The sequence below is a fragment of the Mesorhizobium sp. ESP-6-2 genome (assembly GCF_020164675.1).
Taxonomy (GTDB): domain Bacteria; phylum Pseudomonadota; class Alphaproteobacteria; order Rhizobiales; family Rhizobiaceae; genus Mesorhizobium.
In genome coordinates this window covers 1-55,285 of the sequence record NZ_JAIUGT010000007.1, presented here as the reverse complement: position 1 = coordinate 55,285, position 55,285 = coordinate 1, and the positions used below count along the sequence as shown (strand labels likewise).

Sequence of the window (55,285 nt, the reverse complement as noted above, 5' to 3'; positions counted from 1 at the left end):
TCGTGCCGAGCGTCGCCGCGATGGTCTGCAGTCCAAGCCTGGCCACGAGAATGCCGTTGATTGCGCCGACGGCACCGCCGATCGCACAGCACATCAGGAGGCTGGCCAGCGCACCGCCAGGACCATCGAACGGATAGACCGCCATCAGCACATTGGTCAGCGAGACGACGCCTGCGACGGACAAGTCGAAGCCGCGGCTGATGACGACCAGCGTCTCGCCCGCTGCCGCGAGCGCCAATGGCGTCGAGTTGTTGACGAGGTCGGTGAAGGTGTAGACCGAAAGCGCATCCGGTTGCCAGAACGCGTAGAGCGCATAAAGCAGGACATAGATCATCGCCACGATGCCGGTGCCGCTGATGACAGCCCTCCATAACGCGGAGCGGCGGGGCGCGGGATTTGCCTGGACCGCGGTCATGCGGCCACTCCATTCACCGCGCCCGCAGCGTGGCCGATCAGCGCGCCGACGATAGTCGGCTCATCGATGGCATCGCCTTGATATTCGGCGAAGACGCGGCCGCCATAGAGCACCATGCAGCGATGCGCGAGATGGACGAGTTCCGGCAGTTCGGACGAGTAAAAGAGCACCGAGCCGCCATCGGCGGCGAACTTCCGGATAGCCTCGTAGATCGACTGCTTGGTTCCGACATCGACTCCACGCGTCGGATCGAAAAGCAGTAGAGTGCGCGCACCCGTCATCATGACGCGCGCCAGGAGCGCCTTCTGCTGGTTGCCACCGGAAAGCTCGTCGATCTTGAACTGCAGATAGCGCTCCTGCAGTTCGACCGCCTCAGCGGTTTTTTTCGCAATGCGACGCTCGCTGGCCGGCCAGACGACGCCACCCTGCGCGACACGCGAAATGATAGGCAACACCATGTTGCTGGCGGTGCTGAGGCCGGCGAAAATCCCTTCCGACTTGCGGTCCTCCGGCAGGTAGGCAAGGCCGTTGCCGAAATGGAGCGCGGCGCCCGGGCTGGGAATCTGGGCGGGCACGCCGTCGATCTCGATACCGCCGCTTTTCGCCTTGGAGAGGCCGATCATCGTCCTGAACAGGTCGCGTTGACCCTGCCCCTCGAGCGCGGCGATGCCGACGATCTCACCTCGCCTGACATCAAACGACACGTCGCGCAAAATGCCGCCGGAGAGGCCCCGAACGCTGAGCGCGACGGGCGCGGTGTCGGCGACCAAAGGCTGCGAGGCGGTCGTCTCACGCGCGCTGCGGCCGACCATCATCTCGAAAATGTTCTCGTCCGAAGCGCCGGACAACTCGACGGTGCCGATGCTGCGGCCATTGCGCAGGATGGTGGCCCGCGAACACAGGGTGCGCACCTCGCCGAGGCGGTGGGAAATGTAGAGGATGGCCGTCTGCAGGTTCTTCTGCCGGCGCACGAGCTCAAACAGCCATTCGACGTCCGCCAGCGCGGCTGTCGGCTCATCGAGGATCAGCAGCTTCGAGGCATGGGTGAAGGCGCGCACGATCTCAAGCCGCTGACGATCCGAAAGCGAAAGCACGCCGACGGGCGTGTCGGGATCGAAGTGGGAGAGAGCGTAGTCGTTAAGAACCTTGCCAGCTGATGCCGTTGCGGTGCGGCGCGACACGAGACCTAGCTTGCCCTTCGGCATTTTCGGCAGCACGAGATTCTCGGCGATGCTGAGATTCGGCAGCAGGCTGAGTTCCTGAAAGGCCGTCGCCACGCCCTGCGCCCGCGCATCGACGATGCCATGCGGCGCATAAGGCTTGCCGAAGATCGACATGGATCCCCCGTCAGGCGTCACGACGCCGCTGAGGATTTTCACGAGCGTCGATTTGCCGGCGCCGTTCTCGCCCAACAGCGCATGGACTTCGCCTGGCCGCAGATCAATGGAGACGGAATCGAGTGCGACTGTCGGTCCGTAGGATTTTGCAATGTTCGCGATGCGAACAGCCAGCCGGATCTCGTCGGTACCCATACCTCCTCCCAAAAGGTAGTCCGCCGCAGCGGTGAGAACGTTCTCTGAGAACGTTCTCACTAATCCACAAGCACCGCCGGCTTGTCAATTGTGAATCGTTCATTCCTTGTCGAACGCACCGGGCTCCCGGCCTCCGGGCGGCACTTGGCCGTCTTTGGAGTGCTCAGAAGTGGCTGAGCCGGCGCCTTTTCTGGGCGGCAGGTCTGGGGTCGCCCGCCGGGATGGATTCTGCCCCTCGGACTGATGCGTTTTCTCGTTCACCTCGCCTGAAGGGCGCGTCAGACCTTGCCCGGACGCCGGCGGCTTGTTGCCTGCGGCGTCCTGGGAGAATGAATCGGCGGGATCGCCGTCGCCCCTGGCCGGATATTTGGTGGCACCAGTCTCGCGGCGATTTTCGCTTCCAGTCATGGCCCGGTCCTCCTTTGGCATAGTCATAACCTGGTTCCGACCGGCAGGTTCCAGCGGCTAAGCCGGAAGCAGATTTGAATCCGCCGCCGCTCCTCATGGCCGGAAACCAATTTGGCGGCGCTGCGTTGACCCCGCAGGATCAGATCCCCCCAACAGCTTCGGAGAAAACCCATGCTCGACCGCAGCGGAAGCGCCGTCCTGACGACCGACAGTCTCTGACAACGGGCAGCAACATGGCTCGCATCGAGCGCGGACATTGTTTCTGCGGTGCCGTCACGGCGGTGATGGAAGGAGAGCCCTTCTGGACCTGCTTCGACCATGACGACGATTGCCGGCGGGCGATCGGCGGACCTATGACCATCTGGATCGGCTATCGTCCGCACCAGGTCGAGCTGACCACCGGGAAGCCGAAGACCTTTTCGAAGACGAAGGGGGTCGTCCGCTCCTTCTGCGCCGATTGCGGTACCTCGATCTTCTATGCCGACGAAGGCCTGCGTGACGAACTCTATGTCTCGATCGGCTTCATGGACGCGCCGGAGCGGTTTCCGCCACAGGCACAGGCCTATTGGGATATGCGCCTGCCATTCATCGAAATGGCCGACGGCTTGCCCCGCGTCGATGGCTACACGAGGCGCCGCGATCCAGCCCTGGGCAATCCGCGCGAACGTTGATGGCTCCTCGAGCACTCCAGGAAACTGTGTAACGGCTTTCCCGGGAAAGGCGCGCAACGCCTTCCCGGGGGAAGGCGCAAAAACAACGAGATAGGGCGGTTCGGCGTTTCTACCAAACACAGAACCGCTCAACTACAAGGCCCAGGCTATTGCCCGATCAGCGTCAGGCCGAAGAGAATGGCCAGCCACAGGCCCACCGCCGCGACCGCAAGCCTGGGGAGGATGCCCTCGCCCGCCAGATGCATGAACAGCAGCGCGATCACCACTGTCTTGGCGGCCGCCGCGGCAAGGTTGATCGCGGAATTGAACCCGCCGAGGTCAACAAACGAAGAGCCGACGGTAAGCGCCAGCAAGGCGAGCAGCGCGAGATAGGCGAATGTGAGCTTGGCGAGGTCGCTCATCGTCGTCAGGCCCGGTTGATCAGATAGAGGACCGGGAACAGGAACACCCAGACGATGTCGACGAAATGCCAGTAGAGTCCGATCGCCTGCACGCGGCGCGCCCGGCGGGCCTGCCCGGTCCCCGGCCAGAGCAACAGCATGCCGGCAATCACTGTGATGCCGCCTATCAGATGCAGCGCGTGCAGCGATGTCATGGCGAAATAGAGCGCGAAGAAGAATTCGGCATGGGCGGGATCTGGGCCTTCGAACCGGAACGGCGCGCCGAGCACCGGCGCCAGGCCCTCGCTGAATTCCTTGCCGTATTCGACGGCCTTGATCACCAGGAAGATGCAGCCTAGCAGGCTCGTGGACATCAAGGCCCAGAAGGCCGGCCGCCAACGCCGGGCAGCCGTGAACATATGGGCAAGCGCCATCGCGAAGCTGCTGGTGATTAGAACCGCCGTATTCAGCGTGCCGAGCGGCAATGACAGATGTTGCGACGCCGCTGCAAATGCCGCGCCATAGCTCAATCGGGCGTAGAGGAACACCAGCACGATCGCGCCGAACAGCATCGCCTCGGAGCCGATGAAAATCCACATGCCGAACGCATCGGCCGCCTTCTCGCGGGCCCGTGTGTCGAAGGCAATGCTTTCGGTCGGCCCGCTCATGACGCTTCGTCCCTGTGCGGGCTGAACGTCTCGTGCCTCAGTCCTTTCATGGCATAGTCATAGGCCGGCCGCCTGACCACGGGCATGGCGTCGAAATTATGCGCGGGCGGCGGCGAAGCCGTCTGCCATTCAAGGCCGGTAGCGCCCCACGGGTTGGCCGGCGCCCGCGCGCCGCGAAACAGCGACCAGCCGAGATAGAGCAGCGGCATAAGATAGCCGACGGCCAGAACGACCGCGCCGGCCGAGGACAATACGTGCCAGAACTGAAACTCCGGCGGATAGGTGTGATAGCGCCGCGGCATGCCGAGAAAACCGAGCACGAATTGCGGAAAGAAAGTCAGGTTGAAGCCGAGGAAGGTCACGGTCGCGGCGATACGGCCCCAGGTTTCGGAATAGACGCGGCCGGTGATCTTCGGCCACCAGAAATGCAACCCCGCCATGTAGGCCGTCACCATGCCGCCGACCATGATGTAATGGAAATGCGCCACGACGAAATAGGTGTCATGAACGTGGACGTCGACGGCGAGGGCGGCCAGGAACAGGCCGGCCAGCCCCCCGAATGTGAACAGCGCCAGGAAAAACAGCGCATAAAGCATGGGCGTCTCGAAAGTGATCTCGCCCTTGCGCAGCGTCAGGGTCCAGTTGAACACTTTTATCGCCGAGGGGATCGCGACGCAGAACGACAGGAACGAGAACACGATGCCGGCGTAGGCCGACTGGCCTGATACGAACATATGGTGACCCCAGACCAGGAAGCCGAACACGGCAATCGCCATCGAAGACATCGCCACCGCCTTGTAGCCGAACAGCGGGCGCTTGCTGAAGCAGGGCAGCACTTCGGAAACAACGCCCATGCCGGGCAGGATCATGATGTAGACCGCGGGGTGCGAGTAGAACCAGAACAGATGCTGGAACAGCAGCGGGTCGCCGCCCAGAGCGGGATTGAAGATGCCGATACCGAAGGCACGCTCCAGCACGATCAGGATCAGCGAGGCGGCCAGCACCGGCGTCGCCAGCACCATGACCAGCGCGGTGGCATACATCGTCCAGACGAAGATCGGCAGCCTGAACCAGGTCAGCTCCGGGGCCCGCAGCGTGTGGACGGTGACGATGAAATTGATGCCGGTCATGATCGTCGAGAAACCGACGATGAAGACGCCCAGCGCGGCCATCGAAACGAAGCCGTTGGCATAGAGCGTCGAGAGCGGCGTGTAGAAGGTCCAACCCGTGTCGACGCCGCCGGCGAGCACCGCGGCCAGGGCAAAGGCGCTGCCGAAGATGAACACGTACCAGCTGGCGAGATTAAGCCGCGGAAAAGCGAGATCGCGCGCGCCGATCATCAGCGGCAGCAGGAAATTGCCGAGCGTCGCGGGGATCGACGGCACCAGGAAGAACCACACCATGATGATGCCATGCAGGGAAAACAGCCTGTTATAGACATCGTCCGACACCAGATCGCCCGCAGGCGACGCGAGTTCGATCCGCATCATCACGGCGAAGGCGCCGCCAAGAAAGAAGAATGCCGTCAGCGACATCAGGTAGAGCCAGGCGACGCGCTTGTGGTCGGTGGTCAAGAGCCAGGCGGCAGGTCCGGCCTCCCCATGCAGATAGCTCGAAGGCGCCAAGGCTTGCCTGCTCATTGGGTCGCCCCGCTTTCCCTGGTTGCCCGCGGCGACAGGGATTTGAGATACGCCAGCAGCATCTGCAGCTCCTGCTCGTCGACAAAGCCGTCGAAACTCGGCATCACGGGCTCATAGCCGGCGGCGATCTCCTTCTTCGGATTGAGGATGGAATCGCGCAGATAGCGTTCGTCGGCAATGACGGTCTGTTGATTGTCCAGGGCTACCGGCCGTCCGAAGACCCCAGCCAGATCCGGCGCCCTCACCTTGCTGGAATTGCCATGGCAGCCGGAGCAGCCGAGCGCGCGGAAGAGTTTTTCGCCGTCGGCCGCAAGCGTTTCACCCTGGCCCTGGTTGCCCAGCCACGCCGCATATTCTTGCGGCGGCATCACGGTCACCCAGCCGCCCATCTCCGAATGCTGGGTGCCGCAATATTGCGCACAGAACAAATGATACCGTCCGGGCTCGCTGGCGATGAACCAGACATGCGTGGTGCGCCCCGGGACCGCGTCCTGCTTGACCCGGAAGGCAGGTACGAAGAATGAATGGATCACGTCCTGCGATGCCAGCGACACGATCACCGCCGTGCCGACCGGCACATGCAGTTCGTTGATCTCACGCTGGCCGCCAGGATGACGGAACTCCCACATCCATTGCTTGCCAAGGCCGGCGATCTCGAGCGCGTCAAGCGGCGGATGCTCGCGGCGCAGGAACAGCACGGCTCCCCATCCGAAGATGGTGAAAGCGATCAGCAGGCTGGCGACTGCCCAGGTCACCTCGAGCGGCGTGCTGCGCGCACGCTCTCCCGTTCGCTCCACCTTGGAGCCGGCGCGATATTTGATGGCGTAGAAAACGACCAGGCTGGTCAGGAAGACACCCAGCGCGACGGTGAAGGCAAGCAGCACGTAGAACAGGGCGTCGACACTGCTGGCGATCGAGGAGGCCTGCGGCGGCGTAAAGGGGATGCCGAACGTCAAATCGGCCTCCTTCGCGAAAGGACGAGGATGGTGACGCCAAGGCCAAGCAGCGTCGCCATGCCCGTCACCTTCACAACGGCCCAGATCGCTGGCGTGTACTGGCCCTTTGACGCATCGAAGCCGGCACACAGCAGAAAGACGTGATCGGCGATGGAGCCAAGCCGCCCGGCCGACGCATCGACCAAGGCAAGCCTGAGATCGCGCGGCTCGAAACTCAGCGCCGGAAGTACTTGCGCGATACGCCCTTGCGGCGTCAGCGCGATGACCGCGATCGGGTGGACATATTGCGAGATCCGGCCGCGCCGGTCGAATGTGATGCCGGCCTCCGCAGCAAGGGCCGCGCCGGCGCCATCCTCGCTGGTCAGGAAGCGCCACGCGGACAACCCTGCCGGACCGGCGGACCGCCCGACCTCGGTTTGGATGGAGGCCGCATCCGCGACAGTCTCGGAAGCATCTATCGAGACGAAGAGAGCATGGTAGGTCGCAGGATCGAGGCCGGTCTTGTTCAGATCCGAGGCAACCGCCTGCTGGGTCACGCCGCAGAGGTTGGGGCATTTGTCGTAACCGAAAATGAGCAGCGCCGGCCGCCCGCCGAGAATGCCGGAAAGCGTCTGCCGTGCGCCCGAAGCCTCGCGGAAGACTGTGTCGAGGCTGAGCTGCGCGCCGATCTGCGGTTCGAAAACCGGCCGCGCGCACGCGCTGGCGGTCATTGCAGCCAGGAGCACGAGCGGCAGGACCAAACGCCTCATGGCCTCGTCTCCATGGCCGGTGCAGCCTGGCGCTGCTGCGGCGCCGTGGCGTTTGGCTGCGCGGCGCCCGCACTGGCGCGACAAATGCCGGCCTGCGGCGCGCGCGGGACCTGGCCTTCGAGCAAGGCGCAGTCCTCATCGGCCGCAGCGGGCGTTCCCGCCCAATCCGGCAGCCCCTGCGCGGCGACCAGCTTCATGGCGTCGTCGATCGGAATGCGCGCGATGCCGCCATTGCGGTCGACCCAGGCAAGGATGCCGAGTTCACGGTCTTCCCGCTGACGGAACGCGGCAAGATCGGCCCCGGGAAAATCCTGCAAGGCGGAACCTGCGGCGCTGCCGTTCATCTGCGCGCCCGCAAGTGGCCAGAACGGGGCCGTATCGAAAATCAGTCTCAGCCCAAGCGCGGCGAGCGCCAGGAAGACAAGCAGGCCGAGGCCAATGAGCACAAGCGCCCTCGGCCAGACATCGCGTGTCTCGGGATGACGCACGACCTTAGCCACGGGCCAGCCTCCCGCGCCAGAAGACGATGCGATCCGGCCTGGTCCATATATAGACGAAGCACCCGCACCAGATGCCGCCCGCGCCGACCATTGCCGCGAGATCCGGCCACGACACTCCTGCACCGAGGGCGGACAAAGCCGGCCGGACGCGCCAGGCGACATCGGCGAAATGTCCGGCCAGCAGGAGCGCGCCGAGCCCTATCAGGCCAACGCGGCTGCGTTTGACGGAGCGGTTCAGGAAACCTGCGAAGGGCAAGGCAAATTGCAGCGCGATCAGCAGCCAAAGCAGATACTGCCAGCCATTTCGCCCACGGATGACATACCAATGGATTTCGTGGGGCAGGTCGCCGCCCCAGACGACTAGCCACTGCATGAATGCCAGATAGGCCCAGATGAGCATGAAGCCGAACATCATGTTGGCGAGGTCTTCGCCGAGCGCCACGTCCTCCTCGCCACCCGGCGCCGACTCGATCGCGCGGCCCGCCGAAAGCACCGCCAGCGCCAGCCCGCACACGCCGACGACCTCGGCCGCCGCTTCGAGCATCGCATAGATGGTGGAGTAAAAATCCGGCTCTATCGACATCATCCAGTCGATAGCAAACACCGTCACGGCAAAGCCGTGCGCGACGAGCCCGATGGCGTAGCCGCCGCCGGTCCTGCTTGCAGCCGAACCGGGCGCCGTCCAGCCAAGTACAAGCCAGGCCAGCACCAGCCAGACGAGAGCACAGGCGGTGAAACGAACGACGAAGAATGGTACGTTGAGATAGGTCAGCTTCTGGCGCACCGCTTCCGTCAGCGCCGGGTCGGCTCCTGCCCAGGGAAAGACCAGATCGGGCCGCGCAAGCACCGGCAGCATCAACAGCAGCGCGACAGGCAAGGTCGCGACGGCGGCCCGCAGCGGCGGCCGCAACGCGTCGCCCCAGCGCCCGCCGGTCAGCCCGTGCACCATGAGCAGGGTCATTGCGCCGAGCGGCAATCCCAGCAGGAACACCGCCATCATCAGCCAGCCGGCCAGTGTCGCGCGCGGGGCGACGAACAGCCCGACCGCGCACAGACAGAGCCCTGCGGCGGCGGCTGCGAGCAGCACGACGAGGTGGCCGTCGGGCCGGGCGGCGCGCTTCATCGTGCCGCATCCGCATCGAGTTTCGCGCGAAGAGATTCGGGCAGCGTGCCGGCCGCAGCATGACGCGAATATTGCAGCGCCCGAATATAGGCCACGATCGCCCAGCGGTCCCGCGGCTCGACACGCGCGGCATAGGAATACATCGCACCGTAGCCCTCGGTGATGACGTCGTAGAAATGCCGGTCCGGCGCCTTGCGCAGCGCATCTTGATGATAGGTCGGCGGCGGCGGGAAACCACGCGTGACCACCATCCCGTGCCCGTCGCCGGTGCGGCCATGGCAGGGAGAGCAGAATATATCGAAGCGTTGCTGCCCACGCTGAAGCAGCGCCATGGTGATCGGGTATGGGAATCTGTCCGGCGTCGCCGCCAGGTCGGCGTCGCGCGTCACCGTGCCTTCGACCGGTGTCCTTGCCGACATACCGTCGGCGAACTCTCTGCTGTTTTCGAGCGGATCGTAGCGAGGCTGGTCGGCCATGTCCTGCTTGCAGGCGCCGAGGAGCAGGCAAATCGGCAAAAGCAGCCGCGGGTTCATGTCGCCACCTCCTCGACCGTCTCGGCGCCAAGCCGTGTCAGCTGCCCCTTGGTGACGCCCTTGCGATATTTCGGGTCGGTGGCTTCGATCAGCAGGTAGAACTTGCCGCCGCGCGCGTAGGTAAAGCTCTCCGCGTTGAAGACGGGATGATAGTATTGCGGCAGCCGGTTTGCGGCCAGCATGCCGAGGAAGCCGGCAAACACGCTGGCCAGGATCGCGGCTTCGAAGGCGATGACCGTGAACGGCGGCCAGGAATGCAGCGGCCGGCCGCCGACATTGACCGGATAGTCGATCTCGACGGAATAAAGGATCAAGGCATAGACCAGCACGCCGCCGGCGACGCCACCCGCCAGCATGACCCATGGCAGCCGTGTCTGTCGCATGCCCAATATGTCTGTCAGGCCGTGCACCTCGAACGGCGAGAACGCATCCATATGCCGGTAGCCCTTATCGCGCATCGTTTGCGCCGCGCTGGTCAGCGCATCCGGATCGGCGAAAGCCGCGATGACGCCATGGACGCTCATGCCGCGCCGCCTTTCTGCTCGGCCAGTTCCTCGGCCAGTTCCTCGACCTCGAAGATGGTTATCGCCGGCAGGATGCGGATGAACAGGAAGACCAGCGCGAAGAAGGTGCCGATCGATCCGAACAGGATGCCGAAATCGAGCCAGGTCAGCGACTGCTCGCCCCAGGACGACGGCAGGTAGTCGCGGCTCGGGCCGGTCACCACGATGATGTAGCGTTCGAGCCACATGCCGATGTTGATGACCAGAGCGATCGAAAACAGCAGCGGCATATTGGACCGCACACGGCGAAACCAAAGCAGTTGCAGCACCGCGCAATTGCAGAAGAGCATGGTCCAGAACAGCAGCGCATAAGGGCCGACGGCGCGCTGGACCATCATCGCGCGCTCGTAAGGCTCACCCGAATACCAGGAAAAGAACGCTTCCGACGCATAGCCGTAGATGACGACCATGCCGGCCGCGATCATCAGTTTGGCGGCGTTGTCCATGTGGCGCGGCGTGATCAGGTCCTCCACAGCGAATGCCCAGCGCAAGGGAATGGCTATGGTCAGCACCATGGCGAAGCCGGAGAGAAGCGCGCCGGCGACGAAATAGGGCGGGAAGATCGTCGAATGGAAACCCGGCGTGATGGCGAAGGTGAAATCGAGGGCGACGATCGAATGCACCGAGACGACCAGCGGTGTCGCCAGCGCCGCCATCAGGAAATAGACCGTCCGATAGCGCGCCCAATGATAGGCCGAGCCGCGCCAGCCAAGCGAAAGGACGCCGTAGAAGAGTTGCGCCGGCCGCGACGTCGCCCGGTCGCGCAGCACGCCCAGATCGGGCAACAGGCCCATGTACCAGAACAGCAGCGAGACGGTGGCGTAAGTGGAGATCGCGGCGAAGTCCCAGACCAGCGGACTGCGCCATTGCGGCCAATGCATGTGGGTGTTGGGCAGGGGCAGAAGCCAGTAGAAGAACCACGGCCGGCCGAGATGCAGGATCGGATAGAGGCCCGCCATCGCCACGGCAAACAGCGTCATCGCTTCGGCGAAGCGGTTGATCGAGGCGCGCCAGGGCTGGCGCAGCAGCAGCAGCACCGCCGAGATCAGCGTGCCGGCATGGCCAATGCCGATCCACCACACGAAGCTTGAGATCATCGTGCCCCAGACGACGGGGATGTTGACCCCGTAGGCACCGACGCCGACCGAGATCAGGTAGGTGATCGAGTAGAGAAACAGCAGCATGAAAGCAAAGCAGACGAAGAATGCCGCCCAGAAGAAGCGCGGCAGCTTTCCTTGCAGCACGATCGCGCTGATGCGGCCGCTGATCTCTGGAAAATCGTGACGCCCGCGCAGCACAGGTGTCACGCCTTTGCTCGTCCTGCGGGCGGCCACGTCAGCCATCGCCGCCCTCCGAGCCGGATGTCACGGCGAGCCGGTCGTTAGGGTTGCTGACCTTGCCCAGATAGGTGGTTCGCGGCCTTGTGTTCAGTTCTTCCAGCAGCGCGTAATTGTGTGGCGAGGCCTTTTCCTGGACGACCTGCGAATCCTTCCTGTTGAGATCGCCGAAGGTGATGGCTTGTGTCGGGCACGCCTGCTGGCAGGCGGTGACGATTTCACCGTCCTCGATCTCCCGGTTCTCGATCTGGGCGCGGATCCGTTTTTGCGAAATGCGCTGTACGCAGTAGCTGCATTTTTCCATGACGCCGCGCGAACGGACGGTGACATCCGGATTGTGGACGGCCTGCTCCGGTCCTGCCTCGTCCTTGTCGAATTCCTGGTATTCCAGGAAATTGAAGCGCCGCACCTTATAGGGACAGTTCTGCGAACAGTAGCGCGTGCCGATGCAGCGATTGTAGACCTGCGCGTTCAGCCCGTCATGAGTATGGATGGTCGCATTGACCGGACAGACGACCTCGCACGGCGCCTTCTCGCAATGCATGCATGGCACCGGCTGGAAGAAGGTGTCCGGATCGTCGATCCCGCCTGCATAGTAGCGGTCGATGCGCAGCCAGTGCATTTCGTGGCCGAGTGCCGCCTCGTCCGGCCCCACCGTCGCGATGTTGTTCTCGGCCTGGCAGGCCGAAACGCAGGCCATGCAGCCGATGCAGGCCGACAGGTCTATCGACATGCCCCAGGCTTCCTGGTCGTAGCTCCAGTCGGGGTAGAGCGATTCCACCGGCGCTGGGGGCGCGTGGTCGCGCACGAAATGGGGATTTGCCCTGAACGCATCGAGGGAAGCATGGCGGATGATCGCCCTGCCCTCCATCGCTTGATGATGCTGGGTCGTGACCACACGCGCCGAACCGCCGCGCGGGCTCAGGACGACATCGTCGGCAAACCATGCCGCATCGCTGGTCCGGATCGCGAAGGCATCGTAGCCGCTCGCGAGTGCCGCCACCGAGCCGGCCTTGCGTCCAAAACCGAGCGACAGCGTCACCGTGTCGTCAGGCTGCCCCGGCGTGATCCAGACCGGTGCGTCGAGATCTTTGCCACCTCGTGCCAAATTCACCACCTGCCCGCTTTCGAGCCCCAGACGCTGCGCGGTGGCTGGGGAGATCAGCGCCGCATTGCCCCAGACAAGCTTGGTGAGCGGGCGCGGCAGTTCCTGAAGCCACGATGAATTGGCGTGGCGGCCATCGCGAAGCCAGGGATCGGCGACGAAGCGAAGCTCCAGCCCGTTCGCGACGGGGGCATACGGTGCGAAGCCGCCACTATCGGCCGGCACTGATACGGCGACGCGAGCAGCAGCACTGTTTTCCACGACACCGTCACGCAGCGCCTTGCGCCAGGCCGCCTCGTCCATGGCCGTCCACGTCCGGCGCACCAGTGCCTCCGCATTGACGCCGAATTCACCGCCCAGCGCGGCAAGCAACTGATGCAGGCTCTTGCCACCGAACAGAGGCTCTATGAGCGGCTGCACGATCGAGACCGTACCGTCATAGGCCCGGATATCGCTCCAGCTCTCCAACTCATGCGCGGCCGGCATATGCCATTGAGCCAGAAACGCGGTCTCATCGCGATAGAGCCCCCAATGAACAAGAAGCTTCAGGCTCGAAAAAGTTTTCCGCGCATCGATATCCGATGGCGCCGTGTGCAAGGGATTGGCGCCGAGCACGACGGCCTTGTCGACCGAACCGTCCATGATGGCCCGGCAGAGCGCGGCAAGATCGCCATCCACCGGCATGGCATCAGGCGGCTCGATCAATTGCAGCGTGTTGCCAAGGGCGCCAAGCCTGGCATTCATCGCGAGGGCCAAGGCATGCACGGACGGTGCCTGGTGCGCTCCGGCCACCACAAGCGCATTGCGGCCGATAGCGCGCAGATCGTCGACAAGCGCGTTTATCCATTCCGGATCGAGCGGCGACAAGCCGGCCGCGGCATTGTCGCCATCGAGGGCGGCCTTGATCGCCGCCGCAACGCTTGCGACGGCGCTTGGCCTGACGGCACGGCGATGGTCGGCGGCAGCACCCGTGATGGTGGGAGTCGTCTCGACGACATAGAGGCGGCTCATCGTGTCCGTCGATTTGCGCACCCGCCGCCGCTGCGCGAAATCACGAGCATAGGCCAGGCGCCCGGGGCCATCGCCCAGGAAATCGGCATCCAGGCTGACGATCACATCGGCGCGGTCGAAACGGTAGATCGCCGTCAACGACCTGCCGAACAATGTGCCCGTTGCCTGTTCACCGGAATTGGCCGCAAGCGGATCGTGGCGGAAGACACGAAGTCTGGGATAGCGCGCCCTCAGCGCCGCGATCTGCGCCTTCGTCGTCGGCGATGTCGTCGCCTCGAGCAGCAATGCCAGCCCTTGCCCACCTGAAGCGAGGAATCCTCCAGCCAGTTCGGCGATATCTTTCAGGAACTCGTCGTAACTCGCCGGCTCGCCCTTCCTGAGCGGCGTGCGAGATCGCTCGGGATCGAACAGCGACAACACCGCCGCCTGCATGACGGCATCTGTGGCGCCGCGCGACGCCGGATGATCGGGGTTGCCCTCGACCTTTGTCGGCCGGCCCTCATGGCTCTCGATCACGGCACCGATGCCGTAGCCGTCGCTGGAGAGGGTTGTCGCGTAATAGAGCGGCCGGCCGGGGATGATGTTCTCCGGCTGGCGGACATAAGGCACGATGCTCTCGGCCTCGCTGCAGGCGGTCAGCCCGGCCAGCGACAGCGATGCGCCCATCAGTTTCAAGACCGTGCGTCGGTCGAAGCCAGGCTGAAGGCGATCGGCCATCGCGGGGAATTCGGCCTCCACAAAGCGCTGGAATTCCGCCGTGTCAGCCAGTTCGTCCATGCTTCGCCATGGCTCCCGCCCCACCGCGGCGAGCCGCAATGCCTCAAGATCGAAAGCCGGATTTCGGTCAACGGTGGCAGACATAGCAATCCGTCATGGTCTCGGGATGAATGTCGAGCACGCTGATCAGGGAATGCCGGATCTGCTCGATGTCGTCAGGCGGCTTCCAGTGCATCAGGAAAACGTCCCGCGGCGGGCGAAGATTGGGACCTGGGTCGCGGTGGCAGCCAAGGCACCATTCCATCGACAATGAATGCGCCCGTCGCGTCAGCGGCATCTCGTCGACCGCGCCATGGCAGGTCTCGCATGCGACGCCCTTGGCGATATGGATGGAGTGGTTGAAGTAAACGAAATCCGGCACCGCATTGACCCGCTGCCATTGCAGCGGCTGTCCCGAAGCGAGACTTGCGCGCACCGGCGCCAACATCTCGGCATTGGTGAAGAGTTGCGAATGACAGGTCATGCACACTTCCGTTGCCGGCAGTCCCGCCGAGGCTGACGTCTCGACCCCGTTGTGGCAATAACGACAGTCCAGTCCGATATCGCCGACATGATGCTTGTGGCTGAAGGGAACGGCCTGGGCCACGGGTTGCCCCACGCCGGTAACGAACCCTGAACGCAAAAACGCCGTGCCGCCGACGGCCGCCAGAAGCGCGAAACAGCAAACACCCCACAGAAAGAAGCGGGCAATCCCATTGGCGTTGCTGGAAAAGACCTGCGGCATCCTCGCCGATTTTTCGCTTGGAACAAGCTTTTGGATCGAGCGCCTAACGGCGGCGAAGTGACAAAGGTTCCGTCAACGCGGAATGCTCACAAAATGGTGAGTTGAGAACGGCCGCCAGCCCCCACGATTTCTGGGGAACCTTGCCGGGATGAGCAGGGTTTAACTGCTTGAGACACTCCAAATTAGTCGGAAGGAGCAGCTCATGAGCAACGATCCCGACAAGGAGGGGCCTGTCTTTTCCGCAGAGGATGCGCGGCAAGGCGAGATTATCCTGCGAACGCGAACGCGCCGTATCATCTTCATTGTGGGACTTGTCGGCATCGTCCTGGTGGCGGTGCTGCTGCGCTTCGCTTAGCGCGGGCCGGCCACAAACACTCGATCTGAAACAGGAACTTTCTCGGACGCGGATCCGTTGATTTACGTCCTTCCAGTACGCGGCTTTTGCCGCACCAAAACCCTACTGCGGACTGCTAACGTGGACACGAACTCTCCAGACGTCGCACCAGTCGACGAAAGACCTCAAACAAAGCGGCGCCCCGATTCACGACCGAAGGGCGCCTCGTCGCGCCCACAAGCGAAACAGGACCCCGATGCTTCCCCCGGGAAAAAAGAGGGCCTGTTCGGCTCGCTCAGGCGGCACCCCTACGTCACCGCGGCGGTCGTCCTTATTCTGCTGCTGGCAGCGGCCGCAGCGATAATCTGGTGGCTCCAGGCGCGACAGTATGAATGGACCGATGACGCCTTCATCGACGCCCGCACCGTAACCATAGGCGCCGAAATCGCCGGCCGCATCACCGATGTGGCGGTGACCGACAATCAGAGCGTAAAGGCCGGCGACGTCCTGCTGCGCATCGACGACAGGGATTATCAGGCGTCCCTCAAGCAGGCTCAGGCGCAGGTGGCGCAGGCCGACGCCGAAACCGCCGACATTGCAGCCCAGATCGAAGCGCAGCAGGCCAAGGTGGACCAGGCCGAAAAGCAGGTGTCGCAAGGCCGGGCAGCACTTGATTTCGCCAAGGCCGAAAATCAGCGCAACAGCGAATTGCTCGCCCAGGGAACCGGAACGCTGCAGCAGGCGCAACAGGCTGCCTCGACCCTTCGCCAGGCCCAGGCGACGCTCGACAGCGCGCAGGCGAATGTCGTGGCGGCACAGAGACAAGTCGCCGTCCTTGAGGCCCAGCGCAAGAGCGCCGCGGCAAAACTCGACCAGGCCCATGCCAGCGAAGAGCAGGCCCGCACCGCGCTTTCCCGTACCTCGATCACCGCTCCGGTGGCCGGACGGGCAACGAACATATCCGCCGCCGTGGGCGCCTATGCCCAACCAGGGCAAGTGCTGATGATGTTCGTGCCCGAGGACGTGTGGGTGAAGGCCAACTTCAAGGAAACACAACTCGACCTTATGCGGCCTGGCCAGCCCGTCGAGATCAATATCGACGCCTATCCGGAGCAGACCTTCAGGGGCCACGTCGACAGCATCCAGGCCGGCAGCGGAACCGCTTTCAGCCTGTTGCCCGCGGAGAACGCGACCGGCAATTTCGTCAAGGTGGTGCAGCGCGTGCCCGTAAAGATCGTATTCGACAAGAAGACCGGCTTGCTGCTCGGACCCGGCATGTCCGTGGTGCCGACGGTCAAGGTGCGATGACTGGCCAGGCGACCGTGCAGCAAGCCGGCGAAAGCCGGTCCGCCGCCGGCGGGCGCAATCCCTGGCTTATCGCCATCGTCGTCTCCATCGCCACCTTCATGCTGGTGCTCGATACCTCCATTGCCAATGTGGCGCTGCGCAACATAGCGGGCAGCCTCGCGGCCGGGATGGACGAAAGCACCTGGATCATCACCACCTATCTGGTCGCCAATTCCGTCGTCATCCCGATCAGCGGCTGGCTCGCCGGCGTGATCGGTCGCAAACGCTATTACATGATCTGCGTCGCCACCTTCACGCTCGCCTCGCTGCTCTGCGGCCTGGCGCCGAACCTGAAAATGCTGATCCTGTTTCGCATCCTTCAGGGACTGGGCGGCGGCGGGATGGCGCCCAGCGAGCAGTCGATCCTCGCCGATACTTTCCCGCCCGAAAAACGCTCGCAGGCCTTTGCCCTCTACGGCATCGCCGTGATTGTGGCGCCGACGGTCGGGCCGACCATCGGCGGCTGGCTGACCGATCATTTCTCCTGGCACTGGATCTTCTTCATCAACGTGCCGTTCGGCATCATGTCGTTGGCCCTTGTGCAATGGCTGCTGGTCGAACCCGACGTGCTGGAGCGCGAGCGCCGGGAGAGGCTGAAGGGTGGCCTGAAGATCGACTGGGTCGGCTTCATCTTCGTCGTGCTGGCGCTCGGATCCCTTGAGATCTTCCTTGACGAGGGCCAGCGCAACGACTGGTTTGCGTCGGGCTTCATCACGACATTCGCCGTGATCTCGGCCGTCTCTTTCCTTTTCCTGATCCCCTGGGAGTTTCGCCATCGCGATCCGATCGTCGACATGCGGCTGGTTTTCACCCGCCAGTTCGGCACATCTTTTCTGGTGATGTTGGCGGTCGGCGCGGTGCTGTTCAGCACCACGCAGATATTGCCGCAGCTCCAGCAGACCACCTTCGACTACACCGCGACGCTTTCGGGGCTTTCGATGATGCCCGGCGGCATCGCCATGCTGATGCTGATGCCGATTTCCGGCTTCGCCTCCGGCTTCGTGCAGCCGAAATACCTGATCATGATCGGCATGTCGGCGGTTGCCGTCGGGTTGTGGCATCTGACCTCACTGTCGCCGGATGCCGGTTTCAGCTATTTCACCTATGCCCGCATTTTCATCACGGTAGGGCTTCCCTTCCTGTTCATCCCCATTTCGACGGCGGCCTATGTCGGCCTACCGCCGCAAAAGACCAACCAGGCCTCTGCGCTGATCAATGTCGCACGCAATATCGGCGGCAGCGTCGGCGTATCGCTCTCCAACACCGTCGTGGCGCAGAACGCGCAACTGCATCAGACCCATCTGATCGGCAACACGGCGCAGTCCTCGCCTGTCTATCAGCTGATGCTTCGGCGCATGACGGACTATTTCGTCGCTCAGGGCTCGCCCGCGGTCGAGGCGAAAGTCCAGGCGGTCGGCTGGATTGGCCAGACGATAGGCCGGCAGGCGACGCTTCTGGCTTACGTGGACTTGTTTCGCTACTCGGCGATCGCGACCGCCCTTCTCGTGCCGCTCGCACTTTTGCTGCGCTCCCCCAAGTCGAGTTCCTCCGCGAAATAGCTTCTGCCGAGGCAGGCGCTCCCTTGAGCAGGGCAGTTTCATGGAACCGGGCGGCGCTTGTCTGGTTACGTCCCATGACACGGAAAAAAGGAGACAGACCGATGGCCAAGGAAAAGATCCGGCCACAGGACGAAGATCGCGAAGCCGTGCATCTGGCCGAAACGACCGACGTTTCGCCCAAGCAGGCGAAAGATCTCATCCGCAAGCACAACAACGACAGGAAAGAGGTGAAAAAGGAAGCCAAGAACTTCAAGGCTGAGGGGTAGGCGTTCGGATATTAGCCGATCGCTTCGACGCCGCAAGCCTGCCGCAATATGGAACAAGGACGCGAACGGTTCGTTCAAATAAGTGGGCCGGCCTGAAAATTCACCGCCAAGGTTTCTGCGCCTTGGCTACAGGACGACGGCAATGAAATCGAAACTGGTTTCGAAAGTCGCGGGACAGAGGACCTTCGTGGTGGTGCTGGAGCCTGGCGAGGAGGCGATTGGCGCGCTCACTGCCTTTGCCAGCGAAGAACAGATCGACGGCGCATCGCTGACGGCACTCGGCGCGTTCGAGCGAGCAGCCGTCGGCTGGTTCGACTTCGAGGCAAAGGACTATCGCAAGATACCGGTCAACGAACAGTGCGAGGTTCTCAGCGCGATCGGCGATATTGCCGTGGGCGATGACGGCAAGCCCAGCCTCCACTTGCATGCCGTGCTCGGACTGAGCGACGGAGCGACGCGGGGCGGACATCTGCTGGGCGGCGTCGTGCGACCGACGCTGGAGGTCACACTGGTCGAGTCCCCCGCTCATCTGCGCCGCAGGAAACACGCCGATCTCGGCATCGCCTTGATCGACCTGAGCGCCTGATCTGGCCATTGCTTCGACATCAGGTCCAGCTGGAAAGAACCGTCTCCATCTCGACCGTCTCGACCTGCTGCGCGAACCGCTGATGATAGACGGTCATCAGCGCGTCGTGTGTTGCATCCGAAGAGCTGCACAGGGCATCCGTCACCAGAACCACGCGGTAGCCGATGTCGATCGCGCCAAGCACCGTCGCCAGAACGCAGACGTCGGTCTCGCCGCCGGTAATGACCAGAGTGTCGATCCGGCGAGATGAAAGCAGCGCGTGCAGATGCCCTTCGGGCCACGGTGAGTAGATATGCTTGTCGACGACGATCGCCGGCGGGCAGCATGCCGCCAGCGGCGGCAGGAGTTCGATCATCTCCTCGCCGATCCTGTCGATGGTCATCGATGCCCAGCGTTCATAGTACCGCTTCCAGGTGCCGGCGCCCTGCCCCGGGCTTCGCGCCGGAAGGAAGCGCGTGAAGATCGTTTGTGAAGGATATCTTTCGGCAAGGCTGACGATCCGGGGAAGGACACGGGTGATCCAGGGCGTCGCCCACTCCGACGGCTCGGCGAACAGCCGCTGCATGTCGACACACAGATGGGCGCAATGATCGCCCAGAGGTCCATATGCCAGACCCGGAACCGACATCAGCAGCGACCCGCTTTGTCGTCTTCGGCGTCGAGCCGGCACAGAGCAGCCATGGACAGATACCTGAACGCACATGCCAGCCGGATAGGGGTTCCGTTCAAGTCGACATCCTTGCGCTAGTCCCCAGTTTCTCGAGTGCCGACCAAACGCGAGGCAACGAAACTCGTTCCCCTCGGGCTTTCGGAAACCACATCATCGGTGGAACGTTGACCAGCATCGAGGTTCGAGAGATCGGCCAATGGTCGCGCAGCAAGAAACGAGAGAACGAACCGGGGGATGCCTGTGCGGCAATGTCCGCTATCGCACCATCTCCAACCCGCGCGCTCACTATTGCCACTGCGACATGTGCCGACGCTCGACCGGCAGTGCGTTTGCAGTCCTGGCGTGGGTACCATCAGCCAGCTTGCAATGGCTTTCCAACAAGCCTTTCTGCCGCAGGTCATCACCCATCGCACAAAGAAGCTTCTGCCGCGACTGCGGATCGCCCATCGCGTTGGCCTACGATGCATCGCCGGATGAAATCGCCCTGCATGTCGGAACCTTCGACGATCCCGCCGATCTCGAGCCACGGTACAACTACGGATCCGCGCAACGGCTCGGATGGACATGCTGCGGTGTGGACCTGCCGCACCACGACGCCGAAGAGCGGTGGTAGAGGCCGTGGCCGCTGCTTTTCCACTGCCTTTGGATACCCGCCCCATGGAGGCCAAGGCGGCCGACGCGCTGCCGGGCGACGACGGTCTCTGGCAGTACGAGCCGAAGTGGGACGGATTCCGCTGCCTGGCCTTCAAAGGCGCCGCAAGCGTCGATCTCAGGGCCAAGTCCGGCAAGCCGCTCGGCCGGTATTTTCCGGAAATAACGACACTGTTGCGCGATCTCGATACTCAGTCTTTCGTTGTCGACGGCGAGATCGTCATCGAAGTGAATGGCGATCCCTCCTTCGAGGCCCTGCAGATGCGGCTTCACCCTGCTGAAAGCAGGATTCGCATGCTGAGCGCGCAGACCCCGGCCCATCTCGTCCTGTTCGACATTCTCGCCGATCCGGATGGCGGGATCATGCTCGACAAGAGCTTGACGGAACGACGGGCCGCGCTCGAGCGCTTCGTCACGAGGTCGGGCGTTTCCTCGTTGCGGTTGTCGCCGCGCACCACCGACGTGACCACCGCCAGACGCTGGCTGGGCGAGTCCGGCCACGGCTCCACCGATGGAGTTGTCGCCAAACTGCTGACGGACCCCTATCGGCCGGGCGAGCGCGCTATGATCAAGGTCAAGCGGCTGCGCACGGCGGACTGTGTCGTCGGCGGGTTCCGCTACCTGACGGGCAGCAGCCAAGTCGGATCCCTGCTCCTCGGACTCTATGACGACCACGGCAAGCTCGACCATGTCGGGTTCACGTCGACGATGGGCAAGGACGACAGGACGGAAATTACCGCGAAGCTCGAGAAACTGCGAGGCGGACCCGGCTTCACCGGCAAGGCTCCCGGTGGGCCGAGCCGCTGGAGCACCGAGCGCAGCGGGGAATGGGAGCCCGTGCTGCCGGAGTTGGTTGTCGAAGTCCGTTTCGATCATGTCACCGGCAATCGGTTTCGCCATGGAACCAAACTGTTGCGATGGCGGCCGGACAAGGCGCCGCGGCAATGCCGCTTCGAACAGATCGAATGAAGGGAGGCTGGCAATGAGCATGCTCTACCGGGCGGCCAAGATTGCCGAGGACGCGCATCGATCGCAGACCGACAAGACCGGGCAACCCTATATCGAACACTGCAGGCGCGTGGTCGACGCGGTCGAAACCCTTGACCAGAAGATCGTGGCTTATCTGCATGACGTCCTCGAAAAAGGGGAGGGCTGGACAAGGACGAGGCTGAAATCCGCAGGCTTTGGTCCCTCGATTGTCGCCGCGGTCGATGCGCTGACGAAGAGGCGTGGCGAGAATGAAATCGCTTTCGTGCGCCGGGCTGCGTCAAATCCTCTGGCGCGGCCGGTCAAGCGTGCCGATCTGGCCGACAACCTATGGCAAGCGCGGCAGGCCGGGATTCCCATCGCGAAATTTGAAGAGGGCCTGCGCATTCTCGACGAAGACAGCGCAGCGTGAAGGCGACCTGGGCCGCTGCCCTGCTATTCCACGATGTGAGGCGTGTGGCGCTCGTCTTCAGCGGGATCGGCGTCTATGCGAGCCTTGCCGGGATCGAAGGCAGCGTGGCGAGCAAGCATCCGGACAGGCGCCTCCGGCTCTTCATACGCCCACATGAAATCATCCGCCGATCCGCCAACGGCATGCACGCGCCAATAGCTCGCAGTGCCTTTTGGCGATATCGAGGTGGTATCGGTTTTCTCGAGCAGGTCGAAATAGATATCCTGGAACGGGATGTAGAACACAGCATCCCTTCCCCTTTCCTGGACCTGCAGTGCATGTTCGGTGGAGGCGATGATGGCGTCGGAGAATCTGACGGTCACCGTTCCATGGAAAGGCTGAATATGGAGATTGTTTCCCGACGGTGATCGGGGCTCGGCTGAGGGGTTCATTTGAGTGTCTCTGAGGTTTCCAATCGGTACAGTTCGATCAAGGGCCGGTCTCAAAGGCAAAACGAGGTAATGCGGGATTGGTTGCGCGAATGCGGCGGCCCACCCCGCGATGCTGCATCCCAGGCCCGCGGCGGAACACCAACCGATCCCACTGAGAGGAACCACAGGCCGGGGTTGGCGGTTATCCGTTAGCCTTTCCCATTCCACGACCCATCAGGATAGCCGACGGCGGAAAGCGACGCACTGGCGACAAAGGGGCCACATGAGGCACCCCGTTCATATCGGAGACATGAGATGGAACCGCGCAAGAAGCAACGATCCGAACAACGGGACGAAACTGAAGCCCCGGCAATCCAGCAGACAGACTGGGATGCAATCAAGGGCGGCAGGGTTCTTCCAGATAAGGTGTCCGACAATGTCGACGCTGTCGTCGACGTCGAGAAGGAAGGGGACCTGCCGGAGGAGGACGATGACAACGCCTACCAGAACAGCGACGAGGCGTTGCCCGACGACGAAGAGGAAGGTGCCATATCGCGCGATCTGGCCAGGCGGGCCGGACCTTTTGACGAGACGTGAGACAAGAGGACGCCAACCGACCATCGAGTGGCCGATGGCGTCAGGGCCAACAGACACTCCGTGAATGGAGAAGCCGCCACGAAAATCTCTTCACTTTCTCACGCCGGGATACTGCCTTTCCTTCAGCACGGTAGCCAGATGGGCCGCATTCGAAGCCGTCATTTCGATCATCTCGACCACGGCTTCCGGCGTTCCGGGCAGGTCGACATAGTTGACGTCGCCCATAGCCTGCCCAACCCAATACACGCCGCCATTGGCAGGAATCGTGAAGCCGACGTCGTTTAGCGCCTGAAAGCACGCTGCATGGCAGGCATGGGCGCCGTCTTCATTGCCAACGATCGCCACGATCGCGACCTTGCCAGCGGCCGGCATCCGGCCTTGTTTGTCGGTCTCCGATAGAAACGCATCCATTCGTTCCAGGACGCGCTTGGCGACACTCGACGGCTGGCCGAGCCAAATGGGCAGGCCCAGCACGAAGATGTCGGCGTCGAGGATCTTCCTGCGGAGCTGCGGCCAACCATCTCCCTCGCCCATGTCCGACAGCACGCCGGGTTTGATGTCATGGTCGAGGGCGCGAACAATCTCGCCGCGGACCCCATGCGGCACCATTGCCGCCAGGAGATCCGCCAGCAGGCGGTCCGTGGACGATCTCTCGGCGTCGTCGGAGGCCTTCAAGGTGCAATTGAGCGCGAAGGCGGTGAGCGGCATGGAAAGATCTCCCGAGTGCGTTCTGTGCCAAACGCGCCGGGACGTCGTGGGTTGCCTGAAACCCGACAAGATGCTTCACCTTCCACCGTGGGAACCATCGAACGCTCCGCGGTGTTGGAGAACGAGCCCATTGCGTGAGTCGTCCTCGCCATGACCATGCCGCTTCATCCAACCTTGACCGACCTCGCCCTGCGCCTGGCTCTTGCTTTTATTGCCGGCGTGATCATCGGACTGAACAGGGAAGCCCGCGGCCACACCGCCGGGCTCAGAACCACCATCCTCGTCGGCCTGGCGGCCGCCATCGCGATGATGCAGGCCAATATCCTGCTTGAGGTGGGTGGCAAGGATGCGGATTCGTTCAGTGTGATGGACGTGCTGCGTTTTCCGCTGGGCGTGCTGACGGGCGTCGGCTTTATTGGCGGCGGAGCCATTCTTCGCCGCGGCGACTTCGTGACAGGTGTCACCACGGCCGCCACCTTGTGGGTCATGACCGCAATCGGCCTCGCCTTCGGCGGTGGGCAACTGGCACTTGGCACAGCGGGGACGGTTTTGACTTTGATAACGCTTCAGGTGCTGAAGCAGGTCGATCTGTGGATTCCACGAACCCATCATGCGATCCTGACGATCTCGTCGGCGAACGGCGTTCCGCCTGACCTCGATCCATTGGTTCAACCGCTGGGCTATCGCTGGCGCTTTCTCGGAATGCAGCACGACATCGAGCGCGGCCGTTTCATATTCTCCTTCGAGCTGAGCTGGAAACAGCCCGATGCGGCCAAACCGTCCGTCGAGATACTGGCTCGGATCAGTCCGCGCTACGACATCGAACGGTTTGAGGCTGGAGCCGGAACAAATCCGGGCTTCGCGCTTTGAACACGCAACGCTGTTCGAGGCGATAGCTGCATTCGGCAGTTCCTGTCGCGCGGCATCCCGATCGATCCTCCTCGAACAAGGAAGGAAACATCATGAACAAGACGATCATCATCCTGGCGGCGTTCGCTTCGGCTTTGCCTGCCCATGCACAGTCCCAAAACGCGCCTCTTCCCCCAGCCGCACCAGCACCGGAAGCCGTGCCTGATCAGACCGGTCCCGACCAGGGCATCACCGGACAGACATTCACCAACGTAGCCATCGTCGCATTGGCGGACTTGCCCCCCGACCTCAAGGCCAAGGTCGAGACCGTGGTTGCCCAGACCAGCCAGGAAGACCTTCACGTCCTGCAGAGCTCGGTCAGCGCATCGCCTGAAGCCTCGTCGGTGCTGGCCGCGAATGGGCTTGATGCCTCCGAAGTGGTGGCGGCCAACATTGACGGCAACGGCACGCTGACGCTGATCATCCAGACCACGACCTGACGGCATGGGTCAGCACCCGATGCCGGGGCGGATGTCCCAGGTCCGCAGCCAGGCGGCAAAGGTCGAAGGAGGGCGTCATGGCTGACGCGACGGTCCGCAATTTCACGATAAACTTCGGACCGCAGCACCCTGCGGCGCATGGCGTCCTGCGGCTGGTGCTCGAACTCGATGGCGAAGTCGTCGAACGCGTCGATCCGCATATCGGGCTGCTGCACCGAGGCACGGAGAAGTTGATCGAGTACAAGAACTACCTGCAGGCCCTGCCCTATTTCGACAGGCTTGACTATGTGGCGCCGATGAATCAGGAGCACGCCTTCTGCCTGGCGGCGGAGAAGCTGCTCCAGATCTCGGTTCCACAGCGCGGCCAGCTCATCCGCGTGCTGTATTGCGAGATCGGCCGGCTGCTGTCGCATCTGCTCAATGTCACCACGCAGGCGATGGATATCGGCGCCCTTACGCCGCCGCTGTGGGGTTTCGCCGAACGCGAAAAACTGATGGTGTTTTATGAACGCGCGTCCGGCGCCCGCATGCATGCCAACTATTTCAGGATCGGCGGCGTGCACCAGGATCTTCCACCGGACCTGTTGGACGACATCTGGGATTTCTGCGATCCGTTCCTCAAAGTCTGCGACAATCTAGAAGAGCTGCTCACCGAAAACCGCATTTTCAAGCAACGCAATGTCGACGTCGGCGTCATCGGTCTCGACGATGCCTGGGCTTGGGGATTTTCCGGCGTAATGGTGCGGGGATCGGGCGCGGCATGGGATTTGCGCAAGGCGCAGCCTTACGAATGCTACCCGCAGATGGATTTCGATATTCCCATCGGCAAGAACGGCGATTGCTATGACCGCTACCTCGTACGAATGGAGGAGATGCGCCAGTCGGTCCGGATCATGAGGCAATGTCTTGACATGCTGCGGTCGCCGCAAGGCCAGGGACCGGTCGCAATTCCCAACCGGAAGATCACGCCGCCACGCCGCGCGGAGATGAAACGCTCCATGGAAGCGACCATTCACCATTTCAAGCTTTACACGGAAGGCCATCACGTGCCCGAGGGCGAGGTCTATGCCGCCGTCGAGGCGCCGAAAGGCGAGTTCGGCGTCTATCTGGTTTCGGATGGGGGCAATGTTCCTTACCGATGCAAGATTCGCGCGCCGTCCTTCGCGCATCTGCAGGCGATGGACTATCTGTCCCGGGGGCATATGATCGCCGACGTCTCGGCGATCATCGGCTCCCTCGACATCGTCTTTGGAGAGATCGATCGCTGAACCGCGGTCGCCGCCCGCGGCACGCGGGCAGCGACTCTCGCCATGTTATCGATGGTCAGTGTGCCGTCTGCGAATGCGCGCCGCCTGGCTGTGAGATGCCGTTCAGCGCTTCACCGGCTCGCGCGGCCTCGCCATTCTTCGTGAGATCGCCAAGCGAGATGATGCCAACCAGCCGTTTTTCACGGTTGATCACCGGCAGCCGCCTAACCTGAAGGTCCCCCATCTGCTGGAGCACGTCTTCGATCTCCTCGTCGTCATAACAGTACCTGATCTCGGCACTCATCACTTCGCGCACCCGGGTATCAGGCCCCCTGCCCTGGGCGACGCCACGGACGGCGATGTCGCGATCGGTAATCATCCCGACCAGTCGGTCGTCCTCGCCTACGGGCAGAGCGCCGGCATCGAGGCTGGCCATGGCGGCGGCGGCCTCCCGTAGGGTCTGGTCCGGACTGGCGACCTGAACGCCTTGCGTCATGCAGTTGCCAACTTTCATGATGTTCTCCTTTACTGATGCGCCGCTTGCCGTAGTTGCAGTGGACCACGATGAAGGCACGATGGAGTCGGCACGAGACATTCCATTGCCACCCGGGATCAGGATCTCACGCGTCGCACGGTCGGACGACGCGGCTCCCGGCATGCATCGGCGACTCTTCGTTCTCGTCGGGATTGGGCAAAGGCGTCTCGTCCGGAAGTTGCTCCGGATCAGGCTCCTCGATCGGTTCCGGCTTCCAGGTCGGCGCCGGCATCGGCACGTCGCGATTAGGATCTGGTTTTCGTGGGTTTGGCACGGGATCACCTCCCTTCATTCGGGACGCAACTCCTGGCCGGCGTCATTTGTTCCATGGAGGTGACGCGCTGCCGATCGCATCCGCGGTCGACTTCAGCCGCGTCTTTCGGAACCGGACGGTTTTCCAATCCGTTGTTTCGACAATCGATCGAGGAGGAAGACGATGGCTGGTGACGAGAGAATTTCCGGCAGCAACTTGCCGCAGGTCGCGGTCGACAGTGAACAGGTCCGGCAGTTGGCGGCAACAGCCGATCTGCCGTCCAATCAGGCACGCGAGCTCGTGCGCCGTCACGGCAACGATCCGCACAAGCTCGAAGAACTGGCAAAATCGATCAAGGCGGTAAGCTGATCGTCGGGACGGCGTCCCGACTCCGTCAGATTTCAAGCAAGGCATATGGTCGGCCGGTCGGTTTGGAGACGTGCATGGCGACGTTGTAGACCCTCGCCCCGCCCGGCGTGCGGCCCTCATAGCTTCCCCGATGCGCATGGCCGTGCACGACAGCACTGACCTGGAACCGGTCGATCGTTTCCGCCAGCCGCGACGAGCCCAGAAATGGAAATATCTCCAAGGGCTCGCCGGCGATGGTCTCGACGATCGGAGCGTAGTGCAAAATGACAAGCGTGCGTTTTGCGCGAACCTGGCGCATCGCGTTCTCAAGCCGCATCGCCTCGCTGACGCTCTCGGCGACCATTGACTTGATGGCCGGCTCGCCGAAGGAGCCGAGCATGCGTGACCCAAACCCTCCGACGAACCCCTTCACGCCGACGAAGCCGACCTCCTCTATTTCCGTCGTCTGCCCGTCGAGGAGATGGACGCCCGCTTGACGCAGGATTTCCGCGACGTCCTCGACCGCTCCGGATTCATAATCGTGGTTGCCGAGCACGCCGACCACCGGGATGGAACAGGCGCGCAGGTCTTCGGCGAGGATCTCGGCCTCGCGGGGCTTGCCCAGATTGGTCAGATCGCCTGGAAGGACGAGGATATCGGCCTCGCGTGACATCTCGCCGAAGAGATCGCGATACGACGTCTGGACGTCCTCCTTCACATGCAGGTCGCCAACGGCTGCCACCTTGAGTGTAGTGGTGCTATCCATCGCCACAGCGTTTTCGGCCCGTTCAGCCATCGCGCAATTCTCCTGTACCGCCGACGCCGGCAAAACCCCATTCCTTGACGTCGATTTCGTAGTCGGTTTGCGAAAGCAGGCGGCCGCGGCAGATCTTCATTCTGGGGGAAGGCAATTGACGTTGCTTGGCAAGACGGTCGAGCAGTTCGTCAAGCAGCCACGCGGGGATGCGGTCACGCTCGCTCGGATAGATCCATCTGAAACTGAGAAGCTGCATCAGCAGCACTTCCCAGTGGACTTCCAGGTAGGACAGAAGCCTGTGCCAGTCGATCTGGTCCTGCGCCTTGAGGATCGTGTGGGCGATGTCGGCCCCATCATGACGCCCTCTGTCCTGGATGAAGCATTTGGACCATATGAGCTCGGTCGGGCTGATGATCCTCACCCGGCTTCCCAACAGTTCGGTTTGGCGGGCATGCTCCAGCCACTGGTCGCTTACCGGCACCGTTCCGTTCGCGGAGGCGAATATGATGTCGAAGAAATGCGTACCCTTGAAGACCTTTCCAAGCCATCGGTCGTCCTCGATCTCGACCGCGTAGCCGAGCTGTTTGAAATGAGCCAGGATGCGTGCGTAGTCGCCTGCCTTGCAGAAGATATCGAGGTCCTTGGTCTGACGGATGACGCCGGTGTAGGCGCTTACCGCATAGGTTCCGGCGACAAGGAAAGGAATGTCGGTGGCGGCGAGTTCGCGAATGGCTTCGGTATAGAACACCTCCGCCTCGGCGTTCTTGAGCGTCGGGGCGGCCTTTGCGTCAATTGTGGGAAGGGATGCCGGAACAGTTCCCGGCAGCGGATCGTTGATCATGGCACGCATGGCTCCCACACATCGGCAACCGATTGATCGCCCGCGTTGTTAACAGCGGGAACCCTGCCTGGTTCCGCCACGGTCGCGTTGCGGCCTGAACGAAATCGGGCGCGACGGGCAAAATTATCGCGGAGTCCTGGGTTTCAATATCATTGCATGGGCCGTTTCCCTGCATGGAACCATCGCCATTCGGCATCGTTAGCCCGGACCAGCCGAAGCTGCCTTCGGGCGATCGGGGTGTCTGGTTTCAAGCGCAGACGATATCCAGGATGTATGTTCTTGCCCTAGCGACAGACTATGACGGCACGCTGGCCGAAGACGGGGTCGTCTCCGATGAGACCTATGCTGCGCTCGAACGACTGAAGCAGACGGGCCGCAAGCTGATCATGGTAACCGGCCGCGAGCTTGCCGATCTCGAGCGGGTCTTTCCGGCGCTCGACATCTTCGACAGGGTGGTCGCGGAAAACGGTGCGCTGCTCTATACGCCCGCTTCGAAGAAGGAACGGCTTTTGGCGCCGGCGCCTCCGGCCGAATTCGTCGACCGGCTCAAGCGCCGCGGGGTCGCGCCACTGTCGGTCGGACGCTGCGTCGTGGCCACCTGGGAACCACAGGAAGCCGCCGTGCTGTCGGAGATCAAGGAACTCGGACTTGAGCTCGAGATCATCTTCAACAAGGGCGCGGTGATGGTGTTGCCAAGCGGGGTCAACAAGGCCACCGGGCTTGCCTGCGCGCTCGAGGAATTGGGGTTTTCCGCCCACAATGTCGTTGGCGTCGGCGATGCCGAGAACGATCATGCATTCCTGCGCGCTGTCGGCTTCGGCGTTGCGGTGGCCAACGCCTTGCCTACAGTGAAGGAGACGGCCGACTTCGTAACCGCCAGCCCTCGGGGAGCCGGGGTGGTGGAGCTGATCGAGCAACTCATATCGCGCGATGCCGGCTTCGTGGAGACGGCTCGCCAACACGTCGAAGTGGGAACCGACAAATCGGGCGCGCGGGTGCATCTTTCACCGCATCACGGCGGTGTCCTGCTGGTCGGCACGTCCGGGATCGGCAAGTCCACGCTTGCCACGGCCCTGACCGAGCGCTTTGTCGAGAACGGTTTCCAGTTTTGCGTTCTCGACCCCGAAGGCGACTATCAGGAACTCGAAGACGTGGTGGTGGTTGGGGACGCCAAGACCCCGCCGATCTCGCGTGAGATCTTTGATCTTCTGTCCAAGCCAACGAATAATGTCGCGGTCAACATGCTGGGACTGAAGACCGCCGAACGGCCGGGCAATTTCGCCAAGCTGCTGCCGGACATGGCCAGCATTCGCGCGCGGACCGGCCGGCCGCATTGGCTGATCATCGATGAAGCGCATCATCTTTTGCCGCGGGCCCGCGACGGCGCTTCGTTCGCGCTGCCCAAGAGCCTTCCCGCGACCATCCTGATCACGGTGCACCCCGATCTGGTCTCGCGCGACGTCCTGGCCGGCGTCGAAACCGTTTTGGCGCTTGGGCCGAAAGCCGACAAGATCGTCGCGAGCTTCTGTGCCGCGGTCGGCATCGACGTTCCCGAGGGCGCCGTGCCGCCTCCCAAGGACGAAGTCCTGTTCTGGAAGCGATCCTCGGGCGAGCCGATCAGGACGGTGAGGGTCGAACGGCCTCGCCAGGTTCGCAAGCGGCATATGCGCAAATATGCCGAGGGCGACCTTGGCGACAACAGCTTCTACTTCCGGGGTCCGGACGGAGCGCTTAACCTGAAAGCGCAGAACCTGATGATGTTTCTTCACATCGCCGAAGGCATCGACGACCGCACCTGGGAACATCACCTGCGCGCCGGCGATTATTCGGACTGGTTCCGCAGCAAGATCAAGGACAAGAACCTCGCCGACGAGGTTGCCGACATAGAAGCGGACATCGGCACGGACATGAAGGAAAGCCGCGCCGCCATCGCCGAAGCCATCGGCCGCCGTTACACCGCTCCCGCGGATTGAGGTCGGCAGACATAGGCCCACCCCGATTCCTCGGGATGGGCCCTCTCGATGTCATGATGTGCGGCTTACGATTTCGATGCGCGGCTAGCGATTTTTGTGGCTCTGCTGGCCGGCTTTGACATGTTGTTCGTGCGTGCCGCCCCGCATGTTGGAGCCGTCACCCTGTTGCCGCTCATTGTTGCCCGCGGCCTGTTGCTGCTGGCGGTTTTTGTTTTCCGTGTTTTTGTGGCTCTGTTGGCCCGCCTTCACGTGTTGCTCGTGGCTACCACCTTGATTGGGCATGCTAATTCTCCTTTCAGTCCAAGTTCGAGACGAGCGTCGTCTCCCCCGGAAAATGCGGATTTCAGCGCGGACGTTCCCTCACGTAATATTTCGTGACCATCGGGCCGTCAGGAGACCGGCGTGTGAGCAACATGCCTGAAGCAGTGGGCATTACCCCGCGGGCGTGACACGCCATACGGTGTTTCCGACATCGTCGGCGATCAGCAGCGCTCCGGTTTTGTCGATGGCGACGCCGACGGGCCGCCCGCGCGCCTCTTCCTGGCCGTTGAGGAAGCCTGTGACGACGTCTTGAGCCATGCCGCTCGGACGGCCGCCGCTGAATGGCACGAAGACGACTTTGTAGCCATTCAGCCCGGGCCGGTCCCAGCTGCCGTGCTCGCCGACAAAGGCGCCGCCCCGATATGTCTGCGGCAGGCTGGTTCCGGTGTAGAAAGCCATGCCCAACGGTGCCACATGCGAACTCAGCGCATAATCGGGAACGATCGCCTTGGCGACCAGATCCGGGCGCTGCGGCATTACCCGGGGATCGACATGCTGGCCGTAATAGCTGTACGGCCAGCCGTAAAAGCCGCCATCCTTCACCGAGGTCATGTAGTCCGGCACTAGATTTGGCCCAAGTTCGTCGCGCTCGTTGACGACGGTCCAGAGTGCTCCCGTCTGCGGCTCGAAGCTCAAGCCGTTCGGATTGCGCAATCCGCTGGCAAAAATACGCGATCGCCCGGTGGCCCTGTCCACCTCCCAGATCGCGGCACGGTCCTTTTCCGCGCCGATGCCGTTTTCGGTAATGTTGCTGTTCGACCCGACGCCGACATAGAGCAACGAACCGTCCGGACTGGCGACGAGGCTTTTGGTCCAATGATGATCGATCGGACCGCCCGGCAATTCCGTCAACCTGACGCCCGGCGCGGTGATCTTGGTGTCGCCTGGCTTGTAGGGGTAGCGCATGATCGCGTCGGTGTTGGCGACGTAGAGGTCGTTTCCCACCAGGGCGACGCCGAAGGGCGAATTCAGATGATCGAGGAACACGTCCCGGACGTCCGGCACGCCGTCGCCATTGCTGTCACGCAGCAAGGTGATGCGGTTGCTCGGTCCTGTGTCGCCGCCCGACGTGACGAGCGATTCGATGAAGCCCATCACCAGATCCTTCGGCCGGTTGGCTGATGGTTCCGGCGGGGCCTTGGATTCGACGACCAGCATATCGCCATTCGGCAGGACGTAGAGCGAGCGCGGATGCTGAAGCCCGGTGGCCAGCGCATGGATCCGCAGGCCTTGCGCTACCTTCGGCGTTTCGTCCTTTTTCCAGCCGACGACGGATGCAAGATGCATCGGGGGAAACAGATATTGTTGTATCTCCGGCAAATTCGGGTTGGGGCCGATCTGAGTGCTTGGGTCGGCGGCGTCGTCGCTGCAGCCCGCGGCGCCGAGCGTCGCAACGCAAAGGAGCACAAGCCCGGCACCATAAGCGCTTCGCTTGCCGGATGGGTCAAACGGTTTCATCGGCCACTCCTACGTGGTGGCGGTAGACAAGGGCCCAGCCCAGCCAGCCGGTGAATATCAGGATGAGTACCACCAGCGCCGACAGGATCAGGCCTGTCGGCATCACCGAGGTCCAGGCATCACGGGTATGGATGAGCATGTTGAAGAACGAGAGTATGACCGCTAGCGCATTGCCCAGCATGTGCAGCCACGCGGTTTTATGTGCGCGCACCCGGCTATCGCCCAGAAAGTCGGTGAGGCCGGCAATGGCGGCCAGCACGCCCACGATCACGCCGACCGTCAGCAGCCAGGCCGAGAAATTCGCCCACATCATCTCCGCCGTCCGCCAGTAGTTCAGGTCCGTCAGCAAAGCGCCAACGAAGCAGGCGATAGGAATGGGCACGAGCATCGGATGGATGGGGTGGCCGGCGATGCTGGCCGTGGAAGCCGGATTCTCCCTTGCCATGAGGAAGTCCTTCCATATCAACTCTTTATTGGCCGATAAACAATCCCCAGGCCCGGAGGTTCCTGCCTGATGGTCCCGGCGGGTCGCCGCGGACCGAGTTCAGCGGTCAGATCGGCACGGTCGCCAGCACCTGGCGGGCGATGATCAATTCTTCGTTAGTGGCGATTGCATAAACCTCCACCGCGCTGCCCTCGCCGGTGATCCGCCCTTTTCCCGACCGGTTTGCATTCGCGTCGAGCAACACGTCCAGCCATCGCAGGCGCTCGCAAACCGCTTCACGGATCTGCCAGGAATGCTCTCCGATCCCTCCCGTGAACACTAGCGCCTCGAAGCCCTGGAGCGTGGCTCCCATCGCCCCGATCTCGCGGGCGATCCGAAACGTGAAGAGATCGATCGCCTCTGCCGCACGAGGATCCTTGCTGCCAAGCAAGGTCCGCACATCTGCCGACACTCCCGAAACGCCGAGCAGGCCGGACTTGTGGTAGAGCAAGGTCTCCAACTCTTTCACGGACATGCCGCGCGCCTGCTGAAGGTAGAGAAGCACGCCGGGGTCGATGGCGCCCGGCCGCGTCGCCATCATCAACCCGTCAAGCGCGGTGAACCCCATGGTGGTGTCGAGACTTCTGCCTTCGCGCATCGCGCACAGGCTGCATCCGCTGCCGAGATGCGCGACCACGCAACGCTTGCCCCGGAGTCCGGGCGAAAGCGCCGGCAGCTGGCCTGCGACGAATTCGTAGGAAAGGCCGTGGAAGCCGTAACGGCGGATCCCGCTTTCCTCGAACTTGCGCGGAAGCGCATAGCGGTTGACGGGCGGCTCCAGCGTGCGGTGAAAGGCGGTGTCGAAGCAACCGATCTGGGGCAGGCCGGGCAGCAGTTTGGAGATTGCGCGAACCGGCGCCAGGCCGGCCGGCTGGTGGAGGGGTGCCATCGGCGTCAGCGAGTCGAGCGCCTCGACGATCTCGCCGGTCAGCAGGACCGGAGCCGAAAACCGCTCGCCGCCGTGGACGATGCGATGGCCGACCGCGCTCAGCGGAGCCTGCGCAAGATATGGATCGAGGACATCGAACAAGTCCCGCAGGAGAACCTCTACGGGCGGGTGGGCGGGCTTGACGGAGCGCTTGACGATGGATTTGCCCGACGCATCCTTGGCGACGAGGCTTGGCTCGTCATCCAGGTCTTCGAACGCACCGCTCACCGTGAGCACCGGTCCCTCCTGTGATCCGGCTTCGAACAGGCCGAACTTCAGGCTCGACGAACCCGCATTGAGGGCGAGTATTGCGCCGGTCACTGGCGGCGCTCCCCGGCGGGCGCGGCCTCAATCATCCGCCGCGCCCGCCCTGTCGCGCCAGGCCCAGTTCCGGATCTCGGGCATGTCCTCACCATGTTGGCGAACATAACGCGTGTGCTCGTTCAAGCCGTCGGCAAATCGGGCCCTCGCATCGGCTGCCCTGGCGCTCAGCCCCGGCACCCGATCGATCGCCTCGATGGCTAGGTGGAAGCGGTCCAGTTCGTTGAGCACCGCCATGTCGAAGGGCGTGGTCGTCGTGCCTTCTTCTTTGTAGCCGCGAACGTGGAAGTTGTCGTGATTGGCCCGTTTGTAGGTCAACCGGTGAATGAGATAGGGATAGCCGTGATAGGCGAAGACCACCGGTCTGCCGGTCGTGAACAGCCTGTCGAATTCCGCGTCCGCCAGGCCGTGGGGATGCTGTTCCTTGGGCTGCAGCGCCATCAGATCCATCACATTGACGACGCGTATCGCGAGATCCGGTATCGCCCGGCGAAGAAGGTCGACAGCGGCGAGTGTCTCCAGCGTCGGCACGTCTCCCGCGCAGGCCATCACCACGTCGGGATCCTCTCCTCCACGCTCGGTTCCCGCCCAATCCCAGATCCCGATGCCGGCCTCGCAATGACGTATGGCGTCGTCCATCGGCAGCCACTGGGGAGCCGGCTGCTTGCCGGCAACGATTACGTTGACCCGATTGTAGGTTCGCAGGCAGTGATCCGTGACCCAGAGCAGCGTATTGGCATCCGGCGGGAAGTAGATGCGCACGATATCCGCCTTCTTGTTGGCGACGAGATCGACGAAGCCGGGATCCTGGTGGCTGAAACCATTGTGGTCCTGCCTCCACACATGGGAGGTCAACAGATAGTTGAGCGACGCGATCGGCCGCCGCCAGACAAGTTCACGCGAGACCTTCAGCCATTTGGCATGCTGGTTGAACATGGAATCGACTATGTGGATGAACGCCTCGTAGCATGAGAAGAGGCCGTGCCGGCCGGTCAGCAGGTATCCTTCCAGCCAGCCTTGGCAAAGATGTTCGCTCAGCACCTCCATGACGCGGCCGTCGCGCGCCAGATGCACGTCATAAGGCTCGATCTTTTCCATCCAGACGCGCTCGGTCGCGTCGAACACCGCATCCAGCCTGTTGGACGATGTTTCGTCCGGCCCCATGAGCCTGAAATTGCGGGCATCGGCATTCAGCCGTATGACCTCCTCGATGAACGCTCCCATGAGCTTCGTCGCCTCGCCCCTTGCGCCGCCGGGTTTCGGGACCGCGACTCCGAAGTGGCGGAAATCCGGCAATCGCAACTCTTGCTTGAGCATCCCTCCATTGGCATGTGGATTGCTGCCCATGCGCCGCTCGCCGTCCGGCGCCAGGGCCTGTAGCTCGTTTCGAAACCTGCCCGCTTCATCGAAAAGCGTCTCGGGCCGATAGCCGCGCATCCAATTTTCCAGAGCTGCGAGATGGCCTGCATCGTTTCGCGGGTCGGTGATCGGCACCTGGTGCGCGCGCCAGAAACCCTCGACCTTCTTGCCATCCAGCTCCTTCGGGCCGGTCCAGCCCTTCGGGCTTCTCAGCACGATCATCGGCCAGCGGGGACGATGGTCCACTCTGCCGGTCTCGCGCGCTTCCTTCTGGATTTCATCGATCCGATCGAAGACCGTATCGAGCGTTTCGGCCATCAGCCGGTGCATCGCCCGGGGTTCGTCGCCTTCGACGAAAAAAGGTTCATAGCCATATCCAGCCAGCAGGCTCCGCAACTCTTGCACCTCGATCCGGGCGAGCACCGTCGGATTCGCGATCTTGTAGCCGTTGAGATGAAGGATCGGCAGGACAGCGCCGTCATGGACCGGATTGAGGAATTTGTTCGAATGCCAGGAGGCTGCCAGCGCCCCCGTTTCCGCCTCGCCGTCGCCGATCACGCAGGCCACGACGAGGTCCGGGTTGTCGAACGCGGCGCCATAGGCGTGAGCCAGCGCATAGCCGAGTTCGCCGCCCTCGTGGATCGACCCTGGCGTTTCCGCGGCCGCATGGCTCGGGATGCCGCCCGGAAAGGAGAATTGGCGAAAGAGCTTGCGCAGCCCATCCTCGTCGCGGCTGACCTCGGGATAGATTTCGCTGTAGGTCCCTTCGAGATAGGTGTTGGCGACCATTCCCGGTCCGCCATGGCCTGGGCCACAGATGTAGATAACGTCGGCATCCCGCTGTCGGATGACGCGGTTGAGATGGGCGTAGATGAAATTCAGGCCAGGCGTGGTCCCCCAGTGGCCAAGCAGGCGAGGTTTGATGTGCTCCGGCCGCAACGGCTCTTTCAGCAGCGGATTGTCGATGAGATAGATCTGCCCGACCGACAGAAAATTCGCCGCCCGCCAATAACGGTCGATAAGATCGAGCTCTCCTTGTTCAGGCTGGCTACGCATTGCCCGCACGAGTTTCTCCTTGGCAAAGCTGGTTGAAATACGATGCGTGCCGCCCGCCTTGAATAATCCGACAGCGAAGTCGAGGTTCCCATGAAATGCGAGCCGCCCCACGCGGCTGGCCGGTGAAATCTTGCTTCAGCCGCGGATTTCACCATCTAAAGGCGATGCCATCGCCCGGATCCAGCAATCCCACGGACCGTCGCCAGGACGACCTCTTTGGTGCGCCCGACAGCTTGCCGGAAGGATTTCGTTACCTGCCCGAACTGATCACGCCGGCGCAGGAAGCTGAACTGGTGCGGGAGCTCGAGAGCCTGTCCTTCCAGCCATTCGATTTCCACGGCTATCTCGCCAACAGGCGCGTGGCAGGCTTCGGCCTGCGCTACGACTATGAGCGGCGCCAAGTGATGGAGGCGCCGCCCATACCAGGTTTCTTGCTGCCCTTGAGGGACAAGGTCGCCGGCTTTGCCGGCCTGCCTGCCACCGATTTCGTGCAGGTCCTCATCAACGAATATCGGCCGGGCGCCGGCATCGGATGGCATCGCGACAAGCCGCACTTCGGCATTGTCGCCGGAGTGTCGCTGTTGGCTGCTTGCAGTTTCCGCCTGCGCCGCAGGAACGGTGCGAAATGGGACCGCGAAACCGTTACGGTCGAGCCGAGGTCCGCATATCTGATGGCTGGGGCCGCCCGGACCGAGTGGGAGCACAGCATACCGCCGGTGAAAGAGCATCGCTATTCGATCACGTTGCGGACGCTCCGGCCGTCGTGATCCATGGACAACGACGACGGTGCACCGCCCCGCGCGGAGGCAGAGAGCTGCCGGAGCCAAGAAATTTCACCCGGGCATGAAACTTTCCCTGCCACCGATGGTTTTGCCGACAGGTTTTGCGGGCGCTGCCCGAGGACGGACGGCAGCTCTGCCCCGATCCCGATACGAAATCCTGAAGCGCCCCTCGAGCACATGGCTTTGAGAAGCCGGCCTGCTCAATGAAGGAAATCAATCATGCCCAACGCTGCCGAAATCCTCGTCGACACCCTGATCAACTGGAAAGTGGAGGTCGTCTTCGGCCTGCCGGGCGACGGCATAAACGGCATCATGGAGGCGTTGCGCACCCGCCAGGACCGCATCCGGTTCATCCAGGTCAGGCACGAGGAATCGGCCGCCTTCATGGCTTGCGCCTATGCCAAATGGACCGGCAGGCTGGGCGTCTGCCTTGCCACCTCGGGACCGGGGGGCACGCACCTCCTCACCGGGCTTTACGACGCCAAGCTCGACCAGGCTCCGGTGCTCGCCATCACCGGCATGCAGTTTCACGACCTCATCGAGACCTTCACGCAGCAGGATGTCGATCTGACCCGCGCCTTCAACGATGTCGCGATCTTCAACGCACAGGTCTCCGATGCCGCCCATATGGAAAACTTGGCCGGTCTCGCCTGCCGCTCGGCCCTTGCCAGGCGCGGCGTCGCCCATCTGTCGATTGCCAGCGATGTACAGGAAAACGAGTTGCCCGAGGCGGACCGCTCGAAGCGAAACCGGCCCTCGCACACCCCCGATCGATGGTTCGAAGGCAGCCGGCTTCCGGCCGCCGACCAGCTCGACCAGGCGGTTGAGATTCTCAACGCGGCAAAAAAGGTCGCCATCCTGGCCGGGCGCGGCGCACTCGCCGCACGCGAAGAACTCGAACACGCGTCGGACCTGCTGGCGGCACCCGTCGCGAAGGCGCTGCTCGGCAAAGCCGTGCTGCCCGACGACCATCCGAATACGACCGGCGGCATCGGCATTCTCGGCACCCGCGCCTCGCAGGATGCGCTGAGCGAATGCGACGCCCTGCTGATTGTCGGATCGACCTTCCCCTACATCGAATACTATCCCGAACCCGGCAAGGCGCGCGGCGTCCAGATCGACCGTGACGCGCAGAGGATCGGCCTGCGCTATCCCGTCGAGGCAGGGCTCGTAGGCGATGCCGCCGAAACCTTGCGTCTTCTCAACGAACGCCTCGAGTGCAAGAGCGACCGCTCCTTCCTGGAGAAGGCGCGGCAGGAAATGACCCGCTGGCGCGACGCGATGGCGATTTCCGAAGCCAAGCCGGATGTGCCGCTGAAGCCGCAGCTCGTGGTCAAGGCATTCGGCAGGCGTATGCCCGAGAACGCGATCCTGGCAGCCGATTCAGGACAGAATACCGAAATGGCCGCTCGGCACATCGACATGAAGGCGGGACAGGCGTTCGGGGTTTCTGGCGCGCTCGCCTCGATGGCCTGTGGCCTTCCCTATGCGATCGCCGCCGGCATTGCCTTTCCGGAGCGCCCTATCTTCGCGGTGGTTGGCGATGGTGGACTTGCCATGCAACTCGGCGAATTCTCGACCGCGGTACGGCACGGCATTCCCCTCAAGGTCCTCGTGCTCAAGAACGGCATGCTGAACCAGATCGCTTGGGAGCAGATGATGTTCCTTGGCAATCCGCAATTCGGCTGCGAGCTGCAGCCGATCGATTTCGCCATGGCCGCCGAGGCCATGGGCGGCATCGGCTACAGCGTCTCGCGGCCGGAAGAGGTCGAGGGCGTGCTTGAGGCGGCCTTCGCCACGCAGGGACCGGTGATCATCGAGGCCGTCGTGGACGCCTATGAGCCGATGATGCCGCCGAGGATGCCACCGGATTATGCGAGGAATTTCCGCAAGGCGCTGCCGGACACGCCTGGACACGACCAGATCGAGGACAATGTCGGCGAGGAACCGCTGAAGTCCATGATGAGCGAAGTTTCCGAGGAAGCGTAGGCGCAGCCGGTCTCGCCCCAACATCTCGACCGGACGCGCGCGGCCAGAGTGCATAGGCAGTTCTAGCGAGCCCTCGCTATCGACGCCCGACCATGGCCGGAGGTCTTCGGGACAGCCGCTTCGGGCAGATCCTACTGTTGCGAGAATGAAAGGGTGGTGCTGCACAGGATGCCGTAAGCCACTGTTCTTGCACGGAAACGTAGCAACAAATTTTTTTTGGGACCCCTCTTGAAGAGATTTTTGGCCGTCCCCAGATCGTTTCGCGTCGAGGCTTCGGCTCGATGAAAAAGGCGTCGCGACATCCGCGGCGTCCCATGTTGCTTTTCGGAGGATATGGCAATGAGAAGCGTGGATTTTGCACCCCTTTACCGCACGACGGTCGGCTTCGATCGTCTCTTCGACATGCTCGACAGCAGCGTTCGCCCGGACTGGCCCCCCTACAATATCGAAAAGAAGAGTGAGAACGACTACCGCATCACCATGGCGGTAGCAGGCTACGACCCGGACGAGATCGAACTCGTGCAGAACGGCGCCGAACTGTGTGTCACCGGACGCAAGAAGCCCGATCCAGAGCAGCGGCAAGTTCTCCACCAAGGCCTTGCGATAGGCAATTTCAGACAGGCCTTCAGGCTGGCCGACCACGTGAGAGTGGAGGCTGCGACGCTGAACTGCGGTTTGCTCGCCATCGACCTCGTGCGTGAGGTTCCCGACGAACTCAAGCCGCGCCGCATCGAGATTGGCGTCTGCGACCCTCAAAATACAACGAAGTCAATAAGCCAGGATATGCCGCGCAAGGCGGCCTAAGACATGGTCAACAACCTGCGGTCCGCCTCCCGGCAACGCCCGGAAGCCAAGATTGCGGAGAATGGAGATGACAAGCGAAGCTGATATCTTTCTTCAAACCGGCGCAAGAAGACCGACCCGCATCGACGTCTCGTCGTTGCCGAAAAGCCCCGGCGACGTCCTCAACTGCTCAACCATGAGCCTTGCGGCGAAGCGTGCCTTGCTTGCCTCATGGGCCTCGGACAGGCATGCGGTTGACGACGCTCCGTCGCTGCGCAGGCTGGATGATGGCTCGGTCATGAATGTGGATGAGATCCTTCGCGCGCTAAAGGCACTGGATGAGGGCGAGCAAGGGAATCCGCCGCACAGGGGGGCGTCTCGGTCCCAGCGGCGTTCCTTCGGCCGCTTCCGTCGAGGGAGTTGGTCCCGCTGGATCGCGGGCATCCGAGGTGAAGACGATGATGACGATCCACCTCCGAGCCCGGTCTGCGCGGCGATCCCGCCGAGGGCAGGTGGTGGCGGGGCGTTTTCCCTGCCGGAACCTGAAGCAGCCTAGAGCAGTCCAGGGAAAAGCGTATATCGCTTTTCCCTGGAAATTACGTGGAAACAAACAGGTAGAGCAGTTCGGCGTCTCGTGAAACGATGAACTGCTCTAATGAAGGGGTTGGCGCCAACTCCTCAAAAGCATCCAGCCAACGGAGGAAGTTCATGAACGACAAAATGTTCGAGCAGCCCGTTCTGGTGAAGAACGGGGATTTCATGATCGAGGAAGTAGCGTGCCTCGAAGATGCATTCGAGTTTCTGCAGAATTGGCCCCGGAACCGCAGAGGCCCGATTTTCGAAACGGCCCTGCGCGCGTGTCAGCGCGCCTATGACGGCCATGTCCCAGCCTCGCTGGCACGCGATGCTTTTGCCGGCTTTGCCCGCTCGGCCAGGATCCTTGAAGACGTCTCGACCTCCATACCCTGGATGGCGGGGGTCAAGACGGGCAGAGGCGGCGTTTCCGCCTGAGGAGAACGTTCGCCGAACCTTCGGTTTTCAAGTATGTCAGGTTCCGGGCAACGTCATGGAGAGCACCTAGCTCCGTAGGTCGTGCCGCCGGCAGGGCGCAGTGACCGGTGCCTAACGCCGGTCACCATGCCTCGCTCGTGCCGGTCAGCGGAACATCGAGCCGCCATCAACGTCGAGCGCCGCGCCATAGACGAAGCTCGCGGCGTCCGAGCAAAGGAACAGGATCGCGGCGGCCATGTCGTCGGGCCGGCCCATGCGGCGCATCGGCAAATTGGCCGCGATGCGGTCCTTGAGAGCCTGGTCGATATGGGAATGCATCGGCGAATCGGTCGGCCCCGGATTGAGCGCGTTGATGCGCACCTTCTTTCCCGCCAATTCGCGCGCAACCGACTTCACCAGCGACAGCGTGCCGGCCTTGGACGCCGCATAGGCTGTGTCGGCGATGAGCCCGCCGCCGCCATGCACACCGGCGTCGGAGGCCACGCAGACGATATTCCCCCCGCCGGCATTGCCTTGCATGCGCTGCACCGCCCCCTGGACGGTGAAGAAGGTGCCCAGCAGATTGACGCCGAGGACGCGCTGCCAGTGCGCCCAATCCTGCTCCGCGATTTTCTTGGCGGTGATGATCGCCGCGCAGGTGACGACATTGTCGAGCCGCGCCAGCCTGGCGTCGCAATAGTCGAACATGCGCCCGATGCTGTCGGGGTCACCCATGTCGGCCACCACCTTGTGCGGTGTCCCGGCCATTCCGCTCAGTTCGTCATGGCGCTTCGCCAACCCCTCAGTATCGCGGTCACACATCACCACCTCGGCGCCCTTGGAGAGAAAGGCACGGGCGGTCTCGAAACCCATGCCGCTCGCGGCACCGGTCACCAGCACGGTCTTGCCGGCAAAACTGTCCTGGGCAAACGTCGCATAGGGGTCGATCATGATGTCTCCGTGAACCGATAAGAGGTGGCCGGCGGCAAGGTTGGCGAGGCGTGTTCAGGCTTTCAGGTGCAGCGTCACGAGTACGCTGCACTCCGCGCCGCTGTCGAAACGCGCCGCGACGCGCAGCCAGTTGCCAAAATGGCTAAGCCGCGCCATTGCCATGCCGTCGCGCTCGGCCGGCATGACAAACTCGGTGCCTTCGCGCAGCCAGTGCATTCCATCCGGCGATATCTCGACCCACGCCGTTGCCGCAGGGCCGACAGGTTGCTTCAACGCGCGCACGAAGAAGATCGCCTCGCGCGCCCATCCTGCCTCGTAAGGCTCGCTGGCGGCCTCGCCGCGCCAGCGCTCGTTGCGCGAGACGACCGCGGTGATGTTCTCGGGCAGCATCAGAAGTCTCCGGAAATGCAGATGGAATCGACATAGAGGAAGGCCCGTTTGGCAACGTCGGTTTCAGCGAAGAGGCCGAAATTGAGCATACACCACAGGTTCTTCATCGCCGGAATGCGGATCGAATCGAATCCCGAGAGATCGAAGCTGCGATCGTTGCAGCGCAGCCCGAGCGCCGTCATCGATTCCAGATCGAAATCGAAGCACAGATAAGTCCAGTTCACCTTGGTGGGGATCTCGTTGTAGCACAGGCGCTGCGATCCGCCGGGAAGGTCGAGCCAGCCCTCCGGCGACAGGTGATAGTGGCTGATCGTCTTGTCGTCGCTGCCGATCGGGATGATCTTCTCTGTCTCGCGCTTGTATTGCCATTTTTGCAAGTGCTGGCCGTCGAGCGCGTTCAAAAAGCGCAGATGCGGCATGACCCGATCACTGTTTCCATTCTGGTCTCCGCCCTGCAGGTCGAACAGGAAGCCGACGGAGCGCACATCGGTTTCGGACAGCTTCAGCGCATTGGCTTCGGGCTTGAAGGTGAAATACATTTCGAAACGGATCGGCCCGCGCTTCCTGAATGTGTGGCGTTTGATGGCAACGTTACGGGCTCCCGGCACGGGACGTGTCGCAACCTTCAACGCGTAGGATGAATCCATCCCCCCGTGTGAGCCGGCGTCCCAGTGCGCGAGCGTGGACAGCATGGCGCTGGTATGCTGCGCGTAGCCCGGCAGCATCGTGTCCAGATCGTCCTCATAGTTGCCGACAAGCTGCGACCAGCCGCAATGGCCGCGCGCGAAATCGTCGAACGACAATATCCGCGGCAGCGGGTCGAAGCGGCTGAGCGCGGGGTCCGCGCGCAGCAGCGCCAGCCGCATCGCCTCGATCAGGTCGCCGCTTTGGTTCGGAGCCTGGTTCTTCATCTCGGCCTCATCCGGCTTTCAGTTTCTTGACGGCGTCCCAGTCGATCTCGATACCCAGCCCCGGTTTCTGCGGGACCTCGAGCGTGCCGTTCTTCTGCCTGACGCAACCGGGCGCGAGATCGGCCAGACTGGTCTTGAACGGGCTGGCGTCGCATTCGCACTCCATGACGCCGAAGTTCGGCATCGCCGCAGCCAGATGGACGCTTGCGGTCTCGCAGACAATGCCCGACATGCCGATATGCGGCGCGTAGCGGACGTCATGCGCGGCGGCGTAGTCGGCCATGCGACGCGTCTCGGAGATGCCGCCCGCGCGCGCCACGTCGGGCTGCAGCACGGACAACGTCCGGTTGGCGATCAGGCGCTGCGCCTGGTCCAACGTGAAATTGCTCTCGCCCGCGGCCAGCGGCACGTCGCAGCGCCGGCGCAGTTCCTCATAGCCCTGCTCGTTTTCCGGTTGCAGCGGCTCCTCGAACCAGAAATAGCCGTTTGCCGAAAGCGCACGGCCCACCTCGACCGCTTCGTCCAGATTGTAGGCCCAGTTCGCATCGACGCAGAGCCCGATCGCATCGCCAGCGCGCTTGCGGATGCGCTCGATCCGTTTGCAGGCTTCGCGCACGGGCCGCGCCATCTTCCCCTTGATGCGCGTAAAGCCCTCGCCGAGATAACGATCGAGTTCAGCGTCGGCGACATCGTCGTCGACCCAGTTGACCGCGGCGGCGTAGACGTCGATGCGATCGCGTCCGACACCGCCGAGAAGCTTTGCGATCGGCTGTCCGGTCGCCTTGCCCAATATATCCCATAGCGCGATGTCCACGCCGGCGATGGCCTCGATCAGCACGCCGCCCGCCCTGCCCGAAAGCGCGCGGCGCATGGACTGCCATAGGGCGCCGATGTTGCGCGCGTCCTGGCCGAGCAGGCGCGGCTTGAGCGAGCTTTCGATCAGCTCGACATAAGCCTTGGGCGAGAACCGCGCCAAGGTTTCGCCGACGCCGACAATGCCCTCGCTCGTGCGCACTTCGACCAGGACCAGTGAGACCTTTTCATAGACGCCCCAGGACGTGACCGTGGGCCGGGGCAATGTTTGGCTGAGGGGATGGGCAATCACCTCGGCAATCTTCAGCGGCCCCGCCGCGATTGGATCGCTCACGTGCATCGGCTCCAGATTTCTCCCTTGTCCTCTCGCACCGCCCTCATAGCTCTCACCTGTAAACTTAGCAACCAAAAAACTTAGTTGCTATGTTTGAGGAAACCGTGCTAGTGATCCGCGGAAAGGATCCCGAATGCCCCTGGACGCAGCACGAAAGCCGATTTTCGCCGCGAAACTCGCGAGCCCTTCCCGCCTCGCGGACGGCGTTTCGGACGCGATCGCCGCGGCGTTGTTCGACGGACGCATCGCGCCTGGTGAAGCGCTGCCGCCGGAAGGCGAGATCGCCAGGGAATTCGGCGTCTCCAAGCCCATCGCACGCGAGGCGCTGCGCCAGTTGACCAGCGCGGGCCTCGTTTCGACGCAGCAAGGAAAAGTCGCGCGCGCCAAGGCGCTCAGCGGCGAGCCGATGGAGCGCATCTACGCCTATGCGGTCCGTTCGAGCCTGACGCGGCTTCAGGAAGCCAACGAGATGCGCCGCGTCATCGAGGTTGGCATAGCCAGGCTGGCCGCCGAGCGCCGCGACCCGCGCGGCCTGGAAATGATGCGCCAAGCCGTGCTCGACATGCACTCAGGCATCGGCAGGCCTGGCGATTTCACGCAAGCCGACATTCTGTTCCACCTCGGCCTCGCGACAGCCACGGGCAACTCCATGATCCGCATCCAGATGGAAGGATTGCGGTCTGTCCAACGCGAGGTTTCTGAACTGTTCTCCCAGCGCTCCAACCGCACGGAAGCGGATTGGCGGGCCACCGTCGAACGGCACCAGGCGATCTACGACGCGATCGTGGCGGGCGACACCGATCTCGCGGATCGGCGTATTCACGAGCATTTCGACGCGGCCGACATCGCCTCGTTCGAGGTTGCCGAAAAGCTCGGGGAGCCGTCGCCGTGAGCAAGGACCGTTTTTCCCTTGCCGGACGGCGGGCGCTGGTGACCGGCGCCAGCTCCGGCATCGGGCGCGCGGTTGCGATCGCCCTGGCGCAGCATGGCGCCAGCGTCGCGCTGCATCACTTCGGCGACGCCGCCGGCGCGCGCGAAACGGCTGCCGCCATCGGCCCGGGCACCGCGGTTCTCGAAGCCGATTTCACCGATAGCAAGTCAATGTCGGCCTTTACCGATGAAGCCGCCGGCGCCGGGCCCATCGACATCCTCGTCTCGAACGGCGCGATCGAGCGGCGCCGTGCATGGAGTGAGATCGACGAAGCGCATATCCAGGCCCATGTGGCGGCAAACTTCACGGCCCTGCTGACCTTGGCCACGCGGCTTGTTCCCGCCATGGCCAAGCGCGGATGGGGACGCGTGGTCGCGACCGGCAGCGTGATGGCGAGGCGTCCGCGCGCGGAAACGATCGTCTATGCTTCGCTGAAGGCGGCGCAACTGATGGCGGTGCGCGCCATGGCGCGCGAGGTTGCGCCGCATGGCGTCACTATGAATGTGGTATCGCCCGGCGCGATCGAGACGGAGGCAACGGCCGAGCGCTACCGGGACGCCGCCTTCCGCCAAGCGGTCGCGGCGAAGATTCCCGCCGGCCGCCACGGCCAGGCCGACGACCTCGTCGGCGCCTTCGTTTTTCTGTGCAGCGACGCCGCCCGCTACATTACCGGGGCTGACCTGCCCGTCGACGGCGGCTGGACGATCGGCGACGCGCCCGGCGCGCTGCCGGGGACAACAGCATGACAAGTCGCCGCCGCCTGCCGGCCCGTTCGTTGCGTGCCCGCAGTTGTTGATTGGACCATCGGCGTTTCGGGAGGAAACCATGAAGACCGCAATCAAGCTTGCACTATCGACCTTGGCGCTGTGCGCCCTGTCGGCGCAGTCGCTGGCCCAGGAACTCCGGGTGACCGTGTGGACCGGCAGCGAGGCCCACCTCAAGATGCTGAACGGCATCGCCCAGGGCTTCATCGCCAAGCATCCGGGTGTCACGGTGAAATTCGAGACCGTTCCGGTCGCCGACTACACGCAGAAGCTCACCTTCCAGGTCGCCGGCGGCAACGCCCCCGATATCGCCTGGATGATGGAAGATGCCGCACCCGCCTTCGAGAACGCCGGGCTGCTGATGGACATCGGCCCGACGCTCAAGGCGACGCAGGGATATAATTTCGACGATTTCTCCGAGCCGGCCATGGCGCTCTGGCAAAAGGACGGCAAGGTCTACGGCGTGCCCTTCTCCACCTCGCCGTTCCTGATCTACTACAACAAGGACATGTTCGACAAAGCAGGTGTCGAAGATCCCAACCAGCTCGCCGCGAAGGGCGAGTGGAACATGCAGAAATTCCAGGAGGTCGCCAAGAAGATCACCGAGGCCAATCCCGGCAAATGGGGCTTCGAATTCAAGGATGGCGAGGGCTCCGCATCGCGCATGACGCACGCCTTGCTGCCGCCCGTGCGCGCTTACGGCGGCGATCTGTGGGCCGACGGCCAGTGCGGCCTCGACAAGCCTGAAGCGGTGGCTGCCATCAAGCAGCTCCACGACATGGTGTTCAAGGACAAGTCGATCGTGCCGCCGGGAGAGCAGGGCGACTACTTCTCCGGCAATTCGGCGATGACCGTGAACCAGATCTCGCGAGCCTCGAAGATGCCCGAGGCGGGCTTCAAATGGGGCATCGCCCCCTTGCCTTCGGGACCCGCCGGCGAGGCTCCGGTCATCGGCCAGGCCGCGTTGGCCGTCTTTGCGTCCGGCAAGAACAAGGAGCTTGCCGCGCAACTGGTGGCCGACATGACCAGCAAGGACAATGTGGCTGTCATGGCCCAATTCTTTCCGCCGGCCCGCAAGAGCGTCCTGGAGAGCGACGCCTTCGTCAACTCCAACAAGCTGATCCCGCCGCAGCAGATGAAAAGCGTCGCCGCAGCGATCGTCAACGGCCGCGTTCACCCTTCGCATGAGCATGTGCCGCAGATATTCGCCGCGATGGCGCCGCGCGTCGACGCGCTGTGGCGGGCCGACGCCAATGTCGAGGAGGCGCTGAAGGGCGTCTGCGCCGCCATTCAGCCATTGCTCTGACAGGATTTCGGTTCATGGCAGGCATGGCATCCCGGGACAATGCGGCGCGTCCTGCCAGCGCGCCGTGGCTGAGCTTGAAGGCCAGGGAGATACTGGAGGCGTGGCTGTTCGTCAGCCCGACCTTGATCGGCTTCCTGGTCTTCTTCCTTGGGCCGCTGGTCGCCATCTTCTATTATTCGACGACCGAGTGGAACCTGCTCAGCCAGCAGGCGGCCTTCGTCGGGCTTCGCAATTTCCAGAATGCGCTGCTGGAGAACCCCGACTTCTGGCATGTCGTGCGCAATTCCGTGATCTTCGCGCTGGGGCTCGTTCCCCTGAACATGGCGCTGGCGCTCTCGCTTGCGCTGGCGCTGGCGCGGCCGTTCCTCGGCGTCGTCTTCTTTCGCACGGTCTTTTTCGCGCCGGTGGTCACATCGGCGATTGCCTGGGCCATCGTCTGGAAATTCATGCTGCAGGGCGAAGGCGGCGCCGTGAACCAGATGCTCGCCTGGATCGGCATCGATGGCCCGAACTGGTTGCGCGAGCCCAACTGGGCGATGGCGGCCGTCATCGTCACCCGCGTCATCAAGATGGTCGGCCTCAACATGATCCTCTACATCGCCGCGCTCCAGTCGATACCGCGCGACTACGAGGAGGCAGCCGCGCTGGAAGGTGCCTCGCGCTGGCAGATCTTTCGCATGATCACCTGGCCGCTGCTCGCGCCGACGACGCTGGTCATCATGGTTCTGACGACGATCGGCTCGTTCAAGGTGTTCGACCACATCTACCAGATGACCGGTGGCGGCCCGGAAAACGGTACCCTGGTGCTGGCCTTCTACATCTATCAGCAAGGCTTCAAATTCTTCAACGTCGGCTACGCGGCAGCACTGGCCCTGATCATGTTCGTCATCGTGATGGCGCTCACCCTCGTGCAGGTGATGTTGCGGCGGAAGGAGATGGAGTGACCCCGCGCCGGACCGAGATTCTCTATCGCATCTGCTGGACCATGGCGCTGCTGCTTTTGGCCGTGCCCTTCGTGTTCCCGTTCCTGTGGATGATTTCCGGCGGGTTCAAGAGCACCACCGAGATATTCGGCGCGCCGACCCTCATTCCCCGCGTCTGGCGCTTCGAGAACTTCGCGGAAGTGTTCACCTATCAGCCCTTCGCGCGGCAGTATTTCAACTCGCTCTATATCGCCGCGACGGTGACGGTGCTGACCCTGTTCATTGCCTCGCTCGCGGGCTACGCGCTGGCGCGCATCCGCTTTGCCGGCGCCGGGCTGTTGATGCTGTTCCTGGTGATGGCGCTGATGGTGCCGGAAGAGGTCACCATCATCCCTAACTTCTTCCTGATCCGCGCCATGGGCCTGATCGACACGCACTGGCCGCTGATCCTTTTGCCGGTATTCGGCCCGCAGGGCGTGGTGGCGACCTTCCTGATGCGTCAGTTCTTCCTGGCGCTGCCCAGGGAACTCGAAGAAGCCGGCAAGATGGACGGCCTGTCGCGGTTCGGCGTCTGGTTGAAAATCGCCCTGCCCATGGCGCGGCCGGCCCTTGCCGCGGTTGCGATCATCACCTTCCTGCATTCGTGGAACCTCTTCCTCGAGCCGCTGATCTTCCTCAGTTCGCTCGAAAAATTCACGCTGCCGCTGGCGCTGTCCAATTTCAACGACAGCTACGGCCTGCCCTTGTGGAACCTGCAATTGGCGGCGACCAGCCTGGCCGTGGTTCCCATCCTCATCATCTATCTGATCGCCCAACGCCAGATCATCGAGAGCTTCGCCCTCTCCGGCGTCAAGGGATAAGGGGAGTCATGACAAAGCTTCTGCTCAAGGACATCCGCAAGCGGTTCGGAACGGTCGAGGTCATCCGTGGAGTCGATCTCGAGATCGAAGATGGCGAGTTCGTCGTCTTCGTCGGCCCGTCGGGGTGCGGGAAGTCGACGCTGTTGCGGCTGATCTCCGGCCTCGAGCACCTCAGCGAGGGCGAACTCCACATTGGCGGCCGCCTGGTCAATGAGGTTCCGGCGGCCAGGCGCGGCGTGGCAATGGTGTTCCAGTCCTATGCGCTCTACCCCCACCTGACCGTACGCGACAATATGGGTTTTGGCCTCAAGGTCCGCAAAGTGCCCGCCGGCGAGCGCGCCCGGCGCGTCTCGGAAGCCGCCGCGACGCTGAAGCTCGAGCCGTTGCTCGACCGTTTCCCGCGTCAGCTATCGGGCGGACAGCGCCAGCGCGTGGCCATCGGCCGCGCCATCGTCGGCAATCCCGACGTCTTCCTCTTCGACGAGCCGCTTTCGAACCTCGATGCCGAATTGCGCGTGCACATGCGCTCCGAGATCGCAGCACTCCACCAGCGCCTGTCGACGACGATGATCTACGTGACCCACGATCAGATCGAGGCCATGACCCTTGCCGACAAGATCGTGGTGTTGCGCGACGGAAGGATCGAGCAGGTCGGCTCGCCGCGCGAACTCTACGAGAGCCCCAGAACCATTTTCGTCGCCCAGTTCATCGGCAGCCCGAAGATGAATATCCTGCCGCTCGCCGATGGGCGGCCGATCACCCATGGCGCGTTGCTGCCCCCGACGGCCGTCTCGGTCGGCATTCGGCCCGAGCACCTGTCGCTGGCCCAGCCTTCGTCCGCCACGCTGCGCGGCAAGGTAAAGCTTGCCGAATACACCGGCGCCGTCACGCTCATCCACGTGGAATTGGACGCAGGCCAGACTTGCCTTGTCATCCACAATCAAGGAACGGCGCCCGAGATCGGCGTCGAGATCGGCCTGAACGCAGCCCCCGCGCACCTGCATTTCTTCGACGGCGAGGGCCGCGCGGTCTGACGCGATCATGAATGGCCGCAGCGCGTGGCGTGGGAACGCGGCGAATGATCGTCCGCATTGCCTTCTGTATCCGCTCGCTGGATAGTTCCGGCCATGCTGCAGAGCCTGGCGACTCACTGGCCTCAAATCCTGGCGATCATCTCGGTGGTGATCGCGAGCGTTGGCATTGCCCATGCCGTCATGACCAAGGAGGACGTCCGCGCCGCTACTGGCTGGGTGGGCGTGATGGTGCTGTCGCCGATCCTCGGCGTGCTGATCTATACCGTGGCCGGTATCAACCGCATCCGTCGCGCCTCGATCAGCGCGCAGCGCTCGCTTGCCGGCGATCTGGCGTCCGCCAGGCACGACCGCGACATTGCCGCCGAGGAGGCCCTGATCGTCGAACGGTACGGGCTGCGCTTCATCGGCCTCAGGACGCTGGGCGACAGGGTGGCGCGACGCGCGCTCCATCCAGGAAATGCGATCACTGTCCTGGAAACAGGCGATGAAGCCTATACCGCGATGTGCGCGGCCATCGACGGCGCCGAACGCAGCGTCCTCCTCGAAACCTATATTTTCGACAATGACCCAGTCGGCCTGCTCTTCGTGGAATCCCTTGCTCGGGCCGTCCGGCGCGGCGTCAGCGTGCGCGTGTTGATCGACGCCGTGGGCGCCCGCTATTCCGTGCCCAGCATATTGGGCCATCTGCGCGGCGCCGACATCACCGCCGGGCTCTTCAACGGCAACATCGTCATGGGCCTGCACCTGCCCTATGCCAATCTGAGGACCCATCGGAAGATCCTGGTGGTCGACGGCATGGTTGCCTTTACCGGCGGCATGAACATTCGCAAGGGCTTTTCCGCCGAGTTTGCCGGCTCCAACAGTTCCAGGGACACGCATTTTCGCGTGACCGGTCCAGTGGTAGCCGACCTCTTTTCGGTTGCCGCCGAAGATTGGCGTTTCGCCAGCAACGAGGCGCTGAAGGGCGATGCCTGGCGAATTGCCCCGCTGTCGCCGGCGCCCGCCACGCCCATGCTGGTGCGGGCGGTCGCGTCCGGCCCGGACGCCAGCGTCGAGACCAATCACAAGCTGCTGATCGGCGCCTTCTCCGTCGCGCGCAAATCGATCCGCCTCATGTCGCCCTATTTCCTGCCGGACCGCGAACTGATCAGCGCCCTGACGACTGCGGCAAGACGCGGTGTCGAAATCGACATCGTGGTGCCGGCGGTGAACAATCTTTTCCTCGTCGATCGTGCGATGACGGCGCAGTTCGACCAGGTTCTGAAGCACTATTGCCGCGTCTGGCGCACGGAAGGACCTTTCGACCATTCGAAGCTGCTTTCGATCGATGGCGCATGGGCCTATGTCGGGTCTTCCAACCTGGACGCGAGGTCGCTGCGGCTGAATTTCGAGATCGACCTGGAGATACTCGACGCCGGCTTCGCCAGCGAGATCGAAAAGCGGATCGTGGCCGCGATCGAGACGGCCGTCCCTGTCACGCTGGAAGCATTGCGGGCGCGGCCATTCGTCATCCGCCTGTTCGATCGCATCCTGTGGCTGGGCTCGCCCTATCTTTAACAAAAGGACGTGTTTGCCAGATAGCTTGACGTGAACGGTGGAACAGATGCCGAAAGGTTCTATCTTTTGAGGTGCATGGTGCAAGCAGCAGGAATGGCGGGCAAACGATGCGGGTGAACGGGCGCAGCCTGCCGGCAAGCATGCTTTTGTCCATTCGCGACAAGCGGATGCGGAAGGCAAATGCCACGTCGACGAACAAGGCGGACGCCACCGGAACGCTGGTCGCCTCCTACAATGTCCACAAATGCATCGGCGTCGACCGCAAGTTCGATCCCGACCGCACCAGCCGGGTCATCCGCGAGATCGACCCGGATGTCATCGCCCTGCAGGAAGCGGACAATCGTTTCGGCGACCGGACCGGACTTCTCGACCTGTCCCGGCTCGAACTGGAAACCGGCCTGGTGCCGGTGCCGATTTCGGCGACCGGCAAGGGCCATGGCTGGCACGGCAACGTCTTGCTTTTCAAAAAGGGCGTCGTGCGCGACGTGCATCAGATCAGGCTTCCCGGGCTGGAACCCCGTGGCGCACTGGTGGCGGAAATCGACCTCGACGGAAGCCAGTCCCTGCGCGTCATTGCGGCGCATTTGGGCCTGCTGCGCCGTTCGCGGTCGCAGCAGGCACAGGTCGTGCTGGATATCATGAACAGCCCCGATGAGAAGCCGACGCTGCTGCTCGGCGACCTCAACGAATGGCGCCTCGGAAACCGCTCCGCGCTGAACACGCTGCATCTGACGTTTGGACCGCTGCCGCCGGCTGTTCCCACCTTCCCTTCGAACCTGCCCCTGCTGGCGCTCGACCGCATCATGGCCAACCGGCACGGAATGATCGCGGCCGTCGAAGCGCATGACACGCCGCTGTCGCGGGTCGCCTCCGACCATCTGCCGCTGACCGCCTTTGTCCGCCTGTAGCCGCACACCGATAACGCCTTGATGTCGACCGCGTTGGAAAGCGTGTAGGGCCGCGTCGGAACGGCGGCTCTTCTTGCGAGTTGATATGGCTTGAACAACAGGAGGACAAGACATGAAAAGCTTTTTCCTGGCCGCGATGATGGCGCTGGCCGCTTCGGCTTCCGTCATTGCGCCGACGCAGGCAGCGAGCGTCACCATCCAGTCCGGCGACGAGCCCCAGTATTCGCCTGACGACGACTATGACAATGGCGAGGTCGTCGTGCGCCGCCATCACGATCGCCAGCGTTATATCGACAATCGCTATAACGACGACAGCGATGTTCGTTACAGCGACCGCGAATACCGCCGCTATCACAGGCATCACCGCTGCCACATCGAGCTGGTCAAACATTGGCGCCACCACCACAGGGTGGTCGAAGAGGTCCGTGTCTGCACCTGACCCGCCTGTTGCCGTCAAGGCATTGCTGTACGGCATGAATTCCACTCCATCACGGCGTAGCCACGTTTCCCATGATGTGGCTATGCCGTGATGTCATGCCGTCTGATATGTGGCTATTTGGTCACACCCAAACATTGCTCTCCGCTTCCCGTTGCGCCCAATATTGCGTTCCGCTAACAGTCAGGCTTGGCTGGGAAACTTTAGCAACGACAATATCTTGAAATATCTTGAGTGGATTCGTCGGTTTTTAGAAGAGAACCGAATGACATCAATCAGGATGCGATCGAATTCCTAAGCCTTGCTTTTATAAGTTGTTCGCGCGTCGCCAGACGGTGACGCCAGGGCTGGGGCGATCCATGTTGGGCTTTTTGGACTGGCCGCGCCAGTATGTGTCCCTGGGCGCTTCGGGCGTCCACAAGACCACTCTCAATCTTTTTGCGCTGCTCAGGCGAGCCAGGCTGCCTGCAAGACTGTTGGCGCGATACATAGGCGTATTTATTTCTCTTGCTATACTCTCAGTCTTCGCAAGCACCGCTGCCAACGCGGTGACAATCAACTCGGTGAGTGCCAGTCCCACCACCTTTACCGATCCTGGCACCCTCATCACCTTCACCATGGCCTTCAACACCGATAACCGGGCATGGACTGGTGCGACGTTCACGGATACGAATGGGTCGGTATTCAGCGTCGGCACTTGTTCCCCGGGCCCGAACGGCCAAACGAATCAGGCCGTAACATGCACTTTCACCTATACGACCCCTGCCGGACGGATCACGGATCTCCAATTCATTCCAATGGTCACGGTCGATGGGCTCGATACCGCCACTAGCAGTGGTCTCATCACGATAACCTACGTGCCATCGACCGTAACGCTAGCCTCGACGCCGTCGGCCGCGACGCAGGTCGGCCAATCCTACTCGCAGACCAATGTCGCGAGCGGTGGGATGGCACCCTACACCTATTCCATATCGGCTGGCAGCCTGCCTGCGGGTACCTCCCTGAATTCCGCTACGGGCACGGTGTCAGGCACGCCAACTGCCGCAGGCTCGTTCAACTACACGGTCCAGGCGGTCGACAGCACAACGCCGGCGCATTTGACGGCCAGCCAGACGGTAAGCGGGACGATCGCCAAAGGCACGCAGACGATCAGCTTCACGCAGCCGGCGAATGCGGCGCTGACCAGCGGGCCGGTGACGCTGAGCGCCACCACTTCCTCCGGCCTGATGGTCGCCTTCACCTCGACGACCACGGCGGTGTGCACCGTCAGCGGCAATTCGGTGACGTTGCTCTCGGCCGGCACCTGCACCATCGACGCCGACCAGGCCGGCAATGCCAACTACCAGGCCGCCACCACGGTGTCGCGCAGCTTCGCCGTCACCCAGGGCACGCAGGCGATCAGCTTCGCGCAGCCGGCGAATGCGGCGCTGACCAGCGGACCGGTGGCCCTGAGCGCCACCGCTTCCTCCGGCCTGACGGTCGCCTTCACCTCGACGACGACGGCGGTGTGCACCGTCAGCGGCAATTCGGTGACGCTGCTCTCGGCCGGCACCTGCACCATTGACGCCGACCAGGCCGGCAACGCCAACTACCAGGCCGCCGCCACGGTGTCGCGCAGTTTCTCCGTCACCCAGGGCACGCAGACGATCAGCTTCACGCAGCCGGCGAATGCGGCACTGACCAGCGGCCCGGTGACGCTGAGCGCCACCGCTTCCTCCGGCCTGACGGTCGCCTTCACCTCGACGACGACGGCGGTGTGCACCGTCAGCGGCAA

Annotated in this window: 60 protein-coding genes (1 of these 60 cut by a window edge); 30 read left to right on the top strand and 30 right to left on the bottom strand. The window is 62.9% G+C overall.

The features are described 5' to 3' along the window. The 3 genes from LB532_RS18990 to LB532_RS18980 all read right to left on the bottom strand — a co-directional run. Positions 1–415, bottom strand: partial view of an ABC transporter permease gene (locus tag LB532_RS18990; RefSeq protein ID WP_140639802.1) — the 5' portion only. It extends 578 nt beyond the left edge of the window; 415 of the gene's 993 nt are visible here — the first part of the coding sequence; its start codon is at positions 413–415; its stop codon lies off the left edge, out of view. Further along, positions 412–1,947, bottom strand: coding sequence for a sugar ABC transporter ATP-binding protein (locus LB532_RS18985; RefSeq protein WP_140639803.1), 1,536 nt, complete (start codon positions 1,945–1,947; stop codon positions 412–414). The genes LB532_RS18990 and LB532_RS18985 overlap by 4 nt, the downstream gene beginning before the upstream one ends. Positions 1,948–2,046: 99 nt before the next feature. Next, complete coding sequence (locus LB532_RS18980) at positions 2,047–2,355, bottom strand: hypothetical protein (protein ID WP_140639804.1); 309 nt, start codon at positions 2,353–2,355, stop codon at positions 2,047–2,049. A gap of 233 nt (positions 2,356–2,588) precedes the next feature. Between LB532_RS18980 and LB532_RS18975 the strand changes: the two genes are divergently transcribed. Continuing rightward, the gene (locus LB532_RS18975; protein WP_140639805.1) at positions 2,589–3,026 is read left to right on the top strand and encodes a GFA family protein; all 438 of its coding nucleotides are present in this window, start codon (positions 2,589–2,591) and stop codon (positions 3,024–3,026) included. Positions 3,027–3,172: 146 nt separating this feature from the next. Here LB532_RS18975 and LB532_RS18970 read toward each other — a convergent pair whose 3' ends face one another. The 12 genes from LB532_RS18970 to LB532_RS18915 form a co-directional block, all read right to left on the bottom strand. Beyond that, positions 3,173–3,427 (bottom strand): cytochrome C oxidase subunit IV family protein, encoded by a 255-nt coding sequence (locus tag LB532_RS18970; RefSeq protein WP_140522223.1) that lies wholly within the window; start codon positions 3,425–3,427, stop codon positions 3,173–3,175. 5 nt (positions 3,428–3,432) lie between these two features. Continuing rightward, positions 3,433–4,074, bottom strand: coding sequence for a cytochrome c oxidase subunit 3 (locus tag LB532_RS18965; RefSeq protein ID WP_140639806.1), 642 nt, complete (start codon positions 4,072–4,074; stop codon positions 3,433–3,435). After that, positions 4,071–5,714: a cytochrome c oxidase subunit I gene (ctaD, locus tag LB532_RS18960; RefSeq protein ID WP_140639807.1), complete on the bottom strand. Its 1,644-nt coding sequence runs from the start codon at positions 5,712–5,714 to the stop codon at positions 4,071–4,073. Before ctaD ends, LB532_RS18965 begins: the two co-directional genes overlap by 4 nt. Beyond that, the gene (coxB, locus tag LB532_RS18955) at positions 5,711–6,670 is read right to left on the bottom strand and encodes a cytochrome c oxidase subunit II (protein WP_181169368.1); all 960 of its coding nucleotides are present in this window, start codon (positions 6,668–6,670) and stop codon (positions 5,711–5,713) included. Before coxB ends, ctaD begins: the two co-directional genes overlap by 4 nt. Beyond that, positions 6,667–7,419 carry an SCO family protein gene (locus tag LB532_RS18950; protein ID WP_181169369.1) on the bottom strand — a complete coding sequence of 251 codons (753 nt, stop codon included), beginning with the start codon at positions 7,417–7,419 and terminating at the stop codon, positions 6,667–6,669. The genes coxB and LB532_RS18950 overlap by 4 nt, the downstream gene beginning before the upstream one ends. Next, complete coding sequence (locus LB532_RS18945) at positions 7,416–7,919, bottom strand: hypothetical protein (protein WP_140639809.1); 504 nt, start codon at positions 7,917–7,919, stop codon at positions 7,416–7,418. Before LB532_RS18945 ends, LB532_RS18950 begins: the two co-directional genes overlap by 4 nt. Then, the gene (locus LB532_RS18940) at positions 7,912–9,042 is read right to left on the bottom strand and encodes a hypothetical protein (protein WP_140639810.1); all 1,131 of its coding nucleotides are present in this window, start codon (positions 9,040–9,042) and stop codon (positions 7,912–7,914) included. Before LB532_RS18940 ends, LB532_RS18945 begins: the two co-directional genes overlap by 8 nt. Further along, positions 9,039–9,575 carry a c-type cytochrome gene (locus LB532_RS18935; RefSeq protein WP_140639811.1) on the bottom strand — a complete coding sequence of 179 codons (537 nt, stop codon included), beginning with the start codon at positions 9,573–9,575 and terminating at the stop codon, positions 9,039–9,041. Before LB532_RS18935 ends, LB532_RS18940 begins: the two co-directional genes overlap by 4 nt. Next, positions 9,572–10,099: a DUF3341 domain-containing protein gene (locus LB532_RS18930; RefSeq protein WP_140639812.1), complete on the bottom strand. Its 528-nt coding sequence runs from the start codon at positions 10,097–10,099 to the stop codon at positions 9,572–9,574. Before LB532_RS18930 ends, LB532_RS18935 begins: the two co-directional genes overlap by 4 nt. Beyond that, positions 10,096–11,481 (bottom strand): NrfD/PsrC family molybdoenzyme membrane anchor subunit, encoded by a 1,386-nt coding sequence (gene nrfD, locus LB532_RS18925; protein ID WP_140639813.1) that lies wholly within the window; start codon positions 11,479–11,481, stop codon positions 10,096–10,098. Before nrfD ends, LB532_RS18930 begins: the two co-directional genes overlap by 4 nt. Further along, positions 11,474–14,368 carry a TAT-variant-translocated molybdopterin oxidoreductase gene (locus LB532_RS18920; RefSeq protein ID WP_210239881.1) on the bottom strand — a complete coding sequence of 965 codons (2,895 nt, stop codon included), beginning with the start codon at positions 14,366–14,368 and terminating at the stop codon, positions 11,474–11,476. The genes nrfD and LB532_RS18920 overlap by 8 nt, the downstream gene beginning before the upstream one ends. 67 nt (positions 14,369–14,435) lie before the next feature. Further along, positions 14,436–15,092, bottom strand: a complete 657-nt coding sequence (locus tag LB532_RS18915) for a cytochrome c3 family protein (protein WP_140639815.1) — start codon at positions 15,090–15,092, stop codon at positions 14,436–14,438. 202 nt (positions 15,093–15,294) lie between these two features. Here LB532_RS18915 and LB532_RS18910 point away from each other — a divergent pair, with 202 nt between their 5' ends. From LB532_RS18910 to LB532_RS18890, 5 genes are all read left to right on the top strand, one after another. Next, entirely contained in the window at positions 15,295–15,447 is a 153-nt protein-coding gene (locus tag LB532_RS18910) for a peptide ABC transporter permease (protein ID WP_140639816.1), read from the top strand. Positions 15,448–15,567: 120 nt separating this feature from the next. After that, a complete protein-coding gene (locus tag LB532_RS18905) occupies positions 15,568–16,734 on the top strand; it encodes an HlyD family secretion protein (RefSeq protein ID WP_140639817.1) in 1,167 nt (388 codons plus the stop codon). After that, a complete protein-coding gene (locus LB532_RS18900; protein ID WP_140639818.1) occupies positions 16,731–18,332 on the top strand; it encodes a DHA2 family efflux MFS transporter permease subunit in 1,602 nt (533 codons plus the stop codon). The genes LB532_RS18905 and LB532_RS18900 overlap by 4 nt, the downstream gene beginning before the upstream one ends. A 101-nt stretch (positions 18,333–18,433) precedes the next feature. Next, positions 18,434–18,598, top strand: coding sequence for a hypothetical protein (locus tag LB532_RS18895; RefSeq protein ID WP_181169370.1), 165 nt, complete (start codon positions 18,434–18,436; stop codon positions 18,596–18,598). Positions 18,599–18,740: 142 nt separating this feature from the next. After that, a complete protein-coding gene (locus tag LB532_RS18890) occupies positions 18,741–19,184 on the top strand; it encodes a PPC domain-containing DNA-binding protein (protein WP_140639819.1) in 444 nt (147 codons plus the stop codon). A 19-nt stretch (positions 19,185–19,203) separates the two neighbouring features. On the opposite strand, the gene LB532_RS18885 is transcribed toward LB532_RS18890, so the two are convergent. After that, on the bottom strand, positions 19,204–19,812 hold the full coding sequence (locus LB532_RS18885) for a cysteine hydrolase family protein (protein ID WP_140639820.1): 609 nt from the start codon (positions 19,810–19,812) through the stop codon (positions 19,204–19,206). Positions 19,813–20,050: 238 nt separating this feature from the next. Between LB532_RS18885 and LB532_RS18880 the strand changes: the two genes are divergently transcribed. From LB532_RS18880 to LB532_RS18870, 3 genes are read left to right on the top strand one after another with little or no spacing between them, the layout of a single operon-like run. After that, positions 20,051–20,467, top strand: coding sequence for a GFA family protein (locus LB532_RS18880; RefSeq protein WP_140639821.1), 417 nt, complete (start codon positions 20,051–20,053; stop codon positions 20,465–20,467). Beyond that, on the top strand, positions 20,419–21,474 hold the full coding sequence (locus tag LB532_RS18875; protein ID WP_140639822.1) for an ATP-dependent DNA ligase: 1,056 nt from the start codon (positions 20,419–20,421) through the stop codon (positions 21,472–21,474). The genes LB532_RS18880 and LB532_RS18875 overlap by 49 nt, the downstream gene beginning before the upstream one ends. Positions 21,475–21,487: 13 nt before the next feature. Continuing rightward, positions 21,488–21,904 carry an HD domain-containing protein gene (locus LB532_RS18870; RefSeq protein WP_140639823.1) on the top strand — a complete coding sequence of 139 codons (417 nt, stop codon included), beginning with the start codon at positions 21,488–21,490 and terminating at the stop codon, positions 21,902–21,904. Positions 21,905–21,927: 23 nt separating this feature from the next. Here LB532_RS18870 and LB532_RS18865 read toward each other — a convergent pair whose 3' ends face one another. Next, on the bottom strand, positions 21,928–22,266 hold the full coding sequence (locus LB532_RS18865) for a DUF427 domain-containing protein (protein ID WP_318011228.1): 339 nt from the start codon (positions 22,264–22,266) through the stop codon (positions 21,928–21,930). Between the two features lie 363 nt (positions 22,267–22,629). Here LB532_RS18865 and LB532_RS18860 point away from each other — a divergent pair, with 363 nt between their 5' ends. Continuing rightward, a complete protein-coding gene (locus tag LB532_RS18860) occupies positions 22,630–22,911 on the top strand; it encodes a hypothetical protein (RefSeq protein WP_140639825.1) in 282 nt (93 codons plus the stop codon). 90 nt (positions 22,912–23,001) lie between these two features. On the opposite strand, the gene LB532_RS18855 is transcribed toward LB532_RS18860, so the two are convergent. Beyond that, a complete protein-coding gene (locus tag LB532_RS18855) occupies positions 23,002–23,619 on the bottom strand; it encodes a flavodoxin family protein (protein WP_140639826.1) in 618 nt (205 codons plus the stop codon). Positions 23,620–23,769: 150 nt separating this feature from the next. Here LB532_RS18855 and LB532_RS18850 point away from each other — a divergent pair, with 150 nt between their 5' ends. The 3 genes from LB532_RS18850 to LB532_RS18840 all read left to right on the top strand — a co-directional run bounded on the left by LB532_RS18850 (position 23,770) and on the right by LB532_RS18840 (position 26,236). Further along, positions 23,770–24,489 carry an MgtC/SapB family protein gene (locus LB532_RS18850; protein ID WP_318011227.1) on the top strand — a complete coding sequence of 240 codons (720 nt, stop codon included), beginning with the start codon at positions 23,770–23,772 and terminating at the stop codon, positions 24,487–24,489. A 92-nt stretch (positions 24,490–24,581) separates the two neighbouring features. Further along, a complete protein-coding gene (locus tag LB532_RS18845) occupies positions 24,582–24,968 on the top strand; it encodes a hypothetical protein (protein ID WP_140639827.1) in 387 nt (128 codons plus the stop codon). A gap of 77 nt (positions 24,969–25,045) precedes the next feature. Beyond that, on the top strand, positions 25,046–26,236 hold the full coding sequence (locus LB532_RS18840; protein ID WP_140639828.1) for an NADH-quinone oxidoreductase subunit D: 1,191 nt from the start codon (positions 25,046–25,048) through the stop codon (positions 26,234–26,236). A gap of 55 nt (positions 26,237–26,291) precedes the next feature. On the opposite strand, the gene LB532_RS18835 is transcribed toward LB532_RS18840, so the two are convergent. Next, positions 26,292–26,729, bottom strand: a complete 438-nt coding sequence (locus LB532_RS18835; protein ID WP_140639829.1) for a CBS domain-containing protein — start codon at positions 26,727–26,729, stop codon at positions 26,292–26,294. Positions 26,730–27,186: 457 nt separating this feature from the next. Here LB532_RS18835 and LB532_RS18825 point away from each other — a divergent pair, with 457 nt between their 5' ends. Continuing rightward, positions 27,187–27,372: a hypothetical protein gene (locus LB532_RS18825; RefSeq protein WP_140549729.1), complete on the top strand. Its 186-nt coding sequence runs from the start codon at positions 27,187–27,189 to the stop codon at positions 27,370–27,372. 25 nt (positions 27,373–27,397) lie between these two features. On the opposite strand, the gene LB532_RS18820 is transcribed toward LB532_RS18825, so the two are convergent. Together LB532_RS18820 and LB532_RS18815 are read right to left on the bottom strand one after the other, a co-directional pair. Beyond that, positions 27,398–28,147, bottom strand: a complete 750-nt coding sequence (locus tag LB532_RS18820) for a metallophosphoesterase (RefSeq protein ID WP_140639831.1) — start codon at positions 28,145–28,147, stop codon at positions 27,398–27,400. Then, positions 28,140–28,949, bottom strand: a complete 810-nt coding sequence (locus tag LB532_RS18815) for a nucleotidyltransferase family protein (RefSeq protein ID WP_140639832.1) — start codon at positions 28,947–28,949, stop codon at positions 28,140–28,142. The genes LB532_RS18820 and LB532_RS18815 overlap by 8 nt, the downstream gene beginning before the upstream one ends. Positions 28,950–29,218: 269 nt before the next feature. Between LB532_RS18815 and LB532_RS18810 the strand changes: the two genes are divergently transcribed. Further along, the gene (locus tag LB532_RS18810; RefSeq protein ID WP_224557065.1) at positions 29,219–30,922 is read left to right on the top strand and encodes an HAD family hydrolase; all 1,704 of its coding nucleotides are present in this window, start codon (positions 29,219–29,221) and stop codon (positions 30,920–30,922) included. An 84-nt stretch (positions 30,923–31,006) separates the two neighbouring features. Here the strand turns inward: LB532_RS18810 and LB532_RS18805 are convergent, their stop codons facing one another. From LB532_RS18805 to LB532_RS18785, 5 genes are all read right to left on the bottom strand, one after another. Beyond that, a complete protein-coding gene (locus LB532_RS18805; RefSeq protein ID WP_140639833.1) occupies positions 31,007–31,204 on the bottom strand; it encodes a hypothetical protein in 198 nt (65 codons plus the stop codon). Between the two features lie 150 nt (positions 31,205–31,354). Further along, positions 31,355–32,701 carry a PQQ-dependent sugar dehydrogenase gene (locus LB532_RS18800; protein WP_140639834.1) on the bottom strand — a complete coding sequence of 449 codons (1,347 nt, stop codon included), beginning with the start codon at positions 32,699–32,701 and terminating at the stop codon, positions 31,355–31,357. Then, a complete protein-coding gene (locus tag LB532_RS18795; RefSeq protein WP_140639835.1) occupies positions 32,688–33,146 on the bottom strand; it encodes a DUF2231 domain-containing protein in 459 nt (152 codons plus the stop codon). The genes LB532_RS18800 and LB532_RS18795 overlap by 14 nt, the downstream gene beginning before the upstream one ends. Positions 33,147–33,252: 106 nt before the next feature. Further along, positions 33,253–34,434, bottom strand: a complete 1,182-nt coding sequence (locus tag LB532_RS18790; protein ID WP_224557064.1) for an acetate/propionate family kinase — start codon at positions 34,432–34,434, stop codon at positions 33,253–33,255. Positions 34,435–34,461: 27 nt separating this feature from the next. Next, positions 34,462–36,849: a phosphoketolase gene (locus tag LB532_RS18785; protein ID WP_140641464.1), complete on the bottom strand. Its 2,388-nt coding sequence runs from the start codon at positions 36,847–36,849 to the stop codon at positions 34,462–34,464. A 164-nt stretch (positions 36,850–37,013) separates the two neighbouring features. Between LB532_RS18785 and LB532_RS18780 the strand changes: the two genes are divergently transcribed. From LB532_RS18780 to LB532_RS18760, 5 genes are all read left to right on the top strand, one after another. Then, positions 37,014–37,616, top strand: coding sequence for an alpha-ketoglutarate-dependent dioxygenase AlkB (locus LB532_RS18780; protein WP_140641466.1), 603 nt, complete (start codon positions 37,014–37,016; stop codon positions 37,614–37,616). Between the two features lie 234 nt (positions 37,617–37,850). Beyond that, the gene (locus LB532_RS18775; protein WP_140641468.1) at positions 37,851–39,620 is read left to right on the top strand and encodes a thiamine pyrophosphate-dependent enzyme; all 1,770 of its coding nucleotides are present in this window, start codon (positions 37,851–37,853) and stop codon (positions 39,618–39,620) included. 339 nt (positions 39,621–39,959) lie between these two features. Beyond that, the gene (locus LB532_RS18770) at positions 39,960–40,424 is read left to right on the top strand and encodes an Hsp20 family protein (protein WP_140641470.1); all 465 of its coding nucleotides are present in this window, start codon (positions 39,960–39,962) and stop codon (positions 40,422–40,424) included. 67 nt (positions 40,425–40,491) lie between these two features. Then, positions 40,492–40,959: a hypothetical protein gene (locus LB532_RS18765; RefSeq protein WP_140641472.1), complete on the top strand. Its 468-nt coding sequence runs from the start codon at positions 40,492–40,494 to the stop codon at positions 40,957–40,959. 152 nt (positions 40,960–41,111) lie between these two features. Further along, on the top strand, positions 41,112–41,414 hold the full coding sequence (locus LB532_RS18760) for a DUF982 domain-containing protein (RefSeq protein ID WP_140641474.1): 303 nt from the start codon (positions 41,112–41,114) through the stop codon (positions 41,412–41,414). Positions 41,415–41,558: 144 nt separating this feature from the next. Here the strand turns inward: LB532_RS18760 and LB532_RS18755 are convergent, their stop codons facing one another. The 4 genes from LB532_RS18755 to LB532_RS18740 form a co-directional block, all read right to left on the bottom strand. After that, the gene (locus LB532_RS18755; protein WP_246674457.1) at positions 41,559–42,266 is read right to left on the bottom strand and encodes an SDR family NAD(P)-dependent oxidoreductase; all 708 of its coding nucleotides are present in this window, start codon (positions 42,264–42,266) and stop codon (positions 41,559–41,561) included. Positions 42,267–42,398: 132 nt separating this feature from the next. Next, complete coding sequence (locus LB532_RS18750; protein WP_140641478.1) at positions 42,399–42,734, bottom strand: hypothetical protein; 336 nt, start codon at positions 42,732–42,734, stop codon at positions 42,399–42,401. Beyond that, positions 42,734–43,600, bottom strand: coding sequence for a DUF6772 family protein (locus LB532_RS18745; RefSeq protein ID WP_140641752.1), 867 nt, complete (start codon positions 43,598–43,600; stop codon positions 42,734–42,736). Before LB532_RS18745 ends, LB532_RS18750 begins: the two co-directional genes overlap by 1 nt. Positions 43,601–43,652: 52 nt before the next feature. Beyond that, positions 43,653–44,792 carry a mandelate racemase/muconate lactonizing enzyme family protein gene (locus tag LB532_RS18740; protein ID WP_224557062.1) on the bottom strand — a complete coding sequence of 380 codons (1,140 nt, stop codon included), beginning with the start codon at positions 44,790–44,792 and terminating at the stop codon, positions 43,653–43,655. Positions 44,793–44,925: 133 nt separating this feature from the next. On the opposite strand from LB532_RS18740, the gene LB532_RS18735 reads away from it, so the two are divergent. From LB532_RS18735 to LB532_RS18690, 10 genes are all read left to right on the top strand, one after another. After that, positions 44,926–45,684, top strand: coding sequence for a FadR/GntR family transcriptional regulator (locus LB532_RS18735; protein ID WP_140641482.1), 759 nt, complete (start codon positions 44,926–44,928; stop codon positions 45,682–45,684). Then, positions 45,681–46,469 (top strand): SDR family NAD(P)-dependent oxidoreductase, encoded by a 789-nt coding sequence (locus tag LB532_RS18730; protein WP_140641484.1) that lies wholly within the window; start codon positions 45,681–45,683, stop codon positions 46,467–46,469. The genes LB532_RS18735 and LB532_RS18730 overlap by 4 nt, the downstream gene beginning before the upstream one ends. 79 nt (positions 46,470–46,548) lie before the next feature. After that, positions 46,549–47,793, top strand: coding sequence for an ABC transporter substrate-binding protein (locus tag LB532_RS18725; protein ID WP_140641486.1), 1,245 nt, complete (start codon positions 46,549–46,551; stop codon positions 47,791–47,793). Between the two features lie 23 nt (positions 47,794–47,816). Then, a complete protein-coding gene (locus LB532_RS18720; RefSeq protein WP_140641753.1) occupies positions 47,817–48,737 on the top strand; it encodes a carbohydrate ABC transporter permease in 921 nt (306 codons plus the stop codon). A 41-nt stretch (positions 48,738–48,778) separates the two neighbouring features. Then, on the top strand, positions 48,779–49,576 hold the full coding sequence (locus tag LB532_RS18715) for a carbohydrate ABC transporter permease (RefSeq protein ID WP_140513925.1): 798 nt from the start codon (positions 48,779–48,781) through the stop codon (positions 49,574–49,576). A gap of 8 nt (positions 49,577–49,584) precedes the next feature. Further along, positions 49,585–50,610, top strand: coding sequence for an ABC transporter ATP-binding protein (locus LB532_RS18710; protein ID WP_140641490.1), 1,026 nt, complete (start codon positions 49,585–49,587; stop codon positions 50,608–50,610). Between the two features lie 93 nt (positions 50,611–50,703). Then, complete coding sequence (locus tag LB532_RS18705) at positions 50,704–52,167, top strand: phospholipase D-like domain-containing protein (RefSeq protein WP_224557058.1); 1,464 nt, start codon at positions 50,704–50,706, stop codon at positions 52,165–52,167. A gap of 107 nt (positions 52,168–52,274) precedes the next feature. Then, entirely contained in the window at positions 52,275–53,075 is an 801-nt protein-coding gene (locus LB532_RS18700) for an endonuclease/exonuclease/phosphatase family protein (RefSeq protein WP_140513604.1), read from the top strand. A gap of 112 nt (positions 53,076–53,187) precedes the next feature. Continuing rightward, positions 53,188–53,514 (top strand): hypothetical protein, encoded by a 327-nt coding sequence (locus tag LB532_RS18695; protein WP_140641494.1) that lies wholly within the window; start codon positions 53,188–53,190, stop codon positions 53,512–53,514. Positions 53,515–54,368: 854 nt separating this feature from the next. After that, on the top strand, positions 54,369–55,285 hold a 917-nt coding region (locus LB532_RS18690; protein ID WP_224557056.1), incomplete at its 3' end, for a putative Ig domain-containing protein.

Bases quoted from the DNA above. Each gene is read 5' to 3' on its own strand.
- LB532_RS18985 (WP_140639803.1), bottom strand. From the start codon at position 1,947: ATGGGTACCGACGAGATCCGGCTGGCTGTTCGCATCGCGAACATTGCA.
- LB532_RS18980 (WP_140639804.1), bottom strand. From the start codon at position 2,355: ATGACTGGAAGCGAAAATCGCCGCGAGACTGGTGCCACCAAATATCCG.
- LB532_RS18975 (WP_140639805.1), top strand. From the start codon at position 2,589: ATGGCTCGCATCGAGCGCGGACATTGTTTCTGCGGTGCCGTCACGGCG.
- LB532_RS18970 (WP_140522223.1), bottom strand. From the start codon at position 3,427: ATGAGCGACCTCGCCAAGCTCACATTCGCCTATCTCGCGCTGCTCGCC.
- LB532_RS18965 (WP_140639806.1), bottom strand. From the start codon at position 4,074: ATGAGCGGGCCGACCGAAAGCATTGCCTTCGACACACGGGCCCGCGAG.
- ctaD (WP_140639807.1), bottom strand. From the start codon at position 5,714: ATGAGCAGGCAAGCCTTGGCGCCTTCGAGCTATCTGCATGGGGAGGCC.
- LB532_RS18950 (WP_181169369.1), bottom strand. From the start codon at position 7,419: ATGAGGCGTTTGGTCCTGCCGCTCGTGCTCCTGGCTGCAATGACCGCC.
- LB532_RS18940 (WP_140639810.1), bottom strand. From the start codon at position 9,042: ATGAAGCGCGCCGCCCGGCCCGACGGCCACCTCGTCGTGCTGCTCGCA.
- LB532_RS18935 (WP_140639811.1), bottom strand. From the start codon at position 9,575: ATGAACCCGCGGCTGCTTTTGCCGATTTGCCTGCTCCTCGGCGCCTGC.
- LB532_RS18930 (WP_140639812.1), bottom strand. From the start codon at position 10,099: ATGAGCGTCCATGGCGTCATCGCGGCTTTCGCCGATCCGGATGCGCTG.
- nrfD (WP_140639813.1), bottom strand. From the start codon at position 11,481: ATGGCTGACGTGGCCGCCCGCAGGACGAGCAAAGGCGTGACACCTGTG.
- LB532_RS18920 (WP_210239881.1), bottom strand. From the start codon at position 14,368: ATGGACGAACTGGCTGACACGGCGGAATTCCAGCGCTTTGTGGAGGCC.
- LB532_RS18915 (WP_140639815.1), bottom strand. From the start codon at position 15,092: ATGCCGCAGGTCTTTTCCAGCAACGCCAATGGGATTGCCCGCTTCTTT.
- LB532_RS18910 (WP_140639816.1), top strand. From the start codon at position 15,295: ATGAGCAACGATCCCGACAAGGAGGGGCCTGTCTTTTCCGCAGAGGAT.
- LB532_RS18900 (WP_140639818.1), top strand. From the start codon at position 16,731: ATGACTGGCCAGGCGACCGTGCAGCAAGCCGGCGAAAGCCGGTCCGCC.
- LB532_RS18895 (WP_181169370.1), top strand. From the start codon at position 18,434: ATGGCCAAGGAAAAGATCCGGCCACAGGACGAAGATCGCGAAGCCGTG.
- LB532_RS18890 (WP_140639819.1), top strand. From the start codon at position 18,741: ATGAAATCGAAACTGGTTTCGAAAGTCGCGGGACAGAGGACCTTCGTG.
- LB532_RS18885 (WP_140639820.1), bottom strand. From the start codon at position 19,812: ATGTCGGTTCCGGGTCTGGCATATGGACCTCTGGGCGATCATTGCGCC.
- LB532_RS18880 (WP_140639821.1), top strand. From the start codon at position 20,051: ATGGTCGCGCAGCAAGAAACGAGAGAACGAACCGGGGGATGCCTGTGC.
- LB532_RS18875 (WP_140639822.1), top strand. From the start codon at position 20,419: ATGCTGCGGTGTGGACCTGCCGCACCACGACGCCGAAGAGCGGTGGTA.
- LB532_RS18870 (WP_140639823.1), top strand. From the start codon at position 21,488: ATGAGCATGCTCTACCGGGCGGCCAAGATTGCCGAGGACGCGCATCGA.
- LB532_RS18860 (WP_140639825.1), top strand. From the start codon at position 22,630: ATGGAACCGCGCAAGAAGCAACGATCCGAACAACGGGACGAAACTGAA.
- LB532_RS18855 (WP_140639826.1), bottom strand. From the start codon at position 23,619: ATGCCGCTCACCGCCTTCGCGCTCAATTGCACCTTGAAGGCCTCCGAC.
- LB532_RS18850 (WP_318011227.1), top strand. From the start codon at position 23,770: ATGACCATGCCGCTTCATCCAACCTTGACCGACCTCGCCCTGCGCCTG.
- LB532_RS18845 (WP_140639827.1), top strand. From the start codon at position 24,582: ATGAACAAGACGATCATCATCCTGGCGGCGTTCGCTTCGGCTTTGCCT.
- LB532_RS18840 (WP_140639828.1), top strand. From the start codon at position 25,046: ATGGCTGACGCGACGGTCCGCAATTTCACGATAAACTTCGGACCGCAG.
- LB532_RS18835 (WP_140639829.1), bottom strand. From the start codon at position 26,729: ATGAAAGTTGGCAACTGCATGACGCAAGGCGTTCAGGTCGCCAGTCCG.
- LB532_RS18825 (WP_140549729.1), top strand. From the start codon at position 27,187: ATGGCTGGTGACGAGAGAATTTCCGGCAGCAACTTGCCGCAGGTCGCG.
- LB532_RS18820 (WP_140639831.1), bottom strand. From the start codon at position 28,147: ATGGCTGAACGGGCCGAAAACGCTGTGGCGATGGATAGCACCACTACA.
- LB532_RS18815 (WP_140639832.1), bottom strand. From the start codon at position 28,949: ATGATCAACGATCCGCTGCCGGGAACTGTTCCGGCATCCCTTCCCACA.
- LB532_RS18810 (WP_224557065.1), top strand. From the start codon at position 29,219: ATGTATGTTCTTGCCCTAGCGACAGACTATGACGGCACGCTGGCCGAA.
- LB532_RS18805 (WP_140639833.1), bottom strand. From the start codon at position 31,204: ATGCCCAATCAAGGTGGTAGCCACGAGCAACACGTGAAGGCGGGCCAA.
- LB532_RS18800 (WP_140639834.1), bottom strand. From the start codon at position 32,701: ATGAAACCGTTTGACCCATCCGGCAAGCGAAGCGCTTATGGTGCCGGG.
- LB532_RS18795 (WP_140639835.1), bottom strand. From the start codon at position 33,146: ATGGCAAGGGAGAATCCGGCTTCCACGGCCAGCATCGCCGGCCACCCC.
- LB532_RS18785 (WP_140641464.1), bottom strand. From the start codon at position 36,849: ATGCGTAGCCAGCCTGAACAAGGAGAGCTCGATCTTATCGACCGTTAT.
- LB532_RS18780 (WP_140641466.1), top strand. From the start codon at position 37,014: ATGCCATCGCCCGGATCCAGCAATCCCACGGACCGTCGCCAGGACGAC.
- LB532_RS18775 (WP_140641468.1), top strand. From the start codon at position 37,851: ATGCCCAACGCTGCCGAAATCCTCGTCGACACCCTGATCAACTGGAAA.
- LB532_RS18770 (WP_140641470.1), top strand. From the start codon at position 39,960: ATGAGAAGCGTGGATTTTGCACCCCTTTACCGCACGACGGTCGGCTTC.
- LB532_RS18765 (WP_140641472.1), top strand. From the start codon at position 40,492: ATGACAAGCGAAGCTGATATCTTTCTTCAAACCGGCGCAAGAAGACCG.
- LB532_RS18760 (WP_140641474.1), top strand. From the start codon at position 41,112: ATGAACGACAAAATGTTCGAGCAGCCCGTTCTGGTGAAGAACGGGGAT.
- LB532_RS18755 (WP_246674457.1), bottom strand. From the start codon at position 42,266: ATGGGTTTCGAGACCGCCCGTGCCTTTCTCTCCAAGGGCGCCGAGGTG.
- LB532_RS18750 (WP_140641478.1), bottom strand. From the start codon at position 42,734: ATGCTGCCCGAGAACATCACCGCGGTCGTCTCGCGCAACGAGCGCTGG.
- LB532_RS18745 (WP_140641752.1), bottom strand. From the start codon at position 43,600: ATGCGGCTGGCGCTGCTGCGCGCGGACCCCGCGCTCAGCCGCTTCGAC.
- LB532_RS18735 (WP_140641482.1), top strand. From the start codon at position 44,926: ATGCCCCTGGACGCAGCACGAAAGCCGATTTTCGCCGCGAAACTCGCG.
- LB532_RS18725 (WP_140641486.1), top strand. From the start codon at position 46,549: ATGAAGACCGCAATCAAGCTTGCACTATCGACCTTGGCGCTGTGCGCC.
- LB532_RS18720 (WP_140641753.1), top strand. From the start codon at position 47,817: ATGGCATCCCGGGACAATGCGGCGCGTCCTGCCAGCGCGCCGTGGCTG.
- LB532_RS18715 (WP_140513925.1), top strand. From the start codon at position 48,779: ATGGCGCTGCTGCTTTTGGCCGTGCCCTTCGTGTTCCCGTTCCTGTGG.
- LB532_RS18710 (WP_140641490.1), top strand. From the start codon at position 49,585: ATGACAAAGCTTCTGCTCAAGGACATCCGCAAGCGGTTCGGAACGGTC.
- LB532_RS18705 (WP_224557058.1), top strand. From the start codon at position 50,704: ATGCTGCAGAGCCTGGCGACTCACTGGCCTCAAATCCTGGCGATCATC.
- LB532_RS18700 (WP_140513604.1), top strand. From the start codon at position 52,275: ATGCGGGTGAACGGGCGCAGCCTGCCGGCAAGCATGCTTTTGTCCATT.
- LB532_RS18695 (WP_140641494.1), top strand. From the start codon at position 53,188: ATGAAAAGCTTTTTCCTGGCCGCGATGATGGCGCTGGCCGCTTCGGCT.